At 63.0% G+C, this 55,507-nt stretch carries 53 protein-coding genes (1 of these 53 only partly in view); 26 read left to right on the plus strand and 27 right to left on the minus strand.

Going from position 1 to position 55,507, the window contains the following annotated elements; genetic code table 11:
- Both ACTJJN_RS12370 and ACTJJN_RS12375 read right to left on the minus strand, forming a co-directional pair.
- Positions 1–23: the 5' portion of a hypothetical protein gene (locus ACTJJN_RS12370; protein WP_012053698.1), read on the minus strand. It extends 595 nt beyond the left edge of the window; 23 of the gene's 618 nt are visible here — the first part of the coding sequence; it begins with the start codon at positions 21–23; its stop codon lies off the left edge, out of view.
- A gap of 59 nt (positions 24–82) precedes the next feature.
- Complete coding sequence (locus ACTJJN_RS12375; RefSeq protein ID WP_003251655.1) at positions 83–511, minus strand: PAS sensor domain-containing protein; 429 nt, start codon at positions 509–511, stop codon at positions 83–85.
- A gap of 115 nt (positions 512–626) precedes the next feature.
- On the opposite strand from ACTJJN_RS12375, the gene ACTJJN_RS12380 reads away from it, so the two are divergent.
- Complete coding sequence (locus ACTJJN_RS12380; RefSeq protein ID WP_003251656.1) at positions 627–1,082, plus strand: flavodoxin; 456 nt, start codon at positions 627–629, stop codon at positions 1,080–1,082.
- 21 nt (positions 1,083–1,103) lie between these two features.
- Here ACTJJN_RS12380 and ACTJJN_RS12385 read toward each other — a convergent pair whose 3' ends face one another.
- Positions 1,104–1,985 carry a LysR family transcriptional regulator gene (locus tag ACTJJN_RS12385; RefSeq protein WP_003251658.1) on the minus strand — a complete coding sequence of 294 codons (882 nt, stop codon included), beginning with the start codon at positions 1,983–1,985 and terminating at the stop codon, positions 1,104–1,106.
- 97 nt (positions 1,986–2,082) lie between these two features.
- Here ACTJJN_RS12385 and ACTJJN_RS12390 point away from each other — a divergent pair, with 97 nt between their 5' ends.
- From ACTJJN_RS12390 to ACTJJN_RS12405, 4 genes are all read left to right on the plus strand, one after another.
- Positions 2,083–2,469, plus strand: a complete 387-nt coding sequence (locus ACTJJN_RS12390) for a CidA/LrgA family protein (protein WP_012053697.1) — start codon at positions 2,083–2,085, stop codon at positions 2,467–2,469.
- Positions 2,459–3,145, plus strand: coding sequence for an LrgB family protein (locus ACTJJN_RS12395; protein ID WP_003251661.1), 687 nt, complete (start codon positions 2,459–2,461; stop codon positions 3,143–3,145). Before ACTJJN_RS12390 ends, ACTJJN_RS12395 begins: the two co-directional genes overlap by 11 nt.
- 176 nt (positions 3,146–3,321) lie before the next feature.
- Positions 3,322–4,227: an alpha/beta fold hydrolase gene (locus ACTJJN_RS12400; RefSeq protein WP_012053695.1), complete on the plus strand. Its 906-nt coding sequence runs from the start codon at positions 3,322–3,324 to the stop codon at positions 4,225–4,227.
- 363 nt (positions 4,228–4,590) lie between these two features.
- Complete coding sequence (locus tag ACTJJN_RS12405; RefSeq protein ID WP_440781292.1) at positions 4,591–7,815, plus strand: hypothetical protein; 3,225 nt, start codon at positions 4,591–4,593, stop codon at positions 7,813–7,815.
- Here the strand turns inward: ACTJJN_RS12405 and ACTJJN_RS12410 are convergent.
- Positions 7,746–8,579 carry an IclR family transcriptional regulator gene (locus tag ACTJJN_RS12410; RefSeq protein ID WP_003251668.1) on the minus strand — a complete coding sequence of 278 codons (834 nt, stop codon included), beginning with the start codon at positions 8,577–8,579 and terminating at the stop codon, positions 7,746–7,748. The genes ACTJJN_RS12405 and ACTJJN_RS12410 overlap by 70 nt on opposite strands.
- Before the next feature lie 111 nt (positions 8,580–8,690).
- Here ACTJJN_RS12410 and hmgA point away from each other — a divergent pair, with 111 nt between their 5' ends.
- Genes hmgA through maiA form a run of 3 tightly spaced genes read left to right on the plus strand, consistent with a single transcriptional unit; the run spans position 8,691 to position 11,933 of the window.
- Positions 8,691–9,992 carry a homogentisate 1,2-dioxygenase gene (gene hmgA, locus ACTJJN_RS12415; protein WP_003251670.1) on the plus strand — a complete coding sequence of 434 codons (1,302 nt, stop codon included), beginning with the start codon at positions 8,691–8,693 and terminating at the stop codon, positions 9,990–9,992.
- Positions 9,993–9,995: 3 nt separating this feature from the next.
- Entirely contained in the window at positions 9,996–11,288 is a 1,293-nt protein-coding gene (fahA, locus tag ACTJJN_RS12420) for a fumarylacetoacetase (RefSeq protein ID WP_003251672.1), read from the plus strand.
- A gap of 12 nt (positions 11,289–11,300) precedes the next feature.
- Positions 11,301–11,933, plus strand: coding sequence for a maleylacetoacetate isomerase (gene maiA / locus ACTJJN_RS12425; RefSeq protein WP_012053692.1), 633 nt, complete (start codon positions 11,301–11,303; stop codon positions 11,931–11,933).
- Here the strand turns inward: maiA and ACTJJN_RS12430 are convergent.
- Positions 11,927–12,733 (minus strand): SirB1 family protein, encoded by an 807-nt coding sequence (locus ACTJJN_RS12430; protein ID WP_004575364.1) that lies wholly within the window; start codon positions 12,731–12,733, stop codon positions 11,927–11,929. The two genes, maiA and ACTJJN_RS12430, sit on opposite strands and share 7 nt — an antisense overlap.
- A gap of 124 nt (positions 12,734–12,857) precedes the next feature.
- On the opposite strand from ACTJJN_RS12430, the gene ACTJJN_RS12435 reads away from it, so the two are divergent.
- Entirely contained in the window at positions 12,858–13,877 is a 1,020-nt protein-coding gene (locus ACTJJN_RS12435; RefSeq protein WP_108078939.1) for a Leu/Phe/Val dehydrogenase, read from the plus strand.
- A gap of 58 nt (positions 13,878–13,935) precedes the next feature.
- Here the strand turns inward: ACTJJN_RS12435 and ACTJJN_RS12440 are convergent, their stop codons facing one another.
- From ACTJJN_RS12440 to ACTJJN_RS12450, 3 genes are all read right to left on the minus strand, one after another.
- On the minus strand, positions 13,936–14,199 hold the full coding sequence (locus ACTJJN_RS12440) for a YebG family protein (RefSeq protein ID WP_003251679.1): 264 nt from the start codon (positions 14,197–14,199) through the stop codon (positions 13,936–13,938).
- Positions 14,200–14,552: 353 nt separating this feature from the next.
- A complete protein-coding gene (locus ACTJJN_RS12445; protein WP_003251681.1) occupies positions 14,553–14,816 on the minus strand; it encodes a DUF3077 domain-containing protein in 264 nt (87 codons plus the stop codon).
- Between the two features lie 92 nt (positions 14,817–14,908).
- A complete protein-coding gene (locus ACTJJN_RS12450) occupies positions 14,909–15,151 on the minus strand; it encodes a hypothetical protein (protein ID WP_003251683.1) in 243 nt (80 codons plus the stop codon).
- 448 nt (positions 15,152–15,599) lie between these two features.
- Between ACTJJN_RS12450 and ACTJJN_RS12455 the strand changes: the two genes are divergently transcribed.
- A complete protein-coding gene (locus ACTJJN_RS12455; RefSeq protein WP_003251685.1) occupies positions 15,600–16,070 on the plus strand; it encodes a phosphate-starvation-inducible protein PsiE in 471 nt (156 codons plus the stop codon).
- A 3-nt stretch (positions 16,071–16,073) separates the two neighbouring features.
- Here ACTJJN_RS12455 and ACTJJN_RS12460 read toward each other — a convergent pair whose 3' ends face one another.
- Both ACTJJN_RS12460 and ACTJJN_RS12465 read right to left on the minus strand, forming a co-directional pair.
- The gene (locus tag ACTJJN_RS12460) at positions 16,074–16,364 is read right to left on the minus strand and encodes a DUF3509 domain-containing protein (protein WP_003251688.1); all 291 of its coding nucleotides are present in this window, start codon (positions 16,362–16,364) and stop codon (positions 16,074–16,076) included.
- Between the two features lie 121 nt (positions 16,365–16,485).
- The gene (locus tag ACTJJN_RS12465) at positions 16,486–16,833 is read right to left on the minus strand and encodes an HPF/RaiA family ribosome-associated protein (RefSeq protein ID WP_003251689.1); all 348 of its coding nucleotides are present in this window, start codon (positions 16,831–16,833) and stop codon (positions 16,486–16,488) included.
- A gap of 255 nt (positions 16,834–17,088) precedes the next feature.
- Between ACTJJN_RS12465 and ACTJJN_RS12470 the strand changes: the two genes are divergently transcribed.
- From ACTJJN_RS12470 to ACTJJN_RS12495, 6 genes are all read left to right on the plus strand, one after another.
- Positions 17,089–17,394: a DUF3649 domain-containing protein gene (locus tag ACTJJN_RS12470; RefSeq protein WP_003251691.1), complete on the plus strand. Its 306-nt coding sequence runs from the start codon at positions 17,089–17,091 to the stop codon at positions 17,392–17,394.
- A complete protein-coding gene (locus tag ACTJJN_RS12475) occupies positions 17,391–18,968 on the plus strand; it encodes a PepSY-associated TM helix domain-containing protein (RefSeq protein ID WP_440781293.1) in 1,578 nt (525 codons plus the stop codon). Before ACTJJN_RS12470 ends, ACTJJN_RS12475 begins: the two co-directional genes overlap by 4 nt.
- Positions 18,968–19,294: a DUF3325 domain-containing protein gene (locus ACTJJN_RS12480; protein WP_004575362.1), complete on the plus strand. Its 327-nt coding sequence runs from the start codon at positions 18,968–18,970 to the stop codon at positions 19,292–19,294. Before ACTJJN_RS12475 ends, ACTJJN_RS12480 begins: the two co-directional genes overlap by 1 nt.
- A 5-nt stretch (positions 19,295–19,299) precedes the next feature.
- Positions 19,300–19,875 carry an RNA polymerase sigma factor gene (locus ACTJJN_RS12485; protein WP_014859905.1) on the plus strand — a complete coding sequence of 192 codons (576 nt, stop codon included), beginning with the start codon at positions 19,300–19,302 and terminating at the stop codon, positions 19,873–19,875.
- Entirely contained in the window at positions 19,872–20,852 is a 981-nt protein-coding gene (locus ACTJJN_RS12490; protein WP_440781294.1) for a FecR family protein, read from the plus strand. The genes ACTJJN_RS12485 and ACTJJN_RS12490 overlap by 4 nt, the downstream gene beginning before the upstream one ends.
- A gap of 175 nt (positions 20,853–21,027) precedes the next feature.
- Entirely contained in the window at positions 21,028–23,418 is a 2,391-nt protein-coding gene (locus tag ACTJJN_RS12495) for a TonB-dependent siderophore receptor (RefSeq protein WP_440781295.1), read from the plus strand.
- Positions 23,419–23,447: 29 nt separating this feature from the next.
- On the opposite strand, the gene ACTJJN_RS12500 is transcribed toward ACTJJN_RS12495, so the two are convergent.
- Positions 23,448–24,323 carry a helix-turn-helix domain-containing protein gene (locus ACTJJN_RS12500; RefSeq protein WP_088513314.1) on the minus strand — a complete coding sequence of 292 codons (876 nt, stop codon included), beginning with the start codon at positions 24,321–24,323 and terminating at the stop codon, positions 23,448–23,450.
- A 185-nt stretch (positions 24,324–24,508) separates the two neighbouring features.
- Here ACTJJN_RS12500 and ACTJJN_RS12505 point away from each other — a divergent pair, with 185 nt between their 5' ends.
- Positions 24,509–25,411, plus strand: coding sequence for a DMT family transporter (locus tag ACTJJN_RS12505; protein WP_440781296.1), 903 nt, complete (start codon positions 24,509–24,511; stop codon positions 25,409–25,411).
- A gap of 54 nt (positions 25,412–25,465) precedes the next feature.
- On the opposite strand, the gene ACTJJN_RS12510 is transcribed toward ACTJJN_RS12505, so the two are convergent.
- Positions 25,466–26,440, minus strand: coding sequence for a 2-hydroxyacid dehydrogenase (locus ACTJJN_RS12510; RefSeq protein ID WP_004575357.1), 975 nt, complete (start codon positions 26,438–26,440; stop codon positions 25,466–25,468).
- Between the two features lie 173 nt (positions 26,441–26,613).
- Positions 26,614–27,561, minus strand: a complete 948-nt coding sequence (locus ACTJJN_RS12515; protein WP_003251712.1) for a LysR family transcriptional regulator — start codon at positions 27,559–27,561, stop codon at positions 26,614–26,616.
- A gap of 192 nt (positions 27,562–27,753) precedes the next feature.
- Here ACTJJN_RS12515 and ACTJJN_RS12520 point away from each other — a divergent pair, with 192 nt between their 5' ends.
- Genes ACTJJN_RS12520 through ACTJJN_RS12535 form a run of 4 tightly spaced genes read left to right on the plus strand, consistent with a single transcriptional unit; the run spans position 27,754 to position 32,518 of the window.
- Positions 27,754–29,283 carry an efflux transporter outer membrane subunit gene (locus tag ACTJJN_RS12520; RefSeq protein ID WP_012053683.1) on the plus strand — a complete coding sequence of 510 codons (1,530 nt, stop codon included), beginning with the start codon at positions 27,754–27,756 and terminating at the stop codon, positions 29,281–29,283.
- Positions 29,280–31,457, plus strand: a complete 2,178-nt coding sequence (locus ACTJJN_RS12525; RefSeq protein WP_003251716.1) for an FUSC family protein — start codon at positions 29,280–29,282, stop codon at positions 31,455–31,457. Before ACTJJN_RS12520 ends, ACTJJN_RS12525 begins: the two co-directional genes overlap by 4 nt.
- A complete protein-coding gene (locus ACTJJN_RS12530; protein ID WP_009685040.1) occupies positions 31,447–31,647 on the plus strand; it encodes a DUF1656 domain-containing protein in 201 nt (66 codons plus the stop codon). The genes ACTJJN_RS12525 and ACTJJN_RS12530 overlap by 11 nt, the downstream gene beginning before the upstream one ends.
- Positions 31,648–31,657: 10 nt before the next feature.
- On the plus strand, positions 31,658–32,518 hold the full coding sequence (locus ACTJJN_RS12535; protein WP_004575355.1) for an efflux RND transporter periplasmic adaptor subunit: 861 nt from the start codon (positions 31,658–31,660) through the stop codon (positions 32,516–32,518).
- 71 nt (positions 32,519–32,589) lie between these two features.
- Here the strand turns inward: ACTJJN_RS12535 and ACTJJN_RS12540 are convergent, their stop codons facing one another.
- A complete protein-coding gene (locus ACTJJN_RS12540; protein WP_088513316.1) occupies positions 32,590–33,042 on the minus strand; it encodes a universal stress protein in 453 nt (150 codons plus the stop codon).
- A 216-nt stretch (positions 33,043–33,258) separates the two neighbouring features.
- On the opposite strand from ACTJJN_RS12540, the gene ACTJJN_RS12545 reads away from it, so the two are divergent.
- The 4 genes from ACTJJN_RS12545 to ACTJJN_RS12560 all read left to right on the plus strand — a co-directional run bounded on the left by ACTJJN_RS12545 (position 33,259) and on the right by ACTJJN_RS12560 (position 38,382).
- Positions 33,259–34,164 (plus strand): LysR family transcriptional regulator, encoded by a 906-nt coding sequence (locus tag ACTJJN_RS12545; RefSeq protein WP_003251728.1) that lies wholly within the window; start codon positions 33,259–33,261, stop codon positions 34,162–34,164.
- A 135-nt stretch (positions 34,165–34,299) separates the two neighbouring features.
- On the plus strand, positions 34,300–35,841 hold the full coding sequence (locus tag ACTJJN_RS12550) for an MFS transporter (protein ID WP_440781298.1): 1,542 nt from the start codon (positions 34,300–34,302) through the stop codon (positions 35,839–35,841).
- 28 nt (positions 35,842–35,869) lie between these two features.
- Entirely contained in the window at positions 35,870–36,931 is a 1,062-nt protein-coding gene (locus tag ACTJJN_RS12555; RefSeq protein ID WP_440781299.1) for an HlyD family secretion protein, read from the plus strand.
- Positions 36,928–38,382, plus strand: coding sequence for an efflux transporter outer membrane subunit (locus ACTJJN_RS12560; protein WP_440781300.1), 1,455 nt, complete (start codon positions 36,928–36,930; stop codon positions 38,380–38,382). Before ACTJJN_RS12555 ends, ACTJJN_RS12560 begins: the two co-directional genes overlap by 4 nt.
- A 248-nt stretch (positions 38,383–38,630) precedes the next feature.
- On the opposite strand, the gene ACTJJN_RS12565 is transcribed toward ACTJJN_RS12560, so the two are convergent.
- Both ACTJJN_RS12565 and ACTJJN_RS12570 read right to left on the minus strand, forming a co-directional pair.
- Positions 38,631–39,443: an SDR family oxidoreductase gene (locus ACTJJN_RS12565; protein ID WP_003251736.1), complete on the minus strand. Its 813-nt coding sequence runs from the start codon at positions 39,441–39,443 to the stop codon at positions 38,631–38,633.
- Between the two features lie 121 nt (positions 39,444–39,564).
- Positions 39,565–40,029, minus strand: coding sequence for a hypothetical protein (locus ACTJJN_RS12570; RefSeq protein ID WP_004577148.1), 465 nt, complete (start codon positions 40,027–40,029; stop codon positions 39,565–39,567).
- 169 nt (positions 40,030–40,198) lie between these two features.
- On the opposite strand from ACTJJN_RS12570, the gene ACTJJN_RS12575 reads away from it, so the two are divergent.
- On the plus strand, positions 40,199–40,651 hold the full coding sequence (locus ACTJJN_RS12575) for a hypothetical protein (RefSeq protein WP_088513320.1): 453 nt from the start codon (positions 40,199–40,201) through the stop codon (positions 40,649–40,651).
- A gap of 39 nt (positions 40,652–40,690) precedes the next feature.
- Here the strand turns inward: ACTJJN_RS12575 and ACTJJN_RS12580 are convergent, their stop codons facing one another.
- The 11 genes from ACTJJN_RS12580 to ACTJJN_RS12630 all read right to left on the minus strand — a co-directional run bounded on the left by ACTJJN_RS12580 (position 40,691) and on the right by ACTJJN_RS12630 (position 55,425).
- Positions 40,691–42,145: a mannose-1-phosphate guanylyltransferase/mannose-6-phosphate isomerase gene (locus ACTJJN_RS12580; RefSeq protein WP_003251742.1), complete on the minus strand. Its 1,455-nt coding sequence runs from the start codon at positions 42,143–42,145 to the stop codon at positions 40,691–40,693.
- Between the two features lie 35 nt (positions 42,146–42,180).
- Positions 42,181–42,828 (minus strand): alginate O-acetyltransferase AlgF, encoded by a 648-nt coding sequence (locus ACTJJN_RS12585; protein ID WP_003251744.1) that lies wholly within the window; start codon positions 42,826–42,828, stop codon positions 42,181–42,183.
- A 20-nt stretch (positions 42,829–42,848) separates the two neighbouring features.
- A complete protein-coding gene (locus ACTJJN_RS12590) occupies positions 42,849–44,006 on the minus strand; it encodes an alginate O-acetyltransferase (protein ID WP_003251747.1) in 1,158 nt (385 codons plus the stop codon).
- An 11-nt stretch (positions 44,007–44,017) separates the two neighbouring features.
- A complete protein-coding gene (locus ACTJJN_RS12595; protein ID WP_047604385.1) occupies positions 44,018–45,475 on the minus strand; it encodes an MBOAT family O-acyltransferase in 1,458 nt (485 codons plus the stop codon).
- Between the two features lie 198 nt (positions 45,476–45,673).
- Positions 45,674–46,777 (minus strand): mannuronate-specific alginate lyase, encoded by a 1,104-nt coding sequence (locus ACTJJN_RS12600; protein ID WP_440781301.1) that lies wholly within the window; start codon positions 46,775–46,777, stop codon positions 45,674–45,676.
- Positions 46,778–46,785: 8 nt separating this feature from the next.
- Complete coding sequence (locus ACTJJN_RS12605; protein WP_012053674.1) at positions 46,786–48,225, minus strand: alginate O-acetyltransferase; 1,440 nt, start codon at positions 48,223–48,225, stop codon at positions 46,786–46,788.
- Between the two features lie 13 nt (positions 48,226–48,238).
- Positions 48,239–49,798 carry a mannuronan 5-epimerase AlgG gene (gene algG / locus ACTJJN_RS12610; protein ID WP_135199071.1) on the minus strand — a complete coding sequence of 520 codons (1,560 nt, stop codon included), beginning with the start codon at positions 49,796–49,798 and terminating at the stop codon, positions 48,239–48,241.
- A 22-nt stretch (positions 49,799–49,820) separates the two neighbouring features.
- A complete protein-coding gene (locus ACTJJN_RS12615; RefSeq protein ID WP_003251756.1) occupies positions 49,821–51,299 on the minus strand; it encodes an alginate export family protein in 1,479 nt (492 codons plus the stop codon).
- Positions 51,296–52,729 carry an alginate biosynthesis TPR repeat lipoprotein AlgK gene (gene algK / locus ACTJJN_RS12620; protein WP_440781302.1) on the minus strand — a complete coding sequence of 478 codons (1,434 nt, stop codon included), beginning with the start codon at positions 52,727–52,729 and terminating at the stop codon, positions 51,296–51,298. Before algK ends, ACTJJN_RS12615 begins: the two co-directional genes overlap by 4 nt.
- 10 nt (positions 52,730–52,739) lie before the next feature.
- Positions 52,740–53,906, minus strand: a complete 1,167-nt coding sequence (locus tag ACTJJN_RS12625) for a PilZ domain-containing protein (RefSeq protein WP_440781303.1) — start codon at positions 53,904–53,906, stop codon at positions 52,740–52,742.
- Between the two features lie 37 nt (positions 53,907–53,943).
- Positions 53,944–55,425, minus strand: coding sequence for a glycosyltransferase family 2 protein (locus ACTJJN_RS12630; protein WP_003251762.1), 1,482 nt, complete (start codon positions 55,423–55,425; stop codon positions 53,944–53,946).
- Positions 55,426–55,507 lie beyond the last annotated feature (82 nt).

The raw sequence follows: 55,507 nt of genomic DNA on the forward strand, positions 1-55,507 counted from the left end.
GTCAGGAGCGCGTCTGCTTGCATGATCGAACTCGGTGGTGGCGATTTCTTCAACGGAATTGACCGTGCGTGGCGGACTTGGTTCAGGCGCGTTCGTCGGGTTTCGGACGAGCGCGCAGTTCCGCCAGCTCCCGTTCCAGTTCGACCTGGCGGCTGACGTCCTTCTGGATGCCGATGAAGTAGGTGCGCTGGTCGAAGTCGCTCTTCACCGGCGTGATCGACAGCTCGTTCCAGAAGGCGCTGCCATCCTTGCGATAGTTGCGCAGCACTTCGCGGCAGGGGCGGCCTTCGGCCATGGCCTTGCGGATGCGTGCGCGGCCGAGCTGGTCACGGTCGTCAGCCTGCAGGAACCGGCAATCCTGATAGAGAATCTCGTCACGGCTGTAGCCAGTGAGGCATTCGAAAGCGGCGTTCACGTAGATCAGGATAGTGTCGTCGCCTTCCTTTTCGGCAACCACGATGCCGTCATTGGACGCATCGACCATCGATTGCAGCAATTGCGCGTTGATCATGTCCGGGCCATAGGTGAAGGAAAACGGAAGATGGCGACTTTGGTAACGGCGGCCTTTTGCCAGCGTTGAATGCTAGTATCCTACGTTTTCACTCAGTTTCGGAATCCTCTACCCGATGAAAGTCGCCATTATTTCCGGCTCGGTCTATGGCACCGCCGAAGAAGTCGCCCGTCACGCTGAATCGCTACTCAAGGCGGCGGGTTTCGAGGCCTGGCATGCTGCGCGTGCCACCCTTCAGGATCTTCAGGGTTTTGCCCCCGACGCCTTGTTGGCCGTGACATCGACCACCGGTATGGGTGAGTTGCCGGACAACCTCATGCCGCTGTACAGCACCCTTCGTGACACACTGCCCGCAGCCTGGCGCGGCCTGCCTGGTGCGGTGATCGCGCTGGGCGACTCCAGTTATGGCGATACCTATTGCGGGGGTGGCGAGCAGATGCGTGAGCTGTTCGCCGAGCTGGGCGTGCGCGAGGTGCAGCCAATGCTGCGCCTGGATGCGAGCGAGACCGTGACCCCGGAGGCGGATGCCGAGCCTTGGCTGGCTGAGTTGGCGAGCGCACTGAACGCCTGACCCGGCATCTGCGCAGGCGTGTTAGCCATGGGGCTCGCGCAACAAGGCCAACCACGCCTGCGCCGCCCGTGACAGGTAGGCGCCGCGTCGCCAGATAAACGCGATATCCCAACGTAAATCCTCCTGCGCATTCAACGGCACACGCACCACCCCGGGGCGCTCCAGCGCTTTTGCCACCACCCGGGGCAGCATCACCACGCCCTGGCCCGCTGCCACCAGCGCTGCCAAAAAATCCGCCTGGCCGCTGCGCCCGCCTTCCTTGGGGGTGAAGCCCTGCTGCTGGCACGCCTTGAGCAGCCGATCGTTGAGCACGAAACTGCGCTGGTACAGCAGGAACGGTGTATCGGCCAGTTGCCTCAGGCCCACGGCGTCCAGGCCCGCCAGGGCATGGCCAGCCGGCAGCAAGGCATCCAGCGGTTCGTTGCAGAAGGGCTGGTAGTCGAATGCCTCGTCGGTGGGCGTCAAGCAGCCGCCCAGTTCCAGTTCGCCACTTCTGACGGCCTGTTCGACGTTGCGGCTGCCGCCTTCAAGCAGCTGGATAGCGATGTTCGGATGGCGCCGCCGGTACTCGGCGAACAAGCCGGCGAACAACGTGTCGCTGCCAAGCATCGGCAAGCCCAGGCGTAGTTCGCCACGCTCCATCTGGCTGAGATCGTCCAGCTCGTTGAGCAGCGCCTGGCGCTGGCGCAGCAGGGCTTCGCCACGCTCCAGTACGATGCGCCCGGCAGCGGTCAGGTGCAGGTGCGACGCCTGGCGCTCCAGCAGCGGCTGGCCCACATCTTGCTCAAGCTGGGCCACCTGCTTGCTCACGGCCGACTGGCTGATGTGCAGGGTCTGTGCCGCCTGGGTAAAACCGCCGCGGTGGACCACTTCGATAAAGCTGCGCAGTTGTTTGAATTCCATTGCTTCGATTCCATTCTGGAATGGCAGGCAGTCTAACAATTCGCTTCTGGCCTAGGCAGCCAAATCTTAAAATGAGGGCCTGTCGAGGAACCCCGCCATGAAACCTGCATCATTGAAAGAAGCCCTGCGCCTGCTCGTCGAGCTGGCGGTTCTCTGTACCCTGTTCCTGCTCGGTGGCCAGATTGCCAGTTGGCTGGGTTGGCCGATCCCCGGCGGTGTGATGGGCCTGGCACTGCTGTTGATACTGTTCGCTTCGGGTGTGCTCAAACCGGCCACGCTGCAATTGGGGGCCGGCTGGCTGATGGCTGAGATGCTGTTGTTCTTCATCCCGGCGCTGATGAGCCTGCTCGACTATGGCGCATTGATCCGTGAAGAGGGCTGGCGCATCTTGCTGGTGATTGCCGTGAGCACGCTGATGGTGATGGTAGTGACCGCCATGACCGTGGAGCTGGTGTGCCGCTGGAGGCTGCGCCGTGAGCCTTGAACCCATGCCGCTGTTCTGGTTGGCCTTGACCCTGCTGGCTTACCTGGGTAGCCGTTGGTTGTACCGGCGTAGCAAGCGCTACCTGCTGTCGCCGTTGATCCTGGTGCCGGTGTTGCTGCTGGCTGTGGCCGTGCCGCTGCATACGGCCTATGCCGAGTATGCGCGCAACACCCACTGGTTGATGGGCGTGCTCGGCCCGGTGACCGTAGCTTTCGCGGTGCCGATCTGGCAGCAGCGGGCCATGCTGGCGCGCCATTGGCCGGCCCTGATGGTGGGCATGGTAGCCGGCAGCAGTGCCTCGATCGCCAGCTCCTGGGGGCTGGCGCACCTGTTGGCGCTGGACAGCGCAACCAGCCTGTCGCTGGTGCCGCGCTCGATCACCACGCCATTTGCCATGCCGCTGGCCCATGACTTGGGTGGGGTGCCAGAACTGACAGCGGTGTTCGTGATGTTCACCGGCGTGCTAGGTGCCATGTTCGGCGGTGTGCTGTTGCGTTGGTTGCCGCTGCGTACGCCGTTGGCACGGGGGGCCCTGTTCGGTGTTGGCGCGCATGGTGCCGGGGTCAGTCGGGCGCAGGAAGTGGGCCGTGAGGAAGGCTCGGTGGCCGGCCTGGTGATGGTCCTGACCGGGCTGCTCAACCTGTTCGCGGCGCCGTTGTTGGCCTTGCTGCTCTGACCGTTCGTGCCACTGACTCGCTCAGTCATCAAGCTGGCTGGCAACGCAAGTTCCAGCCAATGGGCTGCTGGCTAGACTTTGCCTCGACATAGAGAGCACATGTAAGTGCCGAGGTGACATGCAATGAACGCAGCCTTGCCCTATTCCGCCAACACCACTACACCGGGACCCATCTGATGCCTATGGCCGAGATTCCATTGTGCGTCTGGCGTACCCGGGCACAGAGTTTCATGTTCCGGGGCCAGAGCATCCGCTACTGGACCGCAGGGCAAGGAGAGCCTCTGCTTCTGTTACACGGTTTCCCCACCGCCAGTTGGGACTGGCACTACCTGTGGGGCCCTCTGAGCCAACGTTTCCGGGTGATCGCTTGCGACATGCTTGGCTTTGGTGATTCGGACAAGCCCGTCGATCACACTTACAGCCTGATGGAGCAGGCAGACCTGCAGCAGGCATTGCTTGCCCATCTGCAGGTCGCGCAGCCCGTGCACCTGTTGGCCCACGACTACGGCGGCAGCGTGGCTCAGGAACTGCTGGCGCGACACCATGAGCAGCGTGCCGACATTGCCAGTTGCGTGTTCCTCAATAGCGGGCTGTTCCCCGAAAGCTGCCGCATGCTACTGATCCAGAAGCTGCTGCTCAGCCGGTTTGGCTGGCTGGTCGGGCGCTCGTTCGGGCGTGACGACCTGGTGCGTAACGTGATTCAGGTCTACGGCCCCTGCACGCATCCCAGTGAAAGCGCGCTGGATGATCTCTGGAGCCTGATCGCTGCCAACCGGGGCACGCGCATCCTGCACAAGCTGGTGGGCTACATGCCGGAGCGCAGGTTGCACCGCGAACGCTGGGTCGGGGCGATGCAACGTAAAGGCGTGCCGCTGCGCTTGATCAATGGCGTGGTCGACCCGCTTTCCGGCGCGCACATGCTTGAGCGCTACCGGCAACTGATACCGGAGCCGGACACCGTGCAGTTACTGGGCATTGGCCATTACCCGCATACCGAAGCGCCCGTGCAGGTGCTGCGCCACTACCTGGCCTTTCGTGAGCAGCCGCTGAGCTTCTACCCGCTGAAAGTGGCGTGGTCATGACGAGGTTTCAGCGCCGATGAGGTCGGGNCGCTGAAAGTCTTGACGGTCACCTGACCGCCAGGATGCATTTTCAGATTTCAAAAAAAAGGCCGCTGCAAGCCGCAGCGGCCAATCGAGACGTCAGATCAAGGAGCTTCAAAATCTACGTCGGTGAACCTCGCAGGCTTGAAAGGCGGGGGGGAGAGCCCTTCAAGCCGGCCAGTGAGTCAAGAATAAGCGCTTGATCCGTTAGGAAAAATAGCGTCTGTCGACATTCACCTTTACGTTTCAGGCAACAGTGCCAAGTGCTGGGTAAGCTTCCCTGCGCTATTGCCTTCATCGTCCGTTCACTCTGCTGCCTCCTTGTTTTTTGGAGCGCAGTTCATGTCTTTCGATTTCAATCTCGGCAGCCCCGATTTCGGTGAAGGGTGCCCAGGTGCACGCTCTGTGAAAGAACAGGTGAAGGCCATGATGGCCCACGCCCAGGAGCTGCAACAGCTGATGGCTGCGGTTGCGCAATTGGGCAGCCTGATACCGGAGGCGCATCGACAACAATTCACCGAGCAGAAGCGTTTGCCGTTGGCGGTTGTCGAGTCGCTTGTGCCGCAAAGGCAGGCGGTTCTTGACCAGTGGTGGAAGCAACAGTCCAGATTAAGTTCGAAACCACTTACCCTGGCGTCCCATTTGATCCAGCTGATGTTTGCTGAAACGCGCCTCAAGGCTCTTACGTTCAAGGCCTGGGAAGCCGGTATCGAGGCCCTTGAGCAGGACGGGGACGTAAACAAGCATGAGGTGTACCTGGTTGCCGGAGATTTGCGTTTTCGTTTGCCGGGCGTCGTCGCCAGCTGTCATGACCTCGAACAGAACCCGGACGCACCTGCGGATTTTCTGATCTACAGCCTGGCCAGCGGTTGCTGGTTCGACACTGAACGCGCGCGCGCAGCCAGCGCACTCGCCCCAGCCTTTGCTGAAGGCAGCCCGTTGCGTTGGCTGTTGTCTTCGCAAGAGCGGGCGGCGTTGTCTACAGAGGGTTTGACACTCGATTTCGTGCCGCTGCAAGTGCCACTTCACAGGTACTTCATCCGTGATCTGCGGGCTTTCCAGCTTAAGGCCACCCAGCGCAGCCTACGGGTAAAGGTCGATGACGCGCGGCGTCTGGCCCAGCTCGACAGTGCGGCTCGGCTTGAGCCTTTGGTGGCTGCGCTGCAGAAACGTGCGACGCGGCATGTGCGAGCGTACCGCACCAGCCTGCTGCCCGAATGGCGGCGGTTCATGCAGGGTGAGGAACTGCGAGCCTATCGACAACTGGAAGATGACCTGCAGGTGAAGGAGCAGCGTTGCACCGAGCGTCTGGCGCAATGGCGCGACCTGCGCAGCTTCGCCAAGATTCAAGTCAGGCAAGCCCTTGGCCTGGATATCGACCCCGAGCAGGTACGCGTGTGTGTCAGTCACGTCGATGACCCTGAGCAGGTGATGAAACACACCCTGCTCGATTGGGCGTTGAGTGGTGGCTACAGCGGGGGCCAGCTCAAGGTCGAAGTCCTGGGGGAGCGGCACCGTTCATTGTTGGGAAGCACCTCTATCCAGAGCGTGATCGAAAAACTGGATTTGCGCGTGAACTACGTCAAACAGATCCGTACGCTCTATGACGACGCTTTGACCATGGCCGCACTGTGCGAGGTGCTTGATGCGCGGCTGGCGCTGGCCAATCAGGCCGCTCGTCATCAAGGGTTTCACCCGGCTGGGTTCGATCTGCTGCACCACGCACGCCAGGGGAACATGCAGGCCAATGCCATCAGCGCCGGCCTGGTTTGCCTCAATGGTGCGCAAACGCCCTTGAAGGATCTGCTGTGTCTGGTGCAGGGCGATCAGTACTTGCTCTACGCCCCTGGTGCACCAGGAGGCGATTTTCATCTTTTCGATTCACTCCAGGAAATGGCGCTCGAAATCGGTAGTTGGACCTTGTGGCCGGTAGGCAGTGAGTACCTGCTGGGGCAATGCTCGCGGGCCCAGCATGATTCGCTCAAACGCCATTTGCGCAAGGTCGAGATGCTGCCCACCGACTGGTCCATGCACAGCGTGACGCTCGCGCCGATCAAGTCGCAGCAGTGGCTGGATGTGCTCAATGCCCTGGCCAGGCGCAAGATCACTGCCCTGATCGAGGACCAGCAGGCCACCACGCCAAGCTGGTTCATCAACGCCAGTCGTGCCGAGCAGCAGGCACTGGTTGATATCGATCAACTGCTCAAGCTGGCGCAGGCCAGGTACCAGTCGCTGATGAAGATGCCGAGTTTTCGCACCTTCGCCCATCGACAGGTGACGGAAAAAATCAACTCATACCCGGGCAATCGCGGCGGCGCAATCAACCCGGATCAGGTATTGATAACGCTGGAAGAGGATGCCATTCGCACACTGACACAGACCGTCATCAAAGGTTATCCCACGTATTACAATTTCTCCGACTTTGCCCGCATCACCTCGGCTACCGGCCAGGATATCTCGCACCTGAGCCCGGCGCTGCTGGGGAGCTACATTCGTGCTGCCGACCTGGGCAACAAGTACATCGAAGAAGTGAAAGCGCAGTTACTCGACCGCTCCAGGCCGGAATATGAAAGGCTCAGGCAGTGTTATCGCACGCTCTTTGCTTTGAAGATCAGGCGTGCCGTGCTCAGTGAGAAACTTCAGGGCCGATTGTCGGGCCGCCATGCGCAGTGGCTGGAATCGGTGATCGACAGTTTTTCGGGGACCTCGATCGACGCGGCGTGCAACCTTTATCCGTTGTGGATGGACGATTGCCCTGTTCAAGGTGCCTACCTGCTGAAGCATGCTCGTGACCGCGAGCTTGAGCCTTTGGTCTATCTGCCAGAAATCGAGCAAGGCCCCACGCTGCGGACCCTCAGCGAGCTGGCAAGGACTTGGCGTGAGCACGACTTGGCAGGTTATTGCCAAGACCGCGTGCCGTTATCGAACCAGGCGCGCTTGAACACATTGATCGAAGAGCAACTGCGCGCCGGGGATGGCATTGAGCTGGTGCTGGACGCCGTTGCCCGAGGCAGGGGTGTGCGGCCGCCGATAGGGGAGACCGGGCGTATCGGGGATCCTGTCCAGGACCTGGAGAAACGTATCAGGCGGATGATCAACGAAGCCGCTGAAGACAGCGCCGACGCTGCCGAGCGTATTTCGGCCGTGGTGGTGGAGTGGGGGATCGTACTGGCCGGCATCCTCACCGTGCCGTTTCCGCCGGCGGCTATGGCCGTCGGGCTGTTCTGTGCGGCCAGGTCCTTTGTCACCGGGGCCATCGCGTGGAGCGATGGCGACCGTTCCGCCGCCTTGCTGTCGTTCGCGGCGGGGGTTGCAGGAACGGTGGCCTCCACGGGGGTTTTGGCGCGGCTGTTCGGTGCCGCGCAGAAATACATCACCGTACTTTCTCGTGCAGAGGTGTCGCAGCCCACGGCCTTCTCGCGTGTGATCGGGCGGCTATGCGATGACTACGGCGATTTGGTGAGCGAGGTGGCACCCGCCCTTTATGACGGCTTCTCTCAGGAACTGCTCTGGCTCGTCGAGGAGGAAACACAAGACGTCGAAGCGCAGTGTGGGTTGCCCGCGTAACCCATGCGCCAGCTCACGGTTCGTGCGGCCGTGAGCAGGCGCTGCGCCGCCGGCCCATGTTCATCGGCATGGAAGATCGACGTCGGCCCGACCACAGTCATCACCGCCGCAATCTGCCCCAGGGCGTTGAATACTGGCGCCGACAGCGCATCCACCCCTGGCATCAGCAGGCCATGCACATGGTGCAGGCCCTGTTCGCGGATGCCGGCCAGCAGTGTGTCGTAGTCACTGGCGGTTTGTTGCAAAGCGGCCAGTTCCCTGTCGCGCAGCTCCTGGGTTTCTCGCTCGGGCAGGTAGGCGGCGAATACCAGCCCGGTGGACGAGCTGAGCAACGGCAGCACCGAACCGATCTGGGTCACCACGGTGACCGCGCGCACGGCAGGTTCGATGCTTACCACCGTGGCCCCCTGGTTGCCCCACACAGCGATGAAGCAGCTTTCGTTGAGCTCATCTCGCAACTGCGACAACGGCATTGCCGCCACCTTCAGCACATCGATGCTGCCCAGCGCCGCCAGCCCCACCCGCAATGCCTCGCGCCCCAGCCCGTAATGGTTGGTGGCCGCATCCTGTTCGGCAAAACCACTCGCAATCAGCGCCTGCAGGTAGCGATGCACTTTGCTTGCAGGCATCTGCACGTGCTCGGCCAGGCGTGATAATGACGTCGAGGGTGAGAGTTCGGCGAGGGCCTTGAGGATGTCGGTGCCGACTTCCGCCGAGCGGACCTTCTGCTTGCCGGTGTCGGTGGGGGAGCTGGCTTTGGCCATGGGGGGGAGGTTCCGGATTTATCGTGTCGCCTTTATAGCTTGACGCCTTGAGCGGAGCAAATTACGTTATTCGTAATCTGATTACGATAAAAACAAAATCCGGAGGCATCGATGAACCGCGACACGTCGCCCGACCTTCACTACCTGAGCGGCTTCGGCAACGAATTCGCCAGCGAAGCATTGCCCGGGGCGCTGCCTGTCGGGCAGAACTCCCCGCAGAAGGCCCCGTATGGCCTGTATGCCGAGCTGCTGTCGGGCACGGCGTTCACCATGGCCCGCAGCGAGCTGCGCCGTACCTGGCTGTACCGCATTCGCCCTTCTGCCTTGCACCCACGCTTCGAGCGCTTGGCGCGCCAGCCGCTCGGCGGGCCACTGGGTGGCATCAACCCCAACCGCCTGCGCTGGAGCCCGCAGCCGATTCCTGCTGAACCGACCGATTTCATCGAAGGTTGGCTGCCCATGGCTGCCAACGCCGCAGCGGAAAAACCGGCTGGCGTGAGCATCTACATCTACTGCGCCAACCGGTCCATGGAACGGGTGTTCTTCAACGCTGACGGTGAGCTACTGCTGGTGCCGGAACAGGGCCGCCTGCGCATCGCCACCGAACTGGGCGTGATGGAGGTCGAACCGCTGGAAATTGCGGTGATCCCACGTGGCATGAAGTTCCGCGTCGAATTGCTCGACGGCCAGGCCCGTGGCTACATCGCGGAAAACCACGGTGCGCCGCTGCGCCTGCCGGACCTGGGCCCGATCGGCAGCAACGGGCTGGCCAACCCCCGCGACTTCCTCACGCCTGTGGCCCACTACGAAGAAGCCGAAGGCCCGGTGCAACTGGTACAGAAGTTCCTGGGTGAGCACTGGGCCTGCGAGCTGCAGCACTCGCCACTGGACGTTGTGGCCTGGCATGGCAGCAACGTGCCGTACAAGTATGACCTGCGCCGCTTCAACACCATCGGCACCGTCAGCTTCGACCACCCGGACCCCTCGATTTTCACCGTGCTCACCTCGCCAACCAGCGTGCATGGCATGGCCAACATGGACTTCGTGATTTTCCCGCCACGCTGGATGGTGGCCGAGAACACCTTCCGTCCGCCATGGTTCCACCGCAACCTGATGAACGAGTTCATGGGCCTGATCAATGGCGCCTACGACGCCAAGGCCGAGGGCTTCCTGCCGGGTGGTGCCTCGTTGCACGGGGTGATGAGTGCCCATGGCCCCGACGCTGAAACCTGTGAAAAGGCCATTGCCGCTGACCTGGCACCGCACAAGATCGACAACACCATGGCCTTCATGTTCGAGACCAGCCAGGTGTTGCGCCCGAGCCTGCAAGCCCTTGAATGCCCGCAATTGCAGGCCGACTACGATAGTTGCTGGGCGACCTTGCCGAGCACCTTCAACCCGAACCGGAGATAACCCATGAACCACACTGCCAATGCCCGTAGTTGGGTCGAGCACGCCAACGGGCACAGCGACTTCCCGCTGCAGAACCTGCCCTTGGGCATCTTCAGCCGGCCGGGTGAAGCCAGGCGCTGTGGCGTGGCGATCGGCGACGCGATCCTCGACCTGGAGGCGGTGCTGGCCGCCGGCCTGTTCGACGGGGCGGCCAAGGCCGCCGTTGAAGCCACCCGTGGCGGGGCTTTGAACGCCTTCTTCGCTTTGGGCCGCAATGCCCGCGTAGCCCTGCGCGAGCGTTTGCAGGTGCTGCTCGATGAGCACAGCGAACACCAGGCGGCCTTGAAGCCGGCGTTGTTCCCGGCCAGTGACTGCCAGCTGCACGTGCCGGCGCAGATCGGTGACTACACCGATTTCTACGTTGGCATCGAGCATGCGAAGAACGTGGGCAAACTGTTCCGCCCCGACAACCCACTGCTGCCCAACTACAAGTACGTGCCGATCGGTTATCACGGCCGCGCCTCCACCATCCGCCCGTCCGGCACCGACGTGCGCCGGCCCAAGGGCCAGACCCTGCCGGCCGGGCACACCGAGCCGAGCTTCGGCCCTTGCGCTCGTCTGGACTACGAACTGGAACTGGGTATCTGGATTGGTCAGGGCAATGACATGGGTCAGGCAATTCCGGTAGGCGATGCCGCCGAGCACGTAGCCGGCCTGTGCCTGCTCAACGATTGGTCGGCGCGCGATATCCAGGCTTGGGAATACCAGCCACTGGGGCCGTTCCTGTCCAAGAGCTTCATCACCACCATTTCGCCTTGGGTGGTCACCGCCGAAGCGTTGGAGCCGTTCCGCTGTGCTCAGCCGGCACGCCCCGAAGGTGACCCGCAGCCGCTGTCGTACCTGCTGGACAAGCGCGACCAGGCCAGTGGTGCATTTGATATCGAACTCGAAGTGCTGCTGCTGACCGAGCGCATGCGTGAGCAGGGCATTGCCCCGCACCGCCTGACCCTGAGCAACACCCGCAGCATGTACTGGACCGTGGCGCAGCTGGTGGCGCATCACAGCGTCAATGGCTGCCAACTGCAGCCAGGTGACCTGTTCGGTTCGGGCACGCTGTCGGGCGCTACGCCGGGATCGTTCGGTAGCCTGCTGGAGATCACCGAAGGCGGCAAACTGCCGGTCGAGCTGGCCAGCGGCGAGGTGCGCAAATTCCTCGAAGACGGCGACGAAATCATCCTGCGTGCCCGCTGCACACGTGACGGCGTAGCCAGCATCGGTTTCGGTGAATGCCGCGGTACGGTCATCGCAGCCAATTGAGGAGGCAGGGGTATGGAGCTGTACACCTATTACCGTTCCACCTCGTCTTACCGGGTGCGCATTGCCCTGGCACTGAAGGGGCTGACTTACCAGTCCCTGCCGGTCAACCTGCTGCAGGGTGAGCAGCGCGGCGAGGGCTATGTAGCCGTCAACCCGCAGGGCCGTGTACCGGCCTTGCGCACCGACGGTGGTGAGGTACTGGTGCAGTCGCCGGCGATCATCGAGTACCTGGAAGAGGTTTATCCACAGCCTGCGTTGCTGCCGGCCACCGCCGAGGCACGGGCCAAGGTACGTGGGGTGGCGGCCATCATTGGTTGCGACATTCATCCGCTGCATAACGTCAGTGTGCTCAACCGGCTGCGCCAGGCCGGTCAGGATGAGGGGCAGGTCAACCAGTGGATCGGCCACTGGATCAGCCAAGGGCTCGCGGCAGTGGAGCAACTGATTGGCGATCACGGTTTCTGCTTTGGCGACACGCCTGGGCTGGCGGATGTGTACCTGATCCCGCAGTTGTACGCGGCCGAACGCTTCAACATCGACCTCGACAGCTTCCCGCGCATCCTGCGGGTTGCCGCACTGGCGGCCGCGCACCCGGCGTTCGCCAAGGCCCACCCCGCCCAGCAGCCGGACAGCCCGGCTCAGTGAAGTGAACGGTTCGTCGCCGGAAGCTTGCCGATTCGCTCGGACAGCTTCAGGCGCTGGACCGGGTCTTCCGTCAGCAGCAACGCATGCTCCAGGTCGAAGCGCTCGGCCTGTGGGCAATCCAGATGATGGTAGAGCGAGGCGCGGGTCATGTAGTCGCTCACCTGCACCGGGCCCAACTGCATGATGCGCTCTGCGTCGATCAACGCCGCCAGGTGGTTGTCGTTACTGATGTGCAGTTGGCGCAGGTTGCGTGACAGGCGTTGCAGCATCTGCAGCGGGCTGGCGCTGCGCAGGTGCTCGGCGGTCAGCGCCAGGTGCGGGCCGAACTGGCGCGCCAGCAATTCGCGGCAGTCGCTGGGGTACAGGCGCCGGCCGCCGCAGGGATCGAGCAGGTGGTCGGCACCCGGCACGCGCAGCAGGAAATGGCCAGGGAAGCCCACACCCTCCAGCGGTATGGACAGGCGCCTGGCCAGTTCCAACGCGAGGATGGCCAGGGTCAGTGGTTGGCCGCGGCGGCGCTGCAGTACCTTGTCCATCATCGCCGCGTGGGGGCGCAAGGGGTGATATTCATCCTGCTGAAAGCCCAGCGCATTGAGCTGGCGCAGCAGTGGCTGGGCCAGTTCGCATAGTGGAAGCATCGGCAGGTTGGCGCTTATCTCGCGCTGCAGGTCGTGCAGCGCAGCAAGGCTGGCCGCGGGCTCGACACCCGGGTCGTGCTCGGCAGCAATCCACAATGCGGCTTCCAGCAGGTCGACAGGCTCGCGTTCCAGGCAGGCCAGGCAGGCTTGACGTGGCTTCATGGGGTATCTCCACACACGTTTGAGTATTAGCCGTGGCGCGTGGTTTCGTCCAGTGGTCCGGCGGCGGCGTCAACGCCGAGGCCGTGCCTATACTGGAAGGAGCACCTCGTAGGGGAGCCGGTCGATGTTCGCGCTGATGCAAAGCACCCGTACCCAGTCACTGCACCTGTTCAATGACCCGCCTACGGGCCTGAAAGCCGTTGTGGCAATCCACAGTGAGCATTTGGGCCCGGCCATGGGGGGGTGCCGCTACCTGCCTTACGCCGATGACGAAAGCGCCATGACCGACGCGATTCGCCTGGCCCAGGGCATGAGCTACAAGGCAGCACTGGCCGGCTTACCGATGGGGGGTGGCAAAGCGGTGATCATGCGCAACCCGCATGTGGAAAACCGCGCCGCGCTGTTCGAGGCCTTTGGCCGCTTCATCGATACCTTCCATGGCCGCTTCATTATCGCCGTGGACAGTGGCACCTCGACCTTGGACATGGACTGCATTGCCCACAGCACGCCCTACGTGACCAGCACCACTGCGTCGGGCGACCCATCGCCACATGCGGCGATGGGTGTGTTCGCGGGCATACGTGCCACAACCTCGTTCCGGCTGGGCAGCGATGACCTGAGAGGCTTGCGGGTAGCGGTGCAGGGGTTGGGCAATGTCGGTTATGCACTGGCGGAGCAATTGCATGCGGTGGGCGCGGAGCTGCTGGTCAGCGACCTGGACCCGGGGCGGGTGCGGCTGGCGATGGAGCAGTTCGATGCCAAACCGGTGACCAACGATGCGTTGATCAGTACCCCTTGCGATATCTTTGCACCCTGCGGCGTGGGCCCGGTACTGAACGGGCAGAGCGTGATGCAACTGCGTTGTGCGGCAGTGGCAGGGGCGGCCAACAACCAGCTGACGACCTTGCAGGTGGCAGACCAGCTGGAGTCGCGCGGCATATTGTATGCACCTGACTACGTGATCAATGCCGGTGGGCTGATCTATGTGGCACTCACCCACCGTGGCGAAGACCAGCGCACCATTACTGCGCACCTGGCGCGGATCCCTTCACGCCTGACCGAAGTATTTGGCCATGCGCAGGCGGAGAAGCGTTCGCCGGCAAGGGTGGCGCAGATGTTGGCGGAGCGGTTGTTGTATGGCTGAAGGTTGATGATGGCGTGGTGGGCCACTTCGCGGGTAAACCCGCACACCTCCAGCGATATCATTCGGCAGCAGTACCCTCAAGCAATTCAGCCAACGCATCCGGCTGGCTTTTGAACGCCCGGGCGAACACATCGCGGTTCTTCGCCATGTAGATACCGGCTTCCTCGACCTGCTGCTCGGTCAGCGACGGCACCGCCTTGTGCAGCACTTCGGCCAGGCGCTCGGCCAGTTCGAGCATTTTGTCGTGACGGTCTGCTTCGGCCTTATCCATGAACAAGCGCTCCGGGTCGCGGCTGCTGCGGTACACCACTTCGACGGCCATTCATCACCTCTATGCCTTTTTGCTGGTTGCTTTGCGATTTACTGTATCTATATACAGTAATGGCAATGCTGGTTGGTTCGCAAGCAGAAATTGTAGCGTGGCACAGACCGAGCGCTGCGCGCGCACCTTTGCCAGGAACAATTGGCCAAACAGATGTAGGAGCGGGCTTGCCCGCGAATGCGGTGGCGGCTGCGACGGTGAATGACCGGGAGATATTGGCCGGCAGGTCCGGCCTATTCGCGGGTAAACCCGCTCCTACAATGGTGCGCCGCGCGGGCGGGGCTCGATCTCACAGGCGCTGAAACTGCTGCGGCAAACACATAGAGGCCTTCACCCAACCTGAAGCGAAATCCTCATTGCTTCATGCCCAACTCGGCATCATCCATCAGCGCCTTGGCCATGGCACTCAGATAATGGGCGGCCCATATCATCATGGGCTTCTCCTCCATCAGGCCAGTGATGGTCAATTCACGCACATAGCCCATCAATTCCGACGACTGCTCGCGGGCGTCCCTGCAGGGGATGCCGGGCTCGATGCGGAACAGTGGATGGGTGCTGTTTTCGCCTTGATAGAAAGTGGTCTTGCCGACGGTGAATTGGGTGTCTTCTGTTGTCATTGTTCAATCCCCTGAAGTTTCTCGAGTGCCTGGCCGCCCGTTTCACGGGCGAGCCCGCGAAGAGGCCGGCCCTCCCGGCACATTAACCAGCCTTAGTGCGAAGTCCTGGGCTCAGCGTGCATCTGCACCTGAACCAGTGCCGACTCAAGCAGAGCCCGCAGCGCCTCCAGCTCATGCATCGAGGTCATCATCAGGATCGAAACCGGTGACTTGGGCTGAAGCAGCAACGCCTGATGCACCACGGTGGCTGCGCACAACGCGTAGTCGGTGGCCTGGATCAGGGTGTCTTCGAGGGAATGGGGGTTATGGGGTGGATCGGGAACTACTTTCAGCATGGTGAAGGCCTGTTCAAAGTTGGGGCCACCACCTCCTGCTGTCAAACAATGAGGCGGCAGCTGTACATGGGTTGACAGACCGGTGAACAGAACCAAAAGCCGGCGCACACGAGGTGCCCCATGACAGCTGCCATAAAGGCAAAGCCATGTGGTTAGTTCAGGGCGGCCTGTCAAAGCCGGTCGCTGATTGGCAGCGACGACCCCAGACTAGTGCGCATGCCCGAACGCCACAATGGTAGGGAGTATCTTTGGGAAATGCCCTACAAGGAAGGGGTTAAATCTGATTTTTCCCCAAGCACGGCGTGCTTTTTTGCAATGCGCCACGCCTCAAGGTGTCTTGCGGCAATCGGTCGCCTTCCAAGACAGGGGCTTGGCCCTTTAACTGCATGGCACAAGCGTCACATCAGCGACGCATCATCCTTAAAGACGTATCGGGGAATGGAACATCGTGAACATCAAATGGGCAGAAAAACTGCGCAAGGGCCTGCACGGCTCGGCCGACTCGCTGGGCAACCTGTGCGTCGAGGCGTTCCATTACCTGGCGCTGTTCGGCATTGGCGCGATCACCGCCTACGCGGCGGTGGTGACGTTCCTGGACATGCTGGGCAAGGGCGGGATCAGTGTCGATGACATCCTGCTGTTGTTCATCTACCTGGAGCTGGGGGCGATGGTGGGGATCTACTTCAAGACCAACCACATGCCGATCCGCTTCCTGCTGTACGTGGCAATCACCGCGCTCACTCGCCTGCTGATCGGCGATGTTTCGCACCACAAGGCACCCGATGAAGGGCTGTTGTACCTGTGCGGCGGCATCCTGCTGCTGGCGTTCTCGATCCTGGTGGTGCGCTACGCTTCGTACCGCTACCCCTCGACCAAGGTGCTGGACGCCAACGGCAAGGCAGTGGAGGAGGGCAAGTAGCCCTCAGTTGGCAATGAAATGGCGCGGCTCGTGGCGGGCGTCACGGGTCAGCGCGGCCAGCACTTGCAGGGGGTTCTGGCTGAGTTCGATCGCAAGGCCCAGGCGGATGCTGTCGATCACCCGTTGCAGGCGCACCGGGTCGTTGCGTTGGGCCGGGGTGATGAGGCGCTTGGCGACCACGCCGGCGTCGTCGGACAGGGTCAGCATGATACTGCCGTCGAGGTTTGCAATGCTCAGGTTCACCCGGTATTCGGGGGCGAATGCAGCACTGATTCGTTCGAATGGGTTGTTCATGGTCTTGCTTCTGCGTTGAGTGAATGCAGAGGTTGACCGGGACGTTCGCACGTTGGTTCAGCGCCATTGATCGGCACAAACGAAAACGCCCGGCTCAAGGCCGGGCGTTTTGCATTGCCGATCAGGCGTCCGGGTCACTCAGTTCCAAGACGCCGCGCTTGCTGCGCAGCTTGCCGTAGAAGTGCTCCAGCGCGTGATTGAGCTTGGTGGCGGCACCGTCGACTGCCTGGTCCAGCGAACTGGCGGTGTGGGTCACGGAAATCGGTTGGTGGCCTTTCGGGCGAGCCTCCATCTGGCAGCGTTTGTCATGCGGTCCGGGCTTGACGCCGTTCTCGTCGCGCAGGTGAACCTCGATGCGGGTGAGGTCTTCTTCGTAACGTTCCAGCGAGTTCTGCAGTGTGCTGCGGACCCACTGGTCGAGCCGGGCGTTACCGTCGAAATCGTTGCTGCTGTTGACCTGGATTTGCATGATTCAATCCTTATTCAGCTTGCTCGCATGGAGACGCGCCTAGGCCCTTGAGACCCTTGGAATTTCTGCGCCTCTTGACTCTAAGGTCAGGCAACTGCGGAATGAATTCAAGCCCTTTTTGAAAATAAATTTCTTGTTGCAAATGGGCTTACCGTGACGCGTGGCTCGTACGGCCAAATGGGTAGAGGGGCTGGGCTTTGCTTATGAGAATTGAAATCATTATTATTGCAGCCCCAAGAACGCCCGGACCTCGCCATGACGCGCAAAACCGCCGGCCTCCCGCTCAGCTATCGCCTGGCCGTGACATCCCGTAGCCTGGCCGCGCTGCTGGGCGGCTATCTGCTGGCGTCCCTCGCGAGCGTCTGTATTGCCTTGCTGGCGCCACTGCCCAAGGTCGATGCCACGCTCACCGGCCTGCTGCTGTCGTTCGTCTTCTACCTGCTGGCGTTCATCTGGTGTTTCGCCTGCCGCAGCGCCTGGCGTGCCTGGTTGGGCGTATTGGCGCCAAGCCTGCTGCTGGGCGTGATCAGCGGCGTTGCCTACTGGATGAAAAACGCATGAAAGAAGGCTTCCGCCAGGCCATGGCCTGGCTGCACACCTGGACCGGCCTGATCTTCGGCTGGCTGTTGTTCGCCATCTTCCTTACCGGCACGCTGTCGTACTTCAAGGAAGAAATCACTCATTGGTCACAGCCTGAAGTGCGCAGCCATGCCCTGGACCCGATCAATAGCCTGGCGGTAGCTCAACGTTACCTGCAGGACAATGCAGGGCATTCGAGTACCTGGTTCATTCGCATGCCGAACGAACGGGAGGCCGCCTTGAGTGTGGGCTACCGCGACCCCAGTGGCGGCCCGCGTGGCTTTGTCAGGAAAACCCTCGATACCCAGACCGGCCAGCCGGTGGACGCACGTGACAGCCGCGGTGGTGAGTTCTTCTACCGCTTCCACTTCCAGCTTCAGATGCCTTACCCGGTTGGCCGTTGGCTCTCGACGTTCTGCGCTTTCATCATGCTGCTGGGGTTGGTCACCGGCATCATTACCCACAAGAAGATCTTCAAGGAGTTCTTCACCTTCCGCCCTGGCAAGGGGCAGCGTTCCTGGCTGGACGGGCACAATGCCATCGGCGTGCTGGTGCTGCCGTTCCACCTGATGATCAGCTACAGCAGCCTGGTGCTGTTCATGTACATGGTGATGCCGGCGGGCATCATGGCCAGCTACGGCAATGACACCGACAAGTACTTCAACGACCTGTTTGGCCGCAACGATGCGCCCAAGGCGGCCCAGGTGGCCACGCCGCTGGTAGCGCTGCCGAGCCTGTACGCCAAGGTGCAGGCGCTGCAGCCGGGGGCGCGTGTTGGCAGCATCCAGGTGCAAAACCCGGGCGACAGCAATGCCCGCGTCACCTTCACCCAATCGGCAGCCGACCACGTGGCTTATCGGCGTAGCGCCAACTGGACATTCGATGGGGCCAGTGGTGCGCTGTTGAGCCAGGGCAAGCCGGAGAGCGGTTTAATGATGACCGCCTTCAGTTTCGCCGGCCTGCACATGGGTAACTTTGCCGGGCCTTGGCTGCGCTGGCTGTATTTCTTCTTTGGTGTGGCCGGTACGGCGGTGATTGGTACCGGGTTGGTGATATGGTTGGGCAAGCGCCAGCTCAAGCACGCCAAGAGCGGAGCTGTGCCAGGGGAGCTGCGCCTGGTCGAAGTGCTCAATATGGCCAGCATGAGTGGCTTGTTGCTGGCGGTGGCGAGCTTCTTCTGGGCCAACCGCCTGGTGCCCATGGCTGTCGAAGGCCGGGCCGACTGGGAGGTGAATGCTTTCTTCATCGCCTGGGGCCTGTCGCTGGTGCACGCCGTGCTGCGTAGCGGGCGCAAGGCCTGGGGCGAGCAACTGGCGCTGGGCGCGCTGGCCTTCTCCCTGCTGCCGTTGCTCAATGGCCTGACGACTGACCGGGGCTTGAACCATTCGGTACTGGAGGGTGACTGGGCCATGGCCGGCTTCGATCTGACAGCCCTGGGGACTGGCCTGTTTCTGGCCTGGCTGGCCCACAAGATGCTGGCCAGCCCAACCCCCGTAGCCAAGCGCGCGGCGCGTGCGACAAAAAAGTCGAGCATTGAAACGGTGGAGGTGAGCTGATGCTGGGTAACGCACTGATTGCCTTTGCGGGCTTCGTTGCCCTGTGCCTGGCGATGGAAAAGCACTTCAGCGACTTGCTCGGGCGCAAGCCGAGCCCCAGGCACTTGCTCCTGTTACGTGTTGCAGGTTGGCTGCTGCTGATGCTGTCGCTGGTGCTCAGCGTGTACCTGCGTGGCTGGGCCCTCGGCCTGGTGGAGTGGACCGCAGTGATGATGGCCGGGGTAACACTGTGGGTGTTCGGCCTGCCGTACCAGCCTCGTCTGCTGCTGGGCCTGGCTGCCGTCAGCGTGGTGCTGGGCCCCATGCTGGCCGTATCTGCTGCGTGATCCCTGTGAGCGAGCCGAGGGATATCATCGAACCTGACGCTGACAGCGCAGGCGCGCGTGCACGTTTCGTCCAGGTGTTCCAGGCCCAGCGTGCGCGTATGGAGGCGTTGGTAAGCCGTCGGGTCGGCTGCCGCGCCACCGCTTCGGACTTGGTCCAAGAGCTGTTCCTGCGTTTCTGGCGTCGCCCCGAGGTCAAGGTCGAGGCGCTGGACACTTACCTGCTGCGTTGCGCGGGCAACCTGGCCATAGACCACCTGCGCAGCGAGAGTAGCCGCGAACGCGTGGCCGAAGCGGCTGTGCCGGTAAGCGAGGCGAGCCTGGCCCAGGCCCCTGAGCAGGCCGTGGAGGTCGACCACGACTTGCAGCGTATCGAGGCCACCTTGCGTGCCTTGCCCGAACGCACCCGGCAGATCTTCCTGCTCAACCGCATTCACGGCTGCAAGTACAGCGAGATCGCCAAAGCCATGCAGCTGTCACAGAGCGCCGTGGAAAAGCATATGATGCGCGCCCTCGAAGCGTGCAAGGCGAGTGTTGCCGAGCCCGCGTCCACCCCACGCCGGCCAGGGAGCGCCCGTCGATGAGCCGTTTACCGCCGATCACCGAAGCGCAGTTTCAGGCTGCCCTGCAATGGTTCAACCGGATCAACGAGCAACCCGGGCAAGCCGAAGGGGCGGCATTCAAGCGCTGGTTGCTGGCCGACCCCGCACACCGCGCAGCTTATGAACAGGCCCAGATGCTGTGGCAGAAAAGCGCCGCCCCGGCGGCGCGGCTGGCGGACGAAGAACAGGACGCCCTGCAGCGCTACCTCGATGCCATGGCCAGACCACCGGCGCGTGGCGGCTGGCGGCGGGTGGCAGGGCTGGCGATGGCAGCCTGCCTGGTGCTGGCCGTGGGCGTCGCTGGTGGTTGGCACCCAGGGTACTGGTTGCAGGACCTGCAGGCGGACTACCGCAGTGCCGGGCAGATTCGCCAGGTGACCTTGGCCGACCAGTCACAGGTGACGCTTGATGCCGGTAGCGCCATTGCGGTCGATTTCGCCCAGGGTGAGCGCCGTGTGCGGTTGCTGCATGGTGCGGCGTTCTTCGAGGTTACCCATACCGGTGAGCCGTTCCTGGTGGAAGCTGCCGGCGGCGAAGTGCGGGTGCTTGGCACCCAGTTCGAGGTGCGTGAGCAAAGCGAGGGCGCCCAGGTGACGGTGCGCAGCGGGCGTGTGGGCGTCAGCCCCGCGCAGGGCACTGTGGCGCGAGAACTGACTGCCAACCAGCAGCTGACCTACCGCGCAGGCAGGGTAGGCGACACCCTGGCGGTGGACAGTGACAACCGCCTGGCCTGGCGCCAGGGGTGGCTGAACTATTACCAGGTGCCGCTGGCGCAGGTGATCGAAGACCTTGGGCGATATTACCCGGGGCGTATCCTGTTGCTCGATGGTGACCTGGGGCAGCGCAAGGTCAGCGGCAGCTTCCCGGTGGCCGAGCCGCTGCTGGCGCTGGATTCGCTGGGTAAGGTGATGGGTTTTTCACGGCAGACCGTGTTGGGGCGTTTGACCCTGATTCGGTAGTTGCCTGTGCCAGCCTCTTCACGGGTAACCCCCCCGTAGGAGCGGGTTTACCCGCGAAGAGGTCGCCACAACAAAAATATTTCCAGGCACAGGTGAGGTAACAGCACGTGGCATCCGTGTAATGAGTGAAAGTGCGATTCATTCGCAGTAATCACCCTCTCACAGGTCAGCGTCCATGAAGTTCTCCCCGCGTTGCGTCCCTCTCTGGTTCGGCCTTGCTGCGCTCCCGGCCTTCGCTGTCGCCCCCCTGGCAACCGCGGCCGAGCAGCTGCAGGCCTATGCCTTCGCCCAGCCGGCCCAACCCTTGGCCCAGGCCCTGAACGCCTTCAGCCGCACCACTGGCCAGAGCGTGGTCTACACCCTCGAGTTGCCGGGCGTGCAAGCGCCAGCGCTGAAGGGTCGGTTCAGCGCCGAGCAGGCGCTGCAACAACTGCTGGGCAACGCTGGGCTGGCCTGGCGCCGCGTCGACGCACGTACCCTGACCCTCGAACCTGCAGACACCTCCGGTGCCCTCAACCTGCAGGCCACCACCGTGACCTCGCAACAGGACGACTACAGCTACCAGCCCCTGGCCAGCGCTTCGATCATGCGCGGGCAGGGCCCGAACCAGGACATCCCCCAGGCAATCAACGTGGTACCGGCCCAGGTCATCCGCGACCAGGCCCCGCGCAACCTCGATGACGCCCTGGCCAACGTCAGCGGCATTACCCAGGGCAACAACTTCGGCGGCACATCCGACACGGTGATGAAACGTGGCTTTGGCGACAACCGCGACGGCTCGATCATGCGCGATGGCATGCCCGTGGTGCAGGGCCGCAACCTCAACGCCAGCACCGAGCGGGTTGAAGTGCTCAAGGGGCCTGCCTCGCTGCTGTACGGTATCCAGGACCCGGGTGGGGTCATCAACGTGGTCAGCAAGCGTCCGCAGTTGCAGCAGTACAACGCCCTGACGGTGCGCGGCTCGACCTATGGCAGCGGCAAGAACGGCAGCGGTGGCGGGCTCGACAGCACGGGCGCACTGGGTGACAGCAACTTCGCCTACCGCCTGGTCGTCGACCACGAAGACGAGGACTACTGGCGCAACTACGGTGTGCACCGCGAATCGCTGGTGGCACCGTCGCTGGCTTGGCTGGGCGAAGACACCCAGGTGGTGCTGGCCTACGAGCACCGTGAATTTCTCTATCCGTTCGACCGTGGCACCGCGTTCGGCAACAACGGCCACCCGCTGAACATCCCTGCCACGCGCCGCCTGGACGAGCCGTTCAACGACATGGAAGGGCGCTCCGACCTGTATCGCCTGGAAGTCGACCATCAGTTGGCCGATGACTGGAAGCTGCACTTCGGCTACAGCTTCAATCGTGAGACCTACGATGCCAGCCAGGTTCGCGTGACCGGCGTCAACGAAACCCAAGGCACGCTGACACGCAGCATCGACGGCACTCACAACGCCATGAGCCGTGACCAGTTCGTGACCCTGAGTCTCAATGGCAATGTCGAGCTGGCGGGGATGCAGCATGACCTGCTGTTCGGCATCGACCATGAAGACCGCAAGATCTTTCGCGGTGACCTGATTCGCCAGACGCCACAGTCCACGTTCAGTTATCTGGACCCGGTCTACGGACAGGAAGTGGAGGGCACCAACGTGCGCGCCAGCGACAGCGACCAGACCGACAAGCTGCGCACCGATGCGCTGTTCGTGCAGGACGCGCTGCACCTCGATGAGCACTGGATCCTTGTAGCAGGTGCGCGTTTCCAGCAGTACGACCAGTACGCTGGCCGCGGTCGCCCGTTCAAGGCCAATACCGACATCAGTGGCCAGGCTTGGGTACCCCACGCCGGTATCGTTTACAAAGTCGACGACCAGCTCTCGTTCTATGGCAGCTACAGCGAGTCGTTCAAGCCCAACTCGACCATCGCGCCGCTGACCGGCAATGTCGTGCTCGACGCCTCGGTGGCACCTGAGGAGGGCAAGTCGTGGGAGCTGGGCGCCAAGCTCGACATGCCAGGCCGCATCACAGGCACCCTGGCATTGTTCGATATTACCAAGCGCAATGTACTGGTCTCGAACTTTGACGCCGTCACAAGCGAGACGGTCTACAGCAATGCGGGTGAGGTCAGTTCACGCGGTGTGGAACTCGACGTGACCGGCCAGCTCAGCGAGCGCTGGAGCCTGATCGGCAGCTATGCACTGACCGATGCCAAGGTCACCAGGGACCCTGATCTTGAGGGCAATCGCCTGCAGAACGTGGCCCGGCACAGCGGCTCGCTGTCGGCGGTGTATGACTTTGGCAGCCTGTTCGGGGGTGACCGGCTGCGCTTCGGTGCCGGCGCCCGTTATGTGGGTGAGCGTTCGGGTAACGCGACCAATACCTTCGACCTGCCGAGCTATACCGTTGCCGATGCGTTTGCCACTTATGAAACCAAACTCGACGAACACAACGTGCGTCTGCAACTGAACGTGAAGAACCTGTTCGACAAGGTGTATTACAGCTCGGCGGTGAACCAGTACTTTGTGGCGATTGGCGATGCGCGGCAGGTCAGTTTGTCGAGCACCTTCGAGTTCTAGGCAAATGGGGCCGCAGAGCGGCCCCGGTTTCAGATGAAAAAGGCCTTGCGGTATTCGCCAGGTGTTGCCCCCAGGGCTTGGCGAAACCGGTTGCTGAAATGGCTGGCACTGGCAAACCCGCACAACAAGGCAATCTCCCCCAGCGGCATTACTCCCAGCCGCAACAACTGGCACGCCCGGTGCAGCCGCCGGGCCAGCAGATACTGGTGCGGCGGGAGCCCGAAACTGGCGCGGAACATGCGCGCAAAGTGGTATTCGGACAGATTGCAGCGCAGCGCCAGCTCTTCCAGGGTGATGGGCTGGTCCAGGTGTGCCTCGAGGTAGTCGACCAGCTGTCGGCGCAGGTTTGGCGCCAGCCCGCCTTTCAGGCGCAGGCCTTGGCGCAACCCGACCTGGCTGAGCAGCGCATGGTCGACGATCTCGTGCGCCAGGCTGCTGGCCAGCAGGCGCTCGCCGGGCTCGTCCCAGTCCAGCTGGATCAATTGACGGAAGCGGGCAGCCTGCTGCGGGTCGTCCAGAAAGGTCGCTTCCTGCAGTTGCAGCTCGCGCGGTTCCCGGTCGAGCAGGCGTACACAGCCCAGGGCGAACTGCGCCTCGCTGACATACAGGTGTGCCAGGCGGATCGCACCATTGACGACCCAGTTCGATTCCTGCCCGGCCGGCATCACGCACAGCTTGTCGGGCGCACCTTTGTCGGCCGGGCGCTGGCGGCGGAAGGTGCCGGTGCCGTCGGCGATGTAGCACGACAGGGTGTGATGGCTAGGGGCCTGGTAGTCGCGCGCATCGTCACGGTTGCTCCACAACGCTGCCGCCAGTCCGTCGCCCAGGTGCGCGCTCAGCTCCAGCCTGGCGTTGGGCGAGGCATGCATGGCGTTGAACACTTGCAACTGGGTGAGTGGCGTCATTGGCAGGTCCTCTTGCCTGCCATCCTACTGCACCCTGGATCGAGTGACAGCTACCGGCGCAAGAAAAGCGCAAGTTCGTGCAAGCAGACAGAGGCCGATCGAAAGAACACTGGTGATCCCTGAAGGAGCGGGTTTACCCGCGAAGCGCCGGGCACCGATTTCCAAAGGCCCAAGGAACCGCCACCATGAACCTGTCACTCTACCTGCTCACCGTCCTGATCTGGGGCACCACCTGGATCGCCCTGAAACTCCAGTTGGGCGTGGTCGCGATCCCAGTGTCGATCGTCTACCGCTTCGCCCTGGCCGGGCTGATCCTGTTTGCTTTCCTGTTGCTTACGCGCCGGCTGCAACCCATGAACCGCCGTGGTCACCAGATCTGCCTGGCCCAGGGCCTGTGCCTGTTCTGCGTCAACTTCATCTGCTTCCTCAGCGCCAGCCAGTGGATCGCCAGCGGCCTGATCGCGGTGGTGTTCTCCACCGCGACACTGTGGAACGCGCTTAACGCTCGCCTTTTCTTCGGCCAGAAAATCGCCAGCAATGTGCTTGGCGGGGGTGCCTTGGGCTTGCTTGGCCTGGGCCTGCTGTTCTGGCCGGAGCTGTCGCATCACGCAGCCAGCCGCGAAACCCTGTACGGCCTTGGCTTGGCCCTGTTCGGCACGCTGTGCTTCTCGGCCGGCAACCTGCTGTCGAGCATGCAGCAGAAGGCCGGGCTCAAGCCGATGACCACCAATGCCTGGGGCATGGTCTATGGGGCGGTGATGCTGGCTGTGTTCTGTGTGGTCAGCGGCGTGCCGTTCAGCATGGAGTGGAATGCGCGCTATATCGGTTCGCTGCTGTACCTGGTGGTGCCGGGGTCGGTGATTGCCTTCACTGCCTACCTGACGTTGGTCGGGCGCATGGGCCCGGAGCGGGCAGCTTACTGCACGGTGCTGTTCCCGTTGGTGGCGTTGAATGTGTCGGCAGTGGCTGAGGGTTATCAGTGGACGGCGCCGGCCTTGCTCGGCTTGGTGGCGGTGATGGCGGGGAATGTGCTGGTGTTTCGCAAGCCCCGGGCCAGGGGGGCTGAGGGTGTTGTGGTAGCCAAATAGGTGATGGGTTGCCTGGGCCGGCCCTTTNAGGCCGGCCCAGGCACTCCAAAACGGTCAGCCCTTCCACACCTGCGGGTTCACCAGGTCCCGCGGCCGCTCGCCCAGCAGCGCCGCACGCAGGTTGTCGATCGCCCGGTTGGCCATGGCCTCACGGGTTTCGGCAGTAGCCGAACCAATGTGCGGCAGGGTCAGCGCATTGGGTAGCTTGAACAGCGGCGAGTCGCTCAGCGGCTCTTTCTCGTACACGTCCAGGCCCGCGCCGCGAAGGGTGCCGTTCTGCAGCGCCTCGATCAGCGCCGCCTCATCCACCACCGGCCCACGGGCAATGTTGATCAGGAACGCACTCGGCTTCATCAGCTTCAGCTCGCGGCTGCTGATCAGCTTGCGGGTGGCATCGGACAGCGGCACCACGATCACCACGAAGTCGGCTTCGGCCAGCAACTGATCCAGGCTGCGGAACTGTGCGCCCAGCTCCTGCTCCAGCGCAGTCTTGCGGCTGTTGCCGCTGTACAGGATCGGCATGTTGAAGCCGAAGCGGCCACGGCGTGCCACTGCTGCACCAATGTTGCCCATGCCGACGATACCCAGGGTCTTGCCATGTACATCGCTGCCGAAGTGGGCCGGGCCCACGGTAGCCTGCCAGTTGCCGGCCTTGGTCCAGGCATCCAGCTCGGCGGTGCGCCGGGCGCAGCCCATGATCAGCGAGAAGCCCAGGTCGGCGGTGCTTTCGGTCAGCACGTCGGGGGTGTTGGTCAGGGCGATGCCGCGCTCGTTGAAGTAGTCGAGGTCGTAGTTGTCATAGCCGACCGACACGCTGGACACCACCTCCAGCCTGGCCGCGCCTTCAAGCTGCGCCCGGCCGAGCTTGCGGCCAACGCCGATCAGGCCATGGGCTTCGGGCAGGGCTTCGTTGAACTGGGCGTTGATGTCGCCGAGCTTGGGGTTGGGCAGAATCACGTTGAAGTCTTGCTGCAGGCGCTCGGCCATGGCCGGGGTGATACGGCTGAAGGCCAGGACGGTCTTTTTCATCGGGCAACTTCTCTGCTAGGCGGGGTGGGGCTGTGCCGGCCTCTTCGCGGGCAAACCCGCGCCTACAGGGGCGCGGTGCCTTGCAGGAACGGGCTTGCCCGCGAAAGGGGCGGAACAGGCGAAATCAATGGTTAGCAACCTACCATTGTCAGCCCCCGCAATGCAGCAGCTTTTTAGTTGGCGATCAGCACCTGATGGGTTTTCAGGTCTGCCTCATGCGCGGCAAGAATCTCTGGCAGCGAGTTGCGCAGGTACTCGACCCAGGTCTTGATCTTGGCATCCAGATACTGCCGCGATGGATAGATGGCATACAGGTTCAGCTCCTGCAGGCGATACTCGGGCAGCACCCGAACCAGGCTACCGTCCCGCAGGCCCTCGATAGCCGAATAGATCGGCAGCACGCCTACGCCCATGCCACTGCGGATCGCAGTCTTCATGGCATCGGCGGTATTCACCATGAACGGCGAACTGGTGATGTTGACCATCTCTTGGCCTTCCGGGCCATCGAACAGCCATTTCTCCAGCGGTATGACCGGGCTGACCATGCGCAGGCAGGCGTGCTTGAGCAGGTCGGCAGGCTTGTGCGCCACGCCATGCTGGGCGATGTAGGCGGGCGAGGCACAGACAATGCTGTAGGTGATGCCCAGGCGCTGCGAAACGAACCCTGAGTCGGGCAGTTCGGTGGCCAGCACGATGGAGACGTCATAACCCTCGTCGAGCAGATCGGGCACGCGGTTGGCCATGGTCAAATCGAAGGTCACGTCCGGGTGCGTTTCGCGGTAGCGGGCGATGGCATCGACCACGAAGTGCTGGCCGACCCCAGTCATCGAATGCACCTTCAACTGCCCGGCCGGGCGCGCATGGGCGTCGCTGGCTTCGGCCTCGGCTTCTTCGACGTAGGTAAGAATCTGTTCGCAACGCATCAGGTAGCGCTTGCCGGCTTCGGTCAGCGCAATGCGGCGGGTGGTACGGTTGAGCAGCCTTGTTTGCAGATGGGCTTCCAGATTGGAGACCGCCCGCGACACGTTCGCGGTGGTCGTATCCAGTTGCGCCGCAGCGGCAGTGAAGCTGCCGAGTTGGGCTACGCAACTGAAAGCACGCATGTTTTGCAGGGTGTCCATGGGTCACTCTCGAGGTAGAGGACAAAATTGTGTCACGAAGTAACTTGGAAAAGAGAAAAAGTTGCCTTCGACCAAAGGCGGATTATCGCTGTTTTGGTAACAAAGATTCGCAGGAATCTGTGCTTATCGCCAGTGCTGCCGCCCCCTAGAATTGCCCGGCCCCCTTCACCTCTTCCTCGGGAAATCGCAGCTGTGCCGCGTCGCATCATCAGAACGCTCAAGGCGTTCAGTGCCTGTGCCCTTGCCCTCACCTTGAGCGGCTGTATCGGAACCTGGGGCATTGCCCCGCAAAGCAAGACGCTGCAAGCCAATACCTTGACCACCGACGCGGCCATTCGCGAAGCCGCGACCGACGCTCACTGGCCCGACCAGCAGTGGTGGCACGCCTATGGTGACCCACAGCTGGACCGCTGGGTTACCCTGGCCGTGGCCGGTAGCCCAAGCCTGGCCATGGCCGCAGCGCGGGTGCGCGAAGCCAAGGCCATGGCCGGTGTGGTCGAGTCGGCGGAAAAGCTCCAGGCCAACGGCCAGGCCACGCTCAAGCGCCACAACTGGCCTGAAGACCAGTTTTATGGCCCCGGCGCGTTGTCGGGTGCCAACACCTGGGACAACAACGCCGCCATCGGTTTCAGCTACGCCCTTGACCTGTGGGGGCGCGAGCGCAATGCCAGCGAGCAGGCCGTGGACCAGGCGCACATGAGCGTGGCCGAAGCCCGTCAGGCGCAGCTGGAACTGCAGAACAATGTGGTGCGTGCCTACATCCAGCTGAGCCTGCATTTTGCCCAGCGCGATATCGTCAAGGCCGAACTGGAACAGCAGGAGCAGATCCTGGCCCTGGCCAAGCGTCGCCTGGATGCCGGTATCGGCACCCATTTCGAAGTCAGCCAGGCCGAAGCGCCGCTGCCGGAAACCCACCGCCAGCTTGACAGCCTCGACGAAGAAATTGCCCTGACCCGCAACCAGCTGGCCGCACTGGCCGGCAAGGGGCCGGGGGAAGGCGCGCAGTTGCAGCGCCCGGTCCTGGCCTTGGCCGCGCCGCTGAAACTGCCTTCGAACCTGCCCGCCGAACTGGTTGGCCAGCGGCCTGATGTGGTTGCCAGCCGCTGGCAGGTGGCTGCCCAGGCGCGTGGCATCGACGTCGCTCACGCCGGCTTCTTCCCCAACGTCGACCTGGTCGGCAGCCTGGGCTTCATGGCCACCGGCGGTGGCCCGCTGGAATTCCTGACCGGGCGCAAGTTCAACTACAACGTCGGCCCGGCCATCAGCTTGCCGATCTTTGACGGTGGGCGCCTGCGCTCAGAACTGGGCGTGGCCTCGGCGGGGTATGACGTGGCGGTGGCCCGCTACAACCAGACCGTGGTTGGTGCACTGAAGAACATCTCCGACCAGTTGATCCGCCGCGAGTCGATGAAAGAACAGTCGCACTTCGCCGCCGAATCGGTTGCTGCCGCGCAGAAAACCTACGACATCGCCATGGTCGCGTTCCAGCGCGGCCTTACCGACTACCTGAACGTGCTCAACGCGCAGACTTTGCTGTTCCGCCAGCAGCAGGTGCAGCAGCAGGTGCAGGCCGCCCGCCTGATTGCCCATGCCGAGCTGGTCACCGCCCTGGGTGGTGGCCTGCAGGCCGGTCAGGATGCGCCGAAAGAGGAACGCCAGGCAGCACCGAAGACCCCGGCCACCCTGGCCATTTTCGACAAGAAGCCGGATAACGCCGAATGAGCACTTCCAGTTTGCCCGTGCGCTGGCTGCAAAGCCTGGAATGGCGCCGGGGCTTCTTTGCCTGGGCGCGCACCGACGGCGTGACCTGGGTGTACATTTTCAAGGTGCTGGCCGCCGCGTTCATCACCCTGTGGTTGGCCATGCGCCTGGAGCTGCCGCAACCGCGCACGGCCATGATCACCGTGTTCATTGTCATGCAGCCGCAAAGCGGGCATGTGTTCGCCAAGAGCTTCTACCGGGTGCTAGGCACCCTGGCCGGCTCGGCGATGATGGTGGCGCTGATCGCCATCTTCCCGCAGAACACCGAGCTGTTTCTGCCCAGCCTGGCCCTGTGGGTGGGCCTGTGCTCAGCCGGTGCCATGCGCTACCGCACCTTCCGCGCCTATGGTTTCGTGCTGGCTGGCTACACCGCAGCGATGATCGGCCTGCCGGTGCTGCAACACCCCGACCAGGCGTTCATGGCAGCGGTATGGCGGGCGCTGGAAATCGCCCTGGGTATTCTGGTGTCGACCTTCGTCAGTGCCGCGATCCTGCCGCAGTCGGCCAGTGCCGCAATGCGCAACGCCCTGTACCAGCGCTTTGGCGTGTTTGCCGGGGTGGTGGTCGAGGCCCTGCGTGGCGACAGTCAAAAGGACCGCTTCGAGAGCAGCAACGTGCGCTTCGTGGCAGAGGCCGTGGGCCTTGAGAGCCTGCGCAACGTCACCGCTTTCGAAGACCCGCACATGCGCCGTCGCAGTGGCCGGCTGGTGCGCATGAACAGCGAGTTCATGGCCATCACCACCCGCTTCAATGCCTTGCACCGCTTGCTGGAGCGCCTGCGTGCCCGTGGCCCGCTGCAGATCGTCAGTGCCATCGAACCGGGCCTGAACACCTTGGTGGAGTTGCTGCAGCCCTATGTGGGCCGGGCGTTGACTGACGCCGATGCGCTGCGCCTGACCCTGGAGCTGGCCGCCTACAAGGAAGGCCTGCAGGCCCAGGTGCGGGGGCTGCGGGCTGAGTACCTGGCAACGGACCCCAGCGAATCCGACCTGCTCGATTTTCACACCGCGTTCGAGCTGCTGTACCGCTTCGTCGACGAGATGTTGAGCTACGCCGAAACCCATGCCTCGCTGGCCGCGCACAAGCACGAACGCGAGCAGTGGGACGAGCCCTACGTGGCGCAGACCAGCTGGTTGGTATCGCTGGCGGCCGGTGTGCGCGCCTCGGCAGTGCTGTTGTTGCTGGGCAGTTACTGGCTGCTCAGCGATTGGCCCAGTGGCGCCATGATGACCCTGATCGCCACGGTCACCGTATGCCTTTCGGCGGCGTCACCCAACCCCAAGCGCATGTCGTTCCAGATGGCTTGCGGCACGGCCATCGGCGCTTTTGTCGGCTTCTTCGAAACCTTCTTCGTGTTCCCCTGGATCGATGGTTTTCCGCTGCTGTGCATGGTGCTGGCGCCTGTGTTCGTGCTGGGCGCGTTTCTTTCGTCGCGCCCTGCCTACGCCGGTTACGGCATCGGCCTGCTGGTGTTCTTCGCGATTGGTTCGGTGCCGAACAACCTCACCGTTTATGACCCGTACACCTTCATCAACGACTACATCGGCATGGTGATCGGCATGTTCGTCTGTGCCGCCGCCGGGGCGATCATCCTGCCGCCCAACAGCCGCTGGTTGTGGAGCCGCCTGGAGCAGGCGTTGCGCGAGCAGGTGCTGTTCGCCATCAGCGGCCGCCTGCGCGGCCTGGGCTCGGCCTTCGAAAGCCGCACCCGCGACCTGCTGCACCAGGCCTATGGCCTGGCGGCCGGCAAGCCGCAGGTGCAAAGCCAGCTGATGGGCTGGATGTTCACCGTGCTGGAGATCGGCCACGCCGTCATCGAGCTGCGCAAGGAGCAAGCCCGCGCCCCGGTGCACCCGGCCTATGCCGAGTCGCAGCCTTGGCGCCAGGCAATCCGTGTCATGGGCCGTGCGCTGACCCGGCTGTTCCTGCAGCCCAGCGCCAGCAACCACGAGCGCGCACTGGTGGCAGTGGACCACGCCATCGCACGCGTGCAGGCCACCGACGAGCCATTCGCCCGGCACTTCGACACCTCGGTGCTGCGCCGCGTGCAAAGCTACCTGCACTTCATCCGTACTTCCCTGCTGGACCCACAGTCGCCACTGGCACCGGCGAAAGGACTGCACCATGCCCCGTGAGATCGCCTTCCATGGCGTGTACATGCCCACCATGACCTTGATGTTCCTGTTTGCCCTGGGCCTGGCCTGGGGCCTGGACCGGTTCATTGCCAGCCATGATGGCTACCGCTTCTTCTGGCACCCGGCGCTGCTGCGCCTGAGCCTGTTCGTCTGCTTGTTCGGCGCCATGGCGCTGACTGTCTACTGGTGAGAATCCTTCGATGAAAAAGTTCTTCAGCCTGATCGCCACCCTGCTGGTGCTGGTCGCTGCCGTGGCCATCGGTCGCCAGTTGTGGCTGCACTACATGACCACGCCATGGACCCGTGATGGCCGTGTGCGTGCCGACATCATCAACGTCGCTGCCGACGTGCCCGGCTACGTGGTGGATGTACCGGTCAAGGACAACCAGCGGGTGAAGAAGGGCGACCTGCTGATCCAGATCGACCCTGAGCACTACCAGTTGGCCGTCGACCAGGCCAAGGCACTGGTCGCCTCGCGCAAGGCCACCTGGGAAATGCGCAAGGTCAATGCCAAGCGCCGTGCCGACATGGACAACCTGGTGATCTCCAAGGAAAACCGCGACGACGCCAGCAACATCGCCAATTCCGCCCAAGCCGATTATCAACAAGCCCTTGCCGAGTTGGCCGCAGCCGAGCTGAACCTCAAGCGTACGCATATCGTGGCGACGGTTGACGGCTATGTGACCAACCTGAATATCCACAAGGGCGATTATGCGCGTACCGGTGAAGCGGTGATGGCGGTGGTCGACGAGCACTCGTTCTGGGTTTACGGGTTCTTCGAGGAGACCAAGCTGCCGCATGTGAAGGTGGGGGACCAGGCCGAATTGCAGATGATGAGCGGCGAGCGCCTCAAGGGGCATGTGGAGAGCATTGCCCGCGGCATCTACGACCGTGACAACCCACAGAGCCGCGAGCTGATCGCCGACGTGAATCCGACCTTCAACTGGGTGCGGCTGGCACAGCGGGTGCCGGTGCGCATTCACATCGATGAAGTGCCGGAAGGGTTTTTGCTGGCGGCGGGGACGACTTGTACGGTGGTGGTGAAGCCGAGTTCGCCTTGAGATATACGTCGCCAGGCCGATCGAGCGCACCCCGCGCGCTGCCCGATCCGCTTGGCGACACCTCGCGCAACTCAGGCACTCGCCGCCCCCACCAACACCGGCACTTCGACCCGATCAATCACCTTCGCGCTGATCGACGGGTCGAGCAACCGCCCCAGCCGCGACAGGTGACGGTGGCCCATGATGATCAGCTCGCAACGCAGCTCTTGCGCCTTGGCGACAATCGCTTCAACTGGCAGCCCGGCCACCATGCAGCCCTGGCTGGCGAAGCCGGCTTGCTGCAGTTCGCGCACGGCCTCGGCTACGGCGTGGTCGGCATGCTGCTGTTCCTCGCAGGCGGCGGGGTATTCTTCCCGTTCCTCGGCGGTGTAGGGCGCGGGTTGCGCGTGCACCGCGAAGGTCGAATCGATGGCCAGCAGCACGTGCAGTTCGTGCTCGCCCGGGCGGCAGTAGCGGCGGGCGAGGGCAAGCAGGGCGGCAGATGTGGGGGAGGCGTCGATGGCGATCAGGACGGGGCTGGGCATGCAGGATCCTTGATGTATTTGGGGGCTGGGGCGGCCTCTTCGCGTAGACCAACGTAGGCGCGGGTTTACCCGCGAAAGGGCCGAACCTGCCATGCATCATTCTTGACCCAATCCTTTCCCTGAATAAATGGCCCACCACGCACAAGCGCATTGCGTCCGGTGCAATCCATCAACCTGATACCATCACATTTCCCACAGCTGTAACGGAAAACGGCCATGCAACTTCCGGACATGAACCTGCTTGTCGCCCTCGATGCCTTGCTCGACGAGGGCAGCGTGGTTGGCGCGGCGCAACGCATGAACCTGAGCCCGGCAGCCATGAGCCGGACCCTGGGGCGTATCCGCGAAGCGCTGGGTGACCCGATCCTGGTGCGGGCCGGCCGTGGCCTGGTGCCGACGCCGCGTGCGCTGGCCTTGCGCGAGCAGGTGCATGGCCTGGTGGAGCAGGCCGGGCAGGTATTTCGCAGTCGCGACGATGTCGACCTGGTGAACCTGGACCGTGCCTTCAACATCCGCACCAATGACCTGTTCATCGCCCTGTATGGCGCTCAGTTGTTGCGCATGATGCTGGCCCAGGCACCGCATACGGTGCTGCGTTTTGTGCCGGAGGGCAGCGGCGACGATGATGCGGTGCTGCGCAATGGCCAAATCGACTTGATCATCAGTTCAGCCATTGAACTGGGCCCCGAAATCAAGGTTCAGAGCCTGTTCAACACCTACTTCGTGGGCTTGGCGCGTGAAGGGCACCCGGTTTTCGATGACGAGATCACCCCTGAGCGCTTCGCCGCCTACCCGCACATCAGCGTGTCACGCCGTGGCCGTGCCAATGGGCCTATCGACGTGGCACTGGCCAATTACAAGGTGGAGCGCCGGGTAGCGCTGATCACGACGAGTTTTCACTCCGCGATGTTTTCGCTGCCGGACTCGGACCTGATCTTGCCGATACCCGCCAATATCCTGAACAGTGTGAACAGGCTGAAACTGCCATTGAGGTCCTTCGAGATCCCCGTGCCACTGGAAAAGGTCAATGTCATGCAGGCATGGCACCCGCGGTTCGATAACGACCCGGCCCATCGCTGGCTGCGGCAGACGTTGAAGGCGTGCGGCAGGATGGACCCTTGAGGCGTATGGCACGTGCGCATCCGTTGCCCGATTGCGTTTGACGCAATATAAAACTGCCAACAAGTCAGTTTTCGTAAGCATTCGACCTTTTTAGACTTGCTCCAGTCGCAAATTTGTTGCCGGAGATGTCTGCCCATGAGTTCCCTGTCCGTCCCGTCTGCCGCCATGGCCGCCGCCCCTGCGCCGGCTGCGCCCGCGCAGGCTGCGTTCGGCCTGCAGGTGGTGGTCGGGTTGTTCGGTGTGTTGTTGGCTGTGCTGTGCGCCGGCCTCAACGAGTCGGTAACCAAGATTTCCCTGGCCGATATCCGCGGCGCCATGGGCATCGGTGCCGACGAAGGTGCCTGGTTGCTGGCGGCATACAGCGCCGCTTCGGTCTCCGCCATGGCCTTTGCGCCGTGGCTGGCCACGACCTTCTCGCTGCGGCGCTTCACCATGAGCGCAATTGGTCTGTTCGCCGTGCTTGGCCTGCTGCAACCGTTCGCCCCCAACCTGCACAGCCTGATGTTGCTGCGTGTACTGCAGGGCTTTGCCGCTGGCGCGTTGCCGCCGATGTTGATGAGCGTGGCCCTGCGCTTTTTGCCGCCAGGTATCAAGGTCTATGGCTTGGCCTGCTACGCCCTGACCGCCACCTTCGGCCCCAACCTCGGCACGCCACTGGCGGGGCTGTGGACCGAATACGTCGGTTGGCAATGGGCATTCTGGCAGATCATCCTGCCCTCGCTGCTGGCCATGGTCTGCGTAGGCTGGGGGCTGCCGCAGGACCCGCTGCGCCTGGAGCGTTTCAAACAGTTCGACTGGCGGGGCGTACTGCTGGGCCTGCCCGCCATCAGTTGCACTGTGCTGGGCCTGTCGCTGGGCGACCGCTGGGGTTGGTTCGACTCGCCGCTGATCTGCTGGCTGCTGGGCGGTGGCCTGCTGTTGCTGGTGTTGTTCATGTACAACGAGTGGTCCGAGCCGTTGCCGTTTTTCCAGTTGCGCTTGTTGCAGCGGCGCAACTTGAGTTTCGCCTTGGTGACCCTGGCCGGTGTGCTGATCGTGCTCTCGGGTGTGGGCAGCATCCCGTCGGCCTACCTTGCGCAGATCCAGGGCTACCGCCCAGCGCAGACCAGCCCGTTGATGCTGCTGGTGGCCATGCCGCAACTGATCGCCCTGCCGCTGACGGCGGCACTGTGCAACATCCGTGCAGTGGACTGCCGCTGGGTGCTGGGCATTGGCCTGGCGATGCTGGCGGTGTCCTGTGTTGGCAGCAGCCTGCTGACCAGCGAGTGGATCCGTGGCGACTTCTACCCGTTCTACCTGCTGCAGGTGTTCGGCCAGCCGATGGCAGTGCTGCCGTTGCTGATGCTGTCCACCAATGGCATGACCCCGCAGGAGGGCCCGTTCGCCTCCAGCTGGTTCAACACCGTCAAGGGCCTGGCCGCAGTCATCGCCGGTGGCCTGCTGGATGTTCTTGGCACCCTGCGCCGGCATTTCCATTCCAATCACCTGGTGGACAGCCTGGGCAACGCCCCGCTGGTCGACGTCAACGCCGCCGGCCTGGCCAAGCGCATTCACGACCAGGCGCAGGTATTGACCTCGGCTGACCTCTATCTGGTGCTGGCCTGTATCGCCGTGGCCCTGATCTGCCTGATTCCTTTCGTGCCTACCCGGGTCTATCCGCCGCGTGCGGTGGCTTGAGCCCTGGATGATTTCGAGAACCATTGAAATGACCAACAACCGCAAAACCCTTTTCATCGGCTCGGTGCTGGCCGTGGCCGTCCTGGCCGGCATCGTCGGCCCCTGGATGTTTGGCAGCGATCACCGCCAGAGCACCAATGACGCCTATGTGACCGCCGACTACACCGTGGTCGCGCCCAAAGTCGCCGGTTTCATCAAGCAAGTGCTGGTGGAAGACAATCAGCAGGTCACGGCTGGCCAGTTGCTGGCGACCATCGACGCGCGTGACTACCAGGCCGCGCTGGATGCTGCGCAGGCGCAGTTGCTGGTAGCCCAGGCACAAAGCGCCGATGCCCGCGCCACGCTTGAACGCCAGGACGCGCTGATTGCCCAGGCCGAAGCGGCAGTGAAGGCGGCCCAGGCTGAAGCGGCGTTCGCCGACCATGAAGTCAACCGCTACAGCCGCCTTGCCGAGCAGGGCGCGGGTACCGTGCAGAACGCCCAGCAGGCGCGCAGCGCGGTCGATCAAGCCCGTGCTCGCCTGACCAACGCTCAAGCTGCGCGGGTGGCGGCGCGCAAGCAGGTGGACATCCTCACGGCTCAAGTGGCCAGCGCCGATGGCCAGCTCAAGCGTGCCGAAGCAGGCCTGGAAAAGGCCCAGCTCGATCTGTCCTACACCCGCATCACAGCGCCGGTGGACGGTATGGTCGGCGAACGCGCCCTGCGCGTGGGGGCCTACGTCAACCCGGGCGCCCGCTTGTTGTCGGTGGTGCCGTTGCAGCAGGCTTATGTGGTCGGCAACTTCCAGGAAACCCAGCTGACCCACGTACAGCCGGGCCAGCCGGTGCGCATCAGCGTCGACACCTTCTCCGGCGAAACCCTGCAAGGCCATGTGCAAAGCATTGCCCCGGCTACCGGCGTAACCTTTGCCGCAGTCAAGCCAGACAACGCCACCGGCAACTTCACCAAGGTGGTGCAGCGCATTCCGGTCAAGATCGTTCTCGATGATGGCCAGCCACTGCTCACCCGCCTGCGTGTGGGCATGTCGGTAGAAGCCACCATCGACACGCGTGGCGACAAGCTGGACGGCAAAGAGGTAAGCGCGCGATGAAACCGGGATTACGCTTGAGCCCTTTGCTGCTGGCTGTGCTGCTGACCGGTTGCACCCTGGGCCCGGATTTCCTGCGCCCAGATAGCCAGGCCCCGCAGCAGTGGGCGCCGCTGCAAGGCGAGGCGGCGGCCAGCCAGCCGCAGGCCGAACCGCTTGAACTGCGCTGGTGGGAAACGTTCCACGATGCCCGCCTGAGCGCTTTGATCCAGCGCGTTGCCGAACGCAACCTCGACCTGCAGATGGCCAGCGCGCGGCTGCTGCAAAGCCGTGCCCTGCGCAGTACCTTGGCTGCTGACGAAGTACCGTCGGTGGACGTGAATGCCGGTTACAGCCGCGCTCGTAACAGCGCCGATGGCTTGAGCGATCCGTCCGGCAAAGCCGGGAAAGAAGCCTTCAACCTTTGGCAGGGCGACCTGGTGGCTGGTTGGGAACTGGACCTGTGGGGCCGTGTGCGGCGTCAGGTCGAGGCTGCCGATGCCACGGTCGAAGTGGCCGAGAATGACCGCCGCGGTGTGCTGTTGGCACTGCTTTCGGAAACCGCCGGCAATTACATCCAGCTGCGTGCCGTGCAGCACACCCTCGATGTGACGCAGGATAACCTCAGGGTCGCCCGGCACAGCCTGAAGCTGTCCCAGGACCGCCAGGCCGAAGGCGTTGCCACACGCCTGGATGTGGCCCAGGCCAGCGCCCAGGTCGCTTCTATCGAAGCGCGCCTGCCAAGTCTGGAAGCGCGGCGTGATGACCTGATCAATGCCCTCAGCCTGCTCGCTGCCGAGCCGCCGCGCAGCCTCCAGGCCGAATTGCTGCCAGGCGGCGAGCTGCCTGCGCCGCAGCAGAAGTTTGCCATCGGCTTGCCGTCCGAACTGGCCGAGCGCCGCCCGGACATCCGCCAGGCCGAGGCCCGCCTGCATGCCGCCACTGCCAGTGTTGGCGTGGCCAAGGCGGATTTCTACCCGAGTATCCGCCTGTCGGGCAGTGTCGGCTTCCAGGCGATGCAGCTGTCGGATTTCGGTGGCTGGGATTCGCGCCGGTTCGCCTTCGGTCCACAGATGTCGCTGCCAATTTTCGAGGGCGGCCGGCTCAAGGGCACCTTGGAACTGCGCGAGGCGCAACAGCAGGAAGCCGCGCTGAACTATCGCAAGGTGGTGCTGGGGGCCTGGCATGAAATTGACGATGTGCTACGCCTGTACAACGCCAGTCAGTTGCGCCGTGATCACCTTGCCGAGGCCGTGCGGCAAAACCGTATCGCCCTGGAAACCGCCCAGCGCCAGTATGTGGAAGGGGCGGTGGACTTTCTCAATGTGCTGACGGTGCAAGGCGCGCTGCTGGCCAGCGAGGAGCAATGGATCGACAGCTCGGCGGCGGTGTCGCAGGCGCTGGTGGGGCTTTACAAGGCACTGGGCGGTGGCTGGCAGGCGTTTGACGAGCAGCTGCCGAATGCTCACAGCTAGGGAGGAAGCACAGAGTTTGAAGGGGGGGCACTGCGCTCCATGGCCTGATTCTTTGCAGGCTGCACCGGCCTCTTCGCGGGTGAACCCGCTCCTACACGGCGGCCTGTGTCCAACCACCGATGTGTGTCCACCACCAATCTGTGTAGGAGCGGGTTTACCCGCGAATACGGTAGCGGCGGCAACGGTGAACGGCGGGTGAAAATTGGCCTGCAGGCCCGGCCCTTTCGCGGGTACAGGCAGGCGATCACTCAGAGTGGGCGCAGCAGGCCAAAGCGCTTGCGCAGCGCCCAGTCCAGCAACCGCCGCGGCAGCAACCGTGCCATCAGCGGCAAGGCTGTACTGCCATTCCCCAAACGTACCACTGCGGGCGCCGGCGACTTGCCGACTGCTGCCAGCACGCCTTGGGCAAATACCGCCGCCGACGTTGGCTTGTCCTGCGATGCCCGCGCCCGCGCCTGCACATGCTCACGCAAAGGCCACCACGCCGAGTCGACCGCCAGCACCTGCTCAGCCTGGCGCTGGGCATTGCTGGCGAACTGCGAGGCAATTGCACCCGGCTGTACTTCCATCACCTGCACACCGAACGGCGCCAACTCCAGGCGCAAGGCATCGCTCAGGGCATGCACAGCCGCCTTCGAGGCGCAGTACGCGCCGGCGAAAGGCGTGACCAGCACGCCCGATACACTGCCGATATTCACCACCAGACCGCGTGAGCGGCGTAGCAGCGGGAACAGCGCCCGGGTAACGCCGACCACGGCGAAGACGTTGGTTTCGAACTGCTGGCGCAGGGCGTCGACGCCACCATCGAGCAGTGGGCCCATGGCACCGTAACCCGCGTTGTTGATCAGGATATCGAGGGTTTGCAGTTCCTCTGCCAGGCGGGCCAGTGCCTCGCCGTCGTTTACATCCAGCTGCCGGGCCGTGTAGCCGGCGGCACTCAGTTGCTCGACATCCTCAGGCTTGCGGGCGGTGGCCCAGACATGGTGGCCCGCATCGCGGAAGGCGTCGGCCAGGGCGCGGCCGATGCCGCTGGAACAACCGGTGATCAGGACGGTGGGCATGGTAGGGGCCTGTTGTCATGGAGGATTGGTTGTTGCCTGTGCCGGCCTCTTCGCGGGTCAACCTGCCCCTACACCCTGCAGGAGCGGGTTGACCCGCAAAGAGGCCGGCATAGGCAACACATCAATTGGCAAATGTACCTTGCAGGTGCTCTGCCCGGAATTCCAGGGTCTGCGGCCGATAGCCGGAACGCAGCGGCGGCAATGGCAGGCAGTCATGCCACTCGGCCCCCGGCTGCAATTCACCTGGCCCTCGGTATCGCGGTGCATTGTAGGTGTTCTCGGCCAGGTTTACGGTATCGCCCGGTGCGTACGCTGCCACGCGCCAGCGCAGTTCGGTCAGCGGCACGTCGTTGCCGTTCTTCATGCGTACCTGCAGGGCACGGTCGGCGGGACAGTGTTCGGGGGCGTAGGTCAGGCGCAGGTCCAGGCGTGCCAATCGACTGCTTTCGCGGCTGTCTTGCCAGACCACGAACAAGGCCACCAGGCCCAGGCCAAACACGGCCGCCAGGGAGATGGGAAGAGCCTTGGCTGGGTAACGCAACAACAACACCAGCCAGGTGAGGATCAGCAGGGCACCGATCAGCATCGCGTAATCGCCTCATTCGCGCGCAGGGATATCTACAGCCTATCTAAAACCCAGCGGTCAGGTAACCGGTGAGCAACTATGCCAGAAGCCAGACCTGGCAATACTGCGAGTAGTGGAAAGGGTACATCCATTCTAGATTCCGCCATGCCTATTCAAAAGGAGCATGGCCATGAGTGACACATCGGTTGAGCAAAAACCTGTGCAAGAAATGAAAAAAACGCCTGCCAAGGGCAACGTTACGGCTGTCATCAGCCTTGCGGGTCAAAAGGAGGATTTCGTTTCCGAGGGCGTGGACTACGGGAGCGCTGAAAAATCAGCGTGGTTGTATGCGTACAAGGGGCAGGCCGAAGATGCGGACGTCTACATTGACTTCGATCTGGAACTACAGGAGGGCGTGCGGGATGTCGTTATCGGGGGTGAGGCGAACCGGGCGCTTGTTCACAAGCGCGGCACAACCTATGGCGGCTATGCGAAATCCGGACGTATCCGGAAACTCGAAATGACTGCCACAAGCATCAGGGCTGAATCCTTCGAATTTGAAGGGGAGGATGATTTGCAGCGACCTTTCAGGGTGGTGGGTGGCCCATTCGACATCTACGTCATAGCCCCAAGCGTTGAATAAGCAGGTTCGCCCCTGGTCAGCCCAGGGGCGAGTCAGCATTTACTGCGCGATGGTCTTCACCGAAACGCCGCGCTCGATGGGTGTGGACGTGCGCCCATACACATCCTCGAAGCGCTCGATGTCATCCTCGCCCAGGTAGCTGCCGGACTGCACTTCGATGATCTCCAGCGGGATCTTGCCCGGGTTGCGCAAACGGTGCACCGAAGCGATGGGGATATAGGTCGACTGGTTTTCGGTCAGCAAGAACACGTTCTCGTCGCAGGTCACCTCGGCGGTACCGGATACCACGATCCAGTGCTCGGCGCGGTGATGGTGCATCTGCAGCGACAGGCTGGCGCCCGGCTTGACGGTGATGTGCTTGACCTGGAAGCGGCCGCCCATGTCCACCGAGTCGTACGAGCCCCACGGGCGATACACTTCCAGGTGGTTCTGGGTTTCCGTGCGGCCCTGTTCGTCGAGGGTCTTGACCATCTGCTTGACGCCCTGGACCTTGTCCTTGTGGGCAATCATCATGGCATCCTTGGTCTCGACCACCACGATGTTCTCCAGGCCGATCACCGACACCAGTTTGCCGTTGCCGTGGATCATGCAGTTGCGGCTGTCTTGAACCACCACGTCGCCCTTGGTGACGTTGCCGTTGTCGTCTTTCTCGTGCACTTCCCACAGCGACGACCAGCAGCCTACATCGCTCCAGCCGGCCGACATCGGCACCACGCAGGCACGCTGGGTTTTCTCCATCACCGCATAGTCAATGGAGTTGTCCGGGCAGCAGGCAAAGGTGGCTTCGTCGATGCTCAGCACATCGCCGTCTTCCTGGCTGCGCTCCAGGGCCAGTACGCAGGTATCGTAGATGTCGCCGTCGTGCTTTTTCAGCTCTTCGAGGAAGCGGCTGGCGCGGAACAGGAACATACCGCTGTTCCAGAAGTAACCACCGGCCTGGACGAACTCGGCCGCGCGTTTTTCGTCGGGCTTCTCGACGAACTGCGCAACCCGCGCCACGCCCTCGGGCAGCAGCGCATCCTGGCTGGAACGGATGTAGCCGTAGCCGGTTTCCGGCTTGGTCGCCGGCACGCCGAACAGCACCATCTCGCCACGCTCGGCGGCCACGGTGGCCAAGGCCAAGGCACGTTGCAGGGCTTTCTGGTCATCGATCACATGATCGGCAGGCAGCACCAGCATCAGCTCGTCGCGGCCTTCGTTGACCAGCTTCATGGCAGCCATGGCCACGGCCGGCGCGGTGTTGCGGCCGAACGGTTCCATGAGGATGCCCTGGGTTTCCAGCTTCAGTGCGGCCAGTTGCTCCTGGACGATGAACTTGTGGTCCTTGTTACAGACCACGATCGGGGTGTCCATGCCCTCGAATACCAGGCGCTCGATGGTTTGCTGGAACAGTGTATGTTCACCGGTCAGGGCCAGGAACTGTTTGGGGAACTGCTTGCGCGACAGAGGCCAAAGACGGGAACCGCTACCACCAGAAAGAATTACCGGGATCATCATGTTTCTCCAATAGTCGTTGAGAGGCAGGGGAATCAGTTGCTAGCCACGGGGCGAGTTACCCACACCGGCGACAAGGCGTTGCCGGAACCCGTTACGTACAGCACTGCGGCTTCGCCGCGCTCCAGGGCGACGGGTTTCACGTCACCCACTTTCTTGTCTCCTTGGTACAGCGCCAGGTTGACCTTGACCGGGTTGATTTCGCGTTCGCCACGGCCGTTGGCGGCCACCGGCTTGACCACTTCGGTCTTGCCGTCGGCGGTTTTCAGGGTCAGTTGCTGGTCGCTCAGGTTCTGCACGCGCACCAGGGCTTTCTGCTTGTTCTTGAACGGTGGTTCTTCGATCAGCTTCGGGCTGCCGCTGTTGCTGTTGACCAGGGTGTAGTACTTGTCCGAGGCCAGCTTGACCGGCACGCTCTTGCCGCCGACCTGGGCGGTGTAGTCGCCGCCTGGCAGGAAGCTGAAATCGCTGCTGGCCTGTGCGCCAACCTGTTTGATCTGGGTGTTGCCGACCGACGCGGCGGCGGGTGCGCTGGTCGCGTTGTACAGGCGTACGAAGGTCGAGCCTTTCGGCGCACTTGGGCCATACAGTGCGGCGTCGGCACCGGCGAAGGCCTGCATCGAAGCAAGGGAAAGGCCGGCCGCGAGGGTGAGGGCTTTGGCAATGGAAGTCTTGGTAGTCATGTGCGTTTCCTCTCTATCAGTCAGTGGTCTGTCCGGGTGGACGACAAGGCCAGGTTTTCTTCGGATTTACGGGAGTTTTTCAGCTGCGCGATCCACTGCGGATCGAAGCTGCTGAGGTCGTTTTTCATTGGCAGATAACGTTCGGGGAATTCCCACACCACCACTTGTGGTGCGGCGTTTTTAAAGGCATCGCTTTGCAGGTACTTGAGCATCGGCAGCAGCGGGCCATGGCCGTCTTCGGCGTAGTTGGCGACGTCACTGCGCAGGGCCTGCTGCAGCGCGCCGAGGAAGTTCCAGTGCGGGTTGGCGCTGTAGCTGGTGCCTACCAGTGCAACCGGGATCTGCTTGTCGGCGAACAACGCGTCGCCGGCGTCACCCTCGGCATCGACCGGCCGGGTGGTGCGTTTCTGCAGGTTGTCCGGGGCCGGCAGCAGGTTGCTGAACAAGGGGTCCAGTGGCAGGAAGTTGGTCAGGTCGCCCTTGTAGGGGGCGGTGTTGCCCGCTTCGGTGATGAAGGCTTGTGGGTCGCCATTGAGCAGGCTCTGGCGGCTGACCGCTTCGGCCAGCGCCTGCGCCGCCACTTCGGCACCCATAGGCGTCCAGTGGGTATCGGTACGCAGGAATACCTGGCCGCGGGCCTTGGCCTGCTCCATCGGTGCCATCAGGTCCGGTGCGAACACGTTGGCCTGGCGTGCCTGGGCATGGAACTGGTTGTACAGGTCGTCATGCAGGCTGGCAGGCCGCTCTTTGCCCAGGTACTCGGCGTAGACCCGTGCCTTGGCCGGCACGATCGCCAGCACCAGCTGGCTACCGTGTTGCTGCAGGGTGTCGCGTACGCCACGGATCAGTGCCAGGTTTTCCTGCATCAATTGCTCGGCACCGGCGGTGGGCTTGAATTCTTCGTCGCTGAACAACCACTGGTCGCGGCCCAGTACCACACCTGGGCGGCCTTCGTTGAACAGTTTGAAGTCCATGGCCGCCCACAAGTTGGTGCCCAGGCGCTTGATCGGGAACTCGGCGTCGTAGTGGGTCTCGGCGGCCTTGGCCAGCTTGCCGTTGAGCAGGGTCATCTGCTCGGTGCGCTGGAAACTCTGCAGGCCACCGGTGGACCAGGCGCCCATGCCGACCAGCAGGCCGAGGAACGACAGGGAGTAGGTGATGCGTAATGTCCGGGTCATGGTCATCAACCTCAGAACTGGAAGTAAAGGAACGGCGAGTAGCTTTGCGCCGAAAGCTTGAGGATCGAGGCGACGAACAGCAGCAGGATCAGTGCGCGGGTCATCACCCGGGTCCAGTCCAGGCCGATCGAGCCGTCCGCGTTGACCTGCACCGGGGCCACCTTGGGCGTCGGTCTGGCATTGCGGTAGAAGTCGCGCAGGCCGAAGAACGCCAGGGTGAGGTAGGCGATGACCAGCGTGGCCACCTGCAGACCGGTGAGCTGGGCGCGGTTGAGCTCCGACAGCTGCCAGTCGCCGAAGCTGAACATGGCGCCGTACATACGGGCGGCCACCTGCAGGTTTTCGGCGCGGAAGATCACCCAGCCGACCACCACCAGCAGGAAGGTGAAGGCCCACTTCACCGGGTTGAAGCGCTGCGGGTTGGTGTCGAGGCCCAGCGCGCGCTCGATGGCCAGCCACATGCCGTGCCAGGCGCCCCAGATGATGTAGGTGAAGTTTGCACCGTGCCACAGGCCGCCCAGCAGCATGGTCAGGAACAGGTTGCGGTAGGTATTGAAGGTGCCTTTACGGTTACCGCCCAAGGTGATGTACAGGTAGTCGCGCAGCCAGGTCGACAGGCTGATATGCCAGCGCCGCCAGAACTCGGTGATCGACTGGCTGATATAGGGCTGCTTGAAGTTTTCCATGAAGCGGAAGCCCATCATCAGGCCCAGGCCGATGGCCATGTCGCTGTAGCCGCTGAAGTCGAAGTACAGCTGTGCGGTGTAGGCCAGGGCGCCGAGCCAGGCATCGCCCGTGGTGGGGTTTTGCAGGGCGAAGCAGTGGTCGGCGACCACGGCCAGGGTGTCGGCGATGAACACTTTCTTGATGAAGCCCTGCATGAAGCGGGTGCAGCCTTCGGAGAACTTGTCCAGCGTGTGGGTGCGGTTGTTGAACTGGTCGACCAGGTCCTTGAAGCGCAGCACAGGGCCTGCGATCAGGTGCGGGAAAATCGCCACGAACGCTGCGAAGTCGATCAGGTTGCGGGTAGCTGGGGTGTCACCGCGGTATACGTCGATGATGTAGCTGATTGACTCGAAGATGTAGAACGAGATACCGATCGGCAGCAGCACGTGGGTGAGAATGAATGGCTCCAGGCCAAACGACGTCATGATCGCGTTCAGGCTGTCGACGCCGAAGTTGGCGTACTTGAAGTAGCCGAGGATCGCCAGGTCGACACCCACGCCGAGCAGCAGCCAGCGCTGCGCCGGCTTGGTGCGCACACCGGCGGCACCGACTTTCAGGCCGATCCAGTAGTTCCACAGGGTGACGCCGGCGAACAGTGCCAGGAAGTCCACCCGCCACCAGGCGTAGAAGATGTAGCTGGCGACCAGCAGCAGCAGGTTGCGATAACGTTGCCCGCTCAAGTAGTACAGGCCGAGGAAGATCGGCAAGAACAGGAACAGGAACACGTTGGACGAGAAGACCATCCCGGTTCTCCTAATTTGTTCACAGCATCCAGGGCAAAGCGCCCCCCAAACCCCCCAGTGCAAGACTGGAAGGCAACTTAGATTCCTGTGGGAGCGGGCAAGCCCGCGAACAAGGGCGAAGCCCTTGCCTTGCACCGCGGTGGCTTCTTCGCGGGCATGCCCGCTCCCACAGGTTCCGCCCCCGCAATGGGGGTCAATTCATTTCTTGCTCTCTGCACTCGGGTCGTAGACCCGGGTCACATCGCCCCCCAGCCGGAAGCTGTTGAACGGCTGCATGTCGTGCTTGCGCTCAAGCGTGTCGCCGACGCAGTGGTACAGCGCACACCAGGGCTCGAGCCAGGAGTACTTGCTGTCGACCTTGAGGTCGGTCATGTCCTGTTTCTTGCCCGCACGTGCCTTGAAGTGGCTGGGATCGCGGGCGCCGGCCAGCACGCCTTCACCCAGGCGCTGCAAGGCGAAGTTGTTCTCGGCGCGCAGGTCAACGCCATTGGCCTGGGCGAAGCTGGCAATCATCGCCAGCGGCGGCAAGGCGTAGTTGTGATAGGCCAGCGCGCGCTGCTTGCGCTTGATTTCGTTGGGCAGGAAGCCTTGGTCATCCACCTGGTTGGCGCCCACCTTGTATTCCTTCACGGCCCAGTCGAACAGGTCGCGACGGTCGGTGGCGACGGCGGTAGCCATGACTGACCAGGCCGCCCAGTAGCTGTGGTTGTTGATCTTCTCCAGCGGCAGGTCGCTCCAGTCACGCACAGTCTGCTCGGCCAGGCGGCTGAGCCAGTTTTCGATCAGGTCGGCCTCGGCCTGGTGTGCCGCCAGCGGTTGCGAGTTGGAGAATTTCAGCCGCAACCATGAACCGCTCATGCTGCCCAGCGCCCATTTGCGCATCGACTTGCCGGTATGGTTGTAGTCGGTGGACAGCAATGCACCGGCGCGTGCCCAGCTACCCAGCCACGTCAGGGTGCAGTCGAGTTGCGCCGGGCGGCCGTCGCGCATGTACTGGCCGACCATCTTGCTCACGCCTTTCTCCAGCGTGGTGATGTCTTCGGTCGACGTGCGGAAGGCCTTTTCCGAGGCTGCGTTGAGCGTTGCCCGTGCCTTGTCCGAGCCTTCGTACTTGCTGCGAAACTGCAGCGGGCCGGTGTATGGCTTGGGCGTCGCTTCGCAGCGGAAGTTACCCTCACCGGTCTTGAGCTTTTCGATCCCCTGGTAGTAACCCTGCGGCGGTACCAGCGCGGCGTGCGCAGCACCGCCAAACAAGGCCAACGCGAGCAGGGCGGGGCTGGAGATTCGCTTGAAAATGGTCATGGGTCGCCTCACTGGCCAGCCTGCGCGGTCTGCGCAGGCACGGCGAAGTTGTTGCGTTTGCAGAGTTTGGCTTCGACCTTCTGGGTGCCGCTTTCCGGCCCCTGTACCTCGAACGCCAGCAGGCTCTGGCTGGCCCAGTCCTCGTCTTCGCGCATCTGGAAGACGAAGCGGCCGTCGGTGTCGGAGGTTTCCGGTTTTTCCAGCTTGATGTCCTCATGGCGGCCGTTGAGGTACCAGAGGGTGGCCTGCAACACCTTCACCGAGGGGTCTTCGAACTTGACGTCCATCTGCAGGTTGCGGTTGATCAAGTCTTTGATCACGCCACCCTTGCCGTTGACCATCAGCTCGTTCTTGCCAGGCTTGAGGGTGGTGCTGGCGCTCATCAGGGCTGGGCGGTCGTCGCAGCCGTCGTCGAGCAGGCCAAGGATTTGCCGCCAGATGGTTTCCTGGTCCAGGCGGTACAGCGGGGAGAATTCCCAGATCAGGATCTTCGGCGGGTTCTTCTGGAATTCCTCGCTGCCCAGGTACTGGATCATCGACCCTTCCAGGCCGCCGCCTGGGAAGGCGACGTTGAGCACGTCGGCGCCGATGTATTGCTCGAGGAAGCCCGAGAAGTTGTAGTTCTTGCCACTGTGGCTGGTACCGACCAGGGTGATCTGCGCATTGCCGCTGTCACCGAACAGGTCGTCGCCACCGCTCGAGCCTTTCGGCTCGGTGGCGAACTGGTCCATGTACTGGACGGCGTAGCTGGTGCCGCACAGTTGGCCGGCAACGTTGTGCAGGGTGCCGGTCTTGCCCATGCGCCCGGACTTCTTCGTCTCGAATTCCTTGCGTGGGATGCCTTCGAAGGCCGGCATCTTGTGCACGGTGTCGGCCACGATCTTCGCCGCGCGCTCGGCCCCGTACGGCGTCCAGTGCTGGTCGCCACGGAAGTAGAAGTCCTTGCCCTGGTCAGCGGCGGCCAGTTGCTCGTTGGTCAGCGGTGACAGGTCGGGCACGTTGTAGCCCATGCTGGCGAAGCGCTTGAGCATGGCCTGGTAGTTGCCCAGGGCCTTCTGGTAGTCGAACGCGGCTTTTTCGGCCGGGTTGAGCATGTTGCGGTTCACCAGGCCGCGGGTCGGCTGGTACACCACCACCAGTTCCACGCCACGTTTCTTGAACGCGTCGTGTACTTGCTGCAGGCGTTTGTAGCCGGCTGGGGTGGTGTTGAACTCGGTGCGCAGGTCTTCGCGGGTGCGGAACAGCCAGTCGCCCTGGGCCTGCACCAGCGTGGTGAAGTTTTGCTGATAGCGGGTGGTGTAGCGGCTGGCATCGTGCGCTTCAGGGCACAACTGGCAGCAGGGCTCGGCGTTGAAGGTCGGGGCCTTGACGTCTTCGGCGCGCACGCCCTGGCTGATTGCCAGAAGGGCGGCGGACAGGCCCAGCAGTTTCATCAGGTGTGGAGTCATGGTCTGGGCTTCCTTAATCGATCATTTCGGTCTGGCGTTCGACCGGGTCGATCAGCACAGCCTTCTGCTGGCGTACCAGCAGGTCGAGGATTTCGTCCTGGCGCTCACCCAGCACACCATTGAGGCTGATGCCGCTGGCCTTGCGTGGGGCGAGCATGGACACCTTGTACAGCTCGACCGACAGCGGCGAGTCGATCGACAGCGGGCCGGAGCCGTTGGCCGACAGCTCGCCACCCACCACGATCAGCGACACCTTGGTGTCGAACGGGTCGAGGGCGATGTCGCGGTCGGTGTCGGACAGGTCCTTGATGTGGCCGTATACGCCGACCAGGCCGTTGGCCATGGCGACGTTTTCGTACAGGCGGATGTTCACGCTGTTACGCACGCGGATGCCGTGGCGGCGGTTGTTGACCAGCTTGTTGCCCCAGATCAGGTTGTCGCCGCTTTCGTACAGGGTGATGCCGTCGGTGTGGTTGCGGTAGATCTCGTTGTAGGCCACCAGGTTGTTGACGCTGTTACGGTCGATCACCACGCCCGAGAGCTTGTTGTCGTAGCTCTTGTTGTTGATGATCCAGCTGTCGTTGACCTCACGCGAAACGATGATGCCGTGCTTCTTCTTGGTGCCGTACACCGTGTTGCCGGCGATGATCAGGCGATGCGAACGGTCGTGCGGGTCAATGCCGTAGACGATGTTGTCGCGGTAGGTGCTGTCCTTGATCACGAAGTCCTGGGTTTCGTAGCAGTAGAAGCCGTACCACATGTCGCTGAACTCCGAACCGATGATCCAGCCGGTGGGCTCCGGGCGGCCCATGCGCTTGGCCATGTTCGGCGTGTACTGCGAGATGCTCACGCCATACGACTTGGACTTGGCGTAGCCGAAGCTGGCCATCTTCGTATTGACGATGTAGGTCTCGGTACCGCCCCACGACAGCAGGAACGGGCGGAATTCCTTGGGCGAGCGGAAGGTCGAAGGGCCGTTGTCCTTTTCCCGCCAGCCGGTCACCTGGGTGTCGGTTACGAACAGCTTGCCGTCATTGACCAGAAAAGCGCCGCCCTCCTGGGACAGGCGCAGCTGTTTGACCTTGCCGTCGATCTCGAGGATGCCCTTTTGCCCGACCACGATCGGCAGGCGTGCCAGGTAAACCCCAGGCTCGACTTCGCTGAAGTACTGTTTGGGTACCTTCTTGCTCAACTCGGTCAGGTCGACATGGCCGTCATCGACGAAGATCGCCTGCGGGATGCCGTGCTGGCGCTGCACCCACTCGGCGGCTTTGTTGTCGCCGCCGACGAACTCCTTGAGGGTGTCCTCCTGGAACATACGGCGCAGGCTGACCTTGCCCTTGTGGCGGCGGTCGATTTTCTTCTGCACCGCCTCGGCCGTGAAACCGGTGAGGTCGGGCAGCTTTGGCGGGTCCATCTGCAGCGGCTCGATCGGTGCGCTGGCCACCGTATAGGTCTTGGCCTGCTGCAGCTCCTTGGCGATCACCTGGGGCTCTGCGGCAGTGGCCAGGCCGCTTGCCAGCAGCAAGGCACTGGCCAACAGGCTGTGACGTAAGTGCGGGTGAAGGTTCATCACGGTCAGTCCCCTACCGGCCTCAGAAGCGCCAGATGACGTCGACGAAGGCGCGGTGCATGTACGAGTCCGCTTCCTTGCCGTAGGCGTCGCCCGGCTTGAATACACCGGCACGCAGGCGCACCAGGGCTGACGGCTCGTCGATGGCCTGGCTCATCGAAGCCGGCAGCAGGCCTTGCTTGAAGTACTTGGTCACGACCACGTCCATTTCCTGGCCGAGGTCTTTTTCGCCATCGACCAGCGGGCGATTCACGCCGTTGTCGTTGACCACCGCGTTGATGCCACTGGAACCGATGTTCTGGTTGCCATCGACCCGCCAGAATTTGTGGTAGATCAGGCTCGCGTCATAGTCGTCACGCAGCTGCCACGAAGCGAACAGGGTGGCGGCCTGCAGGTTGCCCAGCTCGCCGCGGAACGCTTCGCCGAAGCGGTGCACACGCGAGCGGGTGCCGGTGAAGTTGGAGCGGTTGCTCTCCAGGCCGGTCTGCTCGAAGTTGTTCGAACCGTCATCGCCGCCGCCGCCGCTACCGCGGGCGTACGCGGCGCCGACCTGCCATTGCGGGTCCAGACGCAGGCGGATACCGAGGTCGGTTGCCCAGGCGTTGACGTCACCGCTCTGCTTGCCGGTGGCGACCTGGTCGTCACCCACCTGCTGGGTGCTCAGCTTGTCGCGGTCACCGGTCAGCCAGGTGACGCTGCCCCAGTAATTCACGGTGTGGTCGTTGCGCCAGTTGTAGGCGTCGCTGTTGGCCTCCAGGCCCAGCCAGGTAAGGTCGCCAGTGCGGGTCTTGTCCAGCGCGTCGACCGTTTCGCCGGGGTTCTTCAGGCTGCCGCTGTCATGTGTGTGGTGAGCGCGCAGGCCAACCCAGTGGCCAGGGGTCCACTGTGTGGCGACGTTGCCGTAGATGTGGGTGCGGTCCTTGTCTTCCGGCGCCAGTTCGGTGAGATCGGTGCGGTATTCGCTGAAACGCTGGGCGACGCCCAGGTCGGCCTTGAGCAGCGTGGTGTCGAAGGTCCAGTTCAGCGCTTCGATGTTGGTATCGCGCCACATGCCATCGTCGCTGCGCAGGCGCTGGCGACCGAAGCGCAGTTGCTCGCCTGGGTAGGCGGTAAGGCCGCTGTAGCCGACCCAGAACTCGCGCATGGCCAGGTAGCTTTTGTCTGGTTGACGGCTGTCGTCGCCGGTGTCGGTGCTGGTGCCGTCGTCGTTCTGGCGCAAGGTGTCGGTTTCGATGGTGTCGGTCGCAGCGACTGCCTGGCCCATGGCGTAGGCACTCCAGTTACCGCGCTCGCCGTACACCCACGGGCGCAGATCCAGGCCCAGGCCGTTGACGTCGCCGCCAGAGCGGGTGCCCAGGTCACGGTCGTCTTCCGACTGGCCGGTGATTTTCACGTCCAGGCCGAAGTTTTTTTCAGCGGTCATTTCCGCCAGGGTCGGGCAGGACCACAGCAGGGCGAAGCTCAGGCCGATGCCGGCTTTCACGAAGGGATTGAGCGTCATAGCGAGTCCTCACCGTCTACTTCTTTTTCGTCGTCTTGCAGGGCTTCGAGGGCCAGGGTGCTATTCGCGCCCTGCGCCAGGCTGCCGCGTGCACGCTTTTCCTGGTCCAGCAGTTGCTGGGCCTGGTTGCGCTGATCAGGTGTCAGTTGCTGGTCGAGCTGCAGCAGCAGTTCGGCTGATTGCGGCGTCGGGTTGGCCTGCGACAGCTGGGCGAACACCCAGGCGTTGCCCGGTTGCGGGCGGATGCCGTGGCCCTCGCTGAACAGCTGAGCCAAGGCATAGTCGGCGCTGTTCTGCCCGCCACGGGCGGCGGCCAGCAGGTGGTCGACGGCTTTCTGCGGCTCGACATTGCCCAGGTAGCCGCGGCGGTAAAGCTGGCCCAGGTAGTAATGGGCGCTGATCTCACCGGCTTCGGCAGCGGCTTGCAGGTGCTGCTCGGCTTTTTGAGCGTCGGCTGGCAGGGTTTTGCCTTCGTAGTACAGACGGCCCAGCAGCAGTTCGGCGCGTGGCTGTTCAGCTTCGCGGCCTTTGTCGATGTAGGCCATCAACTGGTCGGTGTCGCCCAGTTCGGGGAAGTCGTATACCAGCTGTGCCAGGCTGACCCAGGACGCCGGGTTGGCCGGGGCTACTTGCTCGAGCAGGTCCTTGGCGGTTTTTTCGTCGGTCTGGCCAAGGCTACGGTCGGCCAGCACGCGGGCCACGCTGTCAACACGGGTGGCCGGCACTGCGCCACGGGCGTAGGCGGCCTTCAGCTGGCCGAGCAGGGCGGCTTGCTGGTCGGCCTGGCCGCGTTTCTGGTACACGGTGGCCAGTTCGACGTAGCAGATGTCGGTGCTGTTGAGCGCCGCCTTGCAGATCTTTTCCACTTCGCCCAGGTGCTGGTCATAGGTGCCCTGGGTGCGGTACAGCAGCACCTGGGCCAGGCCCGCTTCCGGGTTGCCGGCGGCGCGCCACTGGTCGATCTGCTGCTGCGCGTTGACCTTGGGGAAGCTCTGCGGGTAGCTGAGGTAGAGCATCGCCAGTGGGATCAAGGTGTTGCTTTCGCCTTGACTGGCCGCTTGCTTGAGCAGGGTCTCTGCTTCTTCGCGCTCGGCCTGGGTGCTGTCCGGCTTGGCCACCAGCAGGCGGCCAAGGCGCGCCTGGGCGCGTGGCGACGTGGCGGCTGCAGCGCGATAGGTGGCTTCGGCTTCCTTGATTTGCGAGGGGTCGCGGGTGGCCACCTTGATGTCCGCAAGGCCGACTTGCGCTTCGCTGTAGCCCAGGTCGGCCAGCGCCTTGTAGTTGCGCTCGGCCAATGCCGTGTCACCGCGCTTCATGGCCTCGTTGGCCAGGCGCTGGTCGGGCAGGCCGGCACAGCCGGCCAGGGTGATGGCGGCGGCCAGTGCACACAATCCCAGGTTCACGCGGACCTTGTAGGTATCAGAGATCATTGTCCGTCCCTCACAGGCCACGGGCCACGGCTTTGTCGATCAGCCAGTTCAGCGAGGGGCCACGGTCGCTGTTGACCGAGGCCGGGCGGCCGGCCAGTTCGGCGGGCAGGCCGCTGTCTGGCTTGATCTGCACGCGGATGTCGGAGGACAGGTCTTCGCTGTTGAGGCTGGCGCTGCTGACGATCTGGCCGGTGCGCACTTCGTCTTCGCCGGCCACCTGGAAGTTGACCCGGGTACCCGGCTTGACCTCGTCGAACTGGCGGTAGCTGAAGCGCGCCTCGACCATCGGGTTGGTGGTGCGTGGGATCAGCTGGAAGATCGGCTGGCCCTTGGCTGCGTACTGGCCGTCGTCCACCAACTGGCGCGCGACCACGCAATCGCAGGGGCTGGTGAGGGTGCCGGACAGCTGCTTGCCGAACAGCTCCTCGATCTTCGCCGGCTCCAGCTGTGCGTCTTCAAGGTTGCCCTTGAGCATGTCCAGCATGCTGGTGGTGAAGCTGGCCAGTGGCGCGCCCTTGGCGATCTGCCCACCGCTTTCGACCAGGCTGCTTACGGTACCGTCGCGCGGCATGGTGACGTTGGTGGTGGGCACTGCGACCACACCGGCTTCGGCGTGGCTGACGAAATACATGCCATACAACGATTTGGCGACGAAGCCGAAGGCCGCAATGCCGACCACGAACACGCCCAGTGTGACGGTGACTGCCTTGAAACGGCCGAAGGCGCTCAGGCCCGACCCACCGTCCTTCTGCTTGCGCGCCTTGGTGAAGTTGTCACGTTGCAGGGTGCTGAGTACGTCGCCGATGCTGATCAGCTCACCCGACAGGTGGCTGGTGATGATGTGCCGCAACGTGGCGATGTCGCGAGGTTCAAGGTTCTGGAACTGCGCACCGATACGGCCATTGTCCGGGTTGTACGAGCGCACCTGGAACTCGATGTCCATCGACAGGCCCAGGTTGTCGACCACGAACTGCAGGCGCCCGCGCAGCACATCGCCCACCGACTGCGGTTGCTTGGTGTGGAAGCTCAGGCCGCCGGCAGAAAGGTCTTCGACCTTGACTTCGTGGACCTGGCGCTGGGCGTCCAGGAACCGCAGCTTGGCGGGAATGCGTACCCGGGCGTGTTGGCGCTGGGCTTCGGACTCATGCACGACATTGACGTTCACGGCGGTATTCATGGTGGTTTGTTCCTGTTAGATCCGATCCGGGTTGGGCTCACACGACCATGAACAGCACAGCAACGAAGATGCTGGCAGCCGAGAAGGTCATGGTCCGCGAGGACCAGGTGTTGAACCATTGTTGAAAGCTGGCGAGGTCACGCTTGAGGGCAGTGGGCTGACGCGTCCACGACTGCTTGTCGAGGCGGAAGAACACGTAGATCTTCATCAGCGCGCCGATGATCTGGTTGTAATAGAGAATCAACGGGTAGGCTGGGCCTACGTTGTGGCCTGAGCACAGCAGCATGATGGTGAGGATCAGGCGCGTAATGCCGATCCACAGCAGGTACACCAGCAAGAAGGCCATGCCGAACTTGAGGCTGGCGATCACCGCCACGGTCAGGCCCAGCAGGCTGGTCCACATCGACACGCGCTGGTCGAACAACACGATGCTGGTGAACAGCCCCAGGCGACGCAGGCCAAGGCCCAGTGCCCGTGAGTTCTGCCGCAGGTTGTTGCCGTACCAGCGGTACATCAGCTTGCGGCTGGCCTTGAGGAAGCTTTTTTCCGGCGGATGCTCGACCGTGTTGATGGCGGCGTCCGGCACGTAGAAGGTGTCGTAGCCCAGGCGCATCAGGCTGAACCAGCTGGACTTGTCGTCCCCGGTAAGGAACTTGAAGCGGCCCAGGCGCCAGTGCATCAGCGAGTCGCTTTCGACGTCGGCGATGAACTCGGGGTTGGTCACCACACTGGCGCGGAACATCGACATGCGCCCGGTCATGGTAAGCACGCGCTTGGACAGGGCCATCGAGCACATGTTGATGTGGCGCTGGGCGAAGCGCAGCTTGTGCCACTCGCTCATGATGTAGCCGCCACGCACTTCGCAGAATTCATTGGTGGTCAGGCCGCCCACATTGGGGAACAGCTTGAACCACGGCACGGTCTTGCGCACCACGCCGTCGGCCAGCACGGTGTCACCGTCGATTACCGCCACCACGGCGTTCTCGTCCGGCAGCATGCGCGAGATGGCGCGGAAGCCGTAGGCCAGGCCATCGCGCTTGCCGGTACCGGCGATACGCACGATGTCCAGCTTCACGTGGGCCGGCGGGTTGTACTTGGCCCACAGGCTCTTCACCAGCAGTTCATCGGACATTTCCACCAGCGAGCAGACCACGGTGGTGGGGAAGCCGCAGTTGATCGCCTCGCGGATCACCGAGCTGTACACCTGAGCGGTGGTCAGCGCTTCGATACGGAAGCTGGTGACCATCAGGTAGACATGCGACGGGTCGGTGGCGTTACCCATTTTCTGCACCTTGCGGCGCAGATACGGGTACACGCCGTAGAGGAAGATCATGCCGCGGATGAAATGGGTGGCGCCCATGGAGTAGCGCCAGATGCCGACTGCGCCGACCAGGAAGATGAAGTGCTTCGACTGCGAGTCGAAGATATCAGCTGGCAGGGCCAGGGCGATCAGCATGAGCAGGCTCATGTAGAGCAGCCACCCGGCGCACTGCAACAGCACTGTCTGGAGCCTTTGCATGTTCAGCATCCGTCGAGAATTCGGGAAAGGGTGGGCAGCGAGGAGGCGGCTCTTGTCGAGTGCCTCTTCGCTGCCCGGCCGG

The sequence above is a fragment of the Pseudomonas sp. 22515 genome (assembly GCF_052044625.1).
Taxonomy (GTDB): domain Bacteria; phylum Pseudomonadota; class Gammaproteobacteria; order Pseudomonadales; family Pseudomonadaceae; genus Aquipseudomonas; species Aquipseudomonas alloputida.

Bases quoted from the DNA above. Each gene is read 5' to 3' on its own strand.
- ACTJJN_RS12435 (WP_108078939.1), top strand. From the start codon at position 12,858: ATGTTCGCGCTGATGCAAAGCACCCGTACCCAGTCACTGCACCTGTTC.
- ACTJJN_RS12515 (WP_003251712.1), bottom strand. From the start codon at position 27,561: ATGGACACCCTGCAAAACATGCGTGCTTTCAGTTGCGTAGCCCAACTC.
- ACTJJN_RS12465 (WP_003251689.1), bottom strand. From the start codon at position 16,833: ATGCAAATCCAGGTCAACAGCAGCAACGATTTCGACGGTAACGCCCGG.
- ACTJJN_RS12380 (WP_003251656.1), top strand. From the start codon at position 627: ATGAAAGTCGCCATTATTTCCGGCTCGGTCTATGGCACCGCCGAAGAA.
- ACTJJN_RS12375 (WP_003251655.1), bottom strand. From the start codon at position 511: ATGATCAACGCGCAATTGCTGCAATCGATGGTCGATGCGTCCAATGAC.
- ACTJJN_RS12575 (WP_088513320.1), top strand. From the start codon at position 40,199: ATGAGTGACACATCGGTTGAGCAAAAACCTGTGCAAGAAATGAAAAAA.
- ACTJJN_RS12460 (WP_003251688.1), bottom strand. From the start codon at position 16,364: ATGAACAACCCATTCGAACGAATCAGTGCTGCATTCGCCCCCGAATAC.
- ACTJJN_RS12505 (WP_440781296.1), top strand. From the start codon at position 24,509: ATGAACCTGTCACTCTACCTGCTCACCGTCCTGATCTGGGGCACCACC.
- ACTJJN_RS12615 (WP_003251756.1), bottom strand. From the start codon at position 51,299: ATGACGCTCAATCCCTTCGTGAAAGCCGGCATCGGCCTGAGCTTCGCC.
- ACTJJN_RS12545 (WP_003251728.1), top strand. From the start codon at position 33,259: ATGCAACTTCCGGACATGAACCTGCTTGTCGCCCTCGATGCCTTGCTC.
- ACTJJN_RS12560 (WP_440781300.1), top strand. From the start codon at position 36,928: ATGAAACCGGGATTACGCTTGAGCCCTTTGCTGCTGGCTGTGCTGCTG.
- ACTJJN_RS12495 (WP_440781295.1), top strand. From the start codon at position 21,028: ATGAAGTTCTCCCCGCGTTGCGTCCCTCTCTGGTTCGGCCTTGCTGCG.
- maiA (WP_012053692.1), top strand. From the start codon at position 11,301: ATGGAGCTGTACACCTATTACCGTTCCACCTCGTCTTACCGGGTGCGC.
- ACTJJN_RS12440 (WP_003251679.1), bottom strand. From the start codon at position 14,199: ATGGCCGTCGAAGTGGTGTACCGCAGCAGCCGCGACCCGGAGCGCTTG.
- ACTJJN_RS12600 (WP_440781301.1), bottom strand. From the start codon at position 46,777: ATGACCATTTTCAAGCGAATCTCCAGCCCCGCCCTGCTCGCGTTGGCC.
- ACTJJN_RS12630 (WP_003251762.1), bottom strand. From the start codon at position 55,425: ATGCAAAGGCTCCAGACAGTGCTGTTGCAGTGCGCCGGGTGGCTGCTC.
- ACTJJN_RS12585 (WP_003251744.1), bottom strand. From the start codon at position 42,828: ATGACTACCAAGACTTCCATTGCCAAAGCCCTCACCCTCGCGGCCGGC.
- ACTJJN_RS12605 (WP_012053674.1), bottom strand. From the start codon at position 48,225: ATGACTCCACACCTGATGAAACTGCTGGGCCTGTCCGCCGCCCTTCTG.
- ACTJJN_RS12510 (WP_004575357.1), bottom strand. From the start codon at position 26,440: ATGAAAAAGACCGTCCTGGCCTTCAGCCGTATCACCCCGGCCATGGCC.
- ACTJJN_RS12580 (WP_003251742.1), bottom strand. From the start codon at position 42,145: ATGATCCCGGTAATTCTTTCTGGTGGTAGCGGTTCCCGTCTTTGGCCT.
- hmgA (WP_003251670.1), top strand. From the start codon at position 8,691: ATGAACCGCGACACGTCGCCCGACCTTCACTACCTGAGCGGCTTCGGC.
- ACTJJN_RS12490 (WP_440781294.1), top strand. From the start codon at position 19,872: ATGAGCCGTTTACCGCCGATCACCGAAGCGCAGTTTCAGGCTGCCCTG.
- ACTJJN_RS12445 (WP_003251681.1), bottom strand. From the start codon at position 14,816: ATGACAACAGAAGACACCCAATTCACCGTCGGCAAGACCACTTTCTAT.
- ACTJJN_RS12405 (WP_440781292.1), top strand. From the start codon at position 4,591: ATGTCTTTCGATTTCAATCTCGGCAGCCCCGATTTCGGTGAAGGGTGC.
- ACTJJN_RS12535 (WP_004575355.1), top strand. From the start codon at position 31,658: ATGAAAAAGTTCTTCAGCCTGATCGCCACCCTGCTGGTGCTGGTCGCT.
- ACTJJN_RS12565 (WP_003251736.1), bottom strand. From the start codon at position 39,443: ATGCCCACCGTCCTGATCACCGGTTGTTCCAGCGGCATCGGCCGCGCC.
- ACTJJN_RS12390 (WP_012053697.1), top strand. From the start codon at position 2,083: ATGAAACCTGCATCATTGAAAGAAGCCCTGCGCCTGCTCGTCGAGCTG.
- ACTJJN_RS12555 (WP_440781299.1), top strand. From the start codon at position 35,870: ATGACCAACAACCGCAAAACCCTTTTCATCGGCTCGGTGCTGGCCGTG.
- ACTJJN_RS12450 (WP_003251683.1), bottom strand. From the start codon at position 15,151: ATGCTGAAAGTAGTTCCCGATCCACCCCATAACCCCCATTCCCTCGAA.
- ACTJJN_RS12385 (WP_003251658.1), bottom strand. From the start codon at position 1,985: ATGGAATTCAAACAACTGCGCAGCTTTATCGAAGTGGTCCACCGCGGC.
- fahA (WP_003251672.1), top strand. From the start codon at position 9,996: ATGAACCACACTGCCAATGCCCGTAGTTGGGTCGAGCACGCCAACGGG.
- ACTJJN_RS12470 (WP_003251691.1), top strand. From the start codon at position 17,089: ATGACGCGCAAAACCGCCGGCCTCCCGCTCAGCTATCGCCTGGCCGTG.
- algK (WP_440781302.1), bottom strand. From the start codon at position 52,729: ATGATCTCTGATACCTACAAGGTCCGCGTGAACCTGGGATTGTGTGCA.
- ACTJJN_RS12500 (WP_088513314.1), bottom strand. From the start codon at position 24,323: ATGACGCCACTCACCCAGTTGCAAGTGTTCAACGCCATGCATGCCTCG.
- ACTJJN_RS12550 (WP_440781298.1), top strand. From the start codon at position 34,300: ATGAGTTCCCTGTCCGTCCCGTCTGCCGCCATGGCCGCCGCCCCTGCG.
- ACTJJN_RS12625 (WP_440781303.1), bottom strand. From the start codon at position 53,906: ATGAATACCGCCGTGAACGTCAATGTCGTGCATGAGTCCGAAGCCCAG.
- ACTJJN_RS12590 (WP_003251747.1), bottom strand. From the start codon at position 44,006: ATGACCCGGACATTACGCATCACCTACTCCCTGTCGTTCCTCGGCCTG.
- ACTJJN_RS12570 (WP_004577148.1), bottom strand. From the start codon at position 40,029: ATGCTGATCGGTGCCCTGCTGATCCTCACCTGGCTGGTGTTGTTGTTG.
- algG (WP_135199071.1), bottom strand. From the start codon at position 49,798: ATGAACCTTCACCCGCACTTACGTCACAGCCTGTTGGCCAGTGCCTTG.
- ACTJJN_RS12480 (WP_004575362.1), top strand. From the start codon at position 18,968: ATGCTGGGTAACGCACTGATTGCCTTTGCGGGCTTCGTTGCCCTGTGC.
- ACTJJN_RS12475 (WP_440781293.1), top strand. From the start codon at position 17,391: ATGAAAGAAGGCTTCCGCCAGGCCATGGCCTGGCTGCACACCTGGACC.
- ACTJJN_RS12400 (WP_012053695.1), top strand. From the start codon at position 3,322: ATGCCTATGGCCGAGATTCCATTGTGCGTCTGGCGTACCCGGGCACAG.
- ACTJJN_RS12410 (WP_003251668.1), bottom strand. From the start codon at position 8,579: ATGGCCAAAGCCAGCTCCCCCACCGACACCGGCAAGCAGAAGGTCCGC.
- ACTJJN_RS12530 (WP_009685040.1), top strand. From the start codon at position 31,447: ATGCCCCGTGAGATCGCCTTCCATGGCGTGTACATGCCCACCATGACC.
- ACTJJN_RS12525 (WP_003251716.1), top strand. From the start codon at position 29,280: ATGAGCACTTCCAGTTTGCCCGTGCGCTGGCTGCAAAGCCTGGAATGG.
- ACTJJN_RS12430 (WP_004575364.1), bottom strand. From the start codon at position 12,733: ATGAAGCCACGTCAAGCCTGCCTGGCCTGCCTGGAACGCGAGCCTGTC.
- ACTJJN_RS12540 (WP_088513316.1), bottom strand. From the start codon at position 33,042: ATGCCCAGCCCCGTCCTGATCGCCATCGACGCCTCCCCCACATCTGCC.
- ACTJJN_RS12595 (WP_047604385.1), bottom strand. From the start codon at position 45,475: ATGGTCTTCTCGTCCAACGTGTTCCTGTTCCTGTTCTTGCCGATCTTC.